This window comes from Rhizobium sp. YTUHZ045, assembly GCF_051124255.1.
In the GTDB taxonomy this organism is placed as follows: Bacteria; Pseudomonadota; Alphaproteobacteria; order Rhizobiales; family Rhizobiaceae; genus Rhizobium.
This window is the reverse complement of record NZ_CP101432.1, coordinates 3695001-3750784: the sequence shown is the minus strand read 5'-3', so window position 1 is coordinate 3750784 and position 55784 is coordinate 3695001. Positions and strand designations below refer to the sequence as shown.

At 61.4% G+C, this 55784-nt stretch carries 56 protein-coding genes, 1 tRNA gene and 1 pseudogene (2 of these 58 cut by a window edge); 29 read left to right on the top strand and 29 right to left on the bottom strand.

The window, feature by feature from the left end; translation table 11 throughout:
- Positions 1-70, bottom strand: partial view of a DUF2125 domain-containing protein gene (locus NMA58_RS18505; protein ID WP_434711547.1) — the 5' portion only. The gene continues 947 nt to the left of window position 1, outside the view; the window shows 70 of its 1017 coding nt (coding positions 1-70); its start codon is at positions 68-70; the stop codon falls past the left edge of the window.
- A 49-nt stretch (positions 71-119) separates the two neighbouring features.
- Here NMA58_RS18505 and NMA58_RS18500 point away from each other — a divergent pair, with 49 nt between their 5' ends.
- The gene (locus tag NMA58_RS18500) at positions 120-650 is read left to right on the top strand and encodes a gamma-glutamylcyclotransferase (protein WP_434711546.1); all 531 of its coding nucleotides are present in this window, start codon (positions 120-122) and stop codon (positions 648-650) included.
- Here the strand turns inward: NMA58_RS18500 and NMA58_RS18495 are convergent, their stop codons facing one another.
- From NMA58_RS18495 to ftsE, 4 genes are all read right to left on the bottom strand, one after another.
- The gene (locus NMA58_RS18495) at positions 651-1448 is read right to left on the bottom strand and encodes a lysophospholipid acyltransferase family protein (RefSeq protein WP_183705363.1); all 798 of its coding nucleotides are present in this window, start codon (positions 1446-1448) and stop codon (positions 651-653) included.
- 87 nt (positions 1449-1535) lie between these two features.
- A complete protein-coding gene (locus tag NMA58_RS18490; RefSeq protein ID WP_430960253.1) occupies positions 1536-2252 on the bottom strand; it encodes a YdcF family protein in 717 nt (238 codons plus the stop codon).
- Between the two features lie 67 nt (positions 2253-2319).
- Positions 2320-3339 carry a cell division protein FtsX gene (locus NMA58_RS18485; protein ID WP_434711545.1) on the bottom strand — a complete coding sequence of 340 codons (1020 nt, stop codon included), beginning with the start codon at positions 3337-3339 and terminating at the stop codon, positions 2320-2322.
- Positions 3332-3991, bottom strand: coding sequence for a cell division ATP-binding protein FtsE (ftsE, locus tag NMA58_RS18480; RefSeq protein ID WP_097601574.1), 660 nt, complete (start codon positions 3989-3991; stop codon positions 3332-3334). Before ftsE ends, NMA58_RS18485 begins: the two co-directional genes overlap by 8 nt.
- Before the next feature lie 206 nt (positions 3992-4197).
- On the opposite strand from ftsE, the gene NMA58_RS18475 reads away from it, so the two are divergent.
- The 3 genes from NMA58_RS18475 to NMA58_RS18465 all read left to right on the top strand — a co-directional run bounded on the left by NMA58_RS18475 (position 4198) and on the right by NMA58_RS18465 (position 6018).
- Entirely contained in the window at positions 4198-4851 is a 654-nt protein-coding gene (locus tag NMA58_RS18475) for a hypothetical protein (protein WP_434711544.1), read from the top strand.
- A gap of 128 nt (positions 4852-4979) precedes the next feature.
- Positions 4980-5522: a hypoxanthine phosphoribosyltransferase gene (hpt, locus tag NMA58_RS18470; protein ID WP_064805282.1), complete on the top strand. Its 543-nt coding sequence runs from the start codon at positions 4980-4982 to the stop codon at positions 5520-5522.
- 136 nt (positions 5523-5658) lie between these two features.
- Positions 5659-6018 carry a response regulator gene (locus NMA58_RS18465; RefSeq protein ID WP_434711543.1) on the top strand — a complete coding sequence of 120 codons (360 nt, stop codon included), beginning with the start codon at positions 5659-5661 and terminating at the stop codon, positions 6016-6018.
- Between the two features lie 33 nt (positions 6019-6051).
- Here NMA58_RS18465 and NMA58_RS18460 read toward each other — a convergent pair whose 3' ends face one another.
- The 4 genes from NMA58_RS18460 to argH form a co-directional block, all read right to left on the bottom strand.
- Entirely contained in the window at positions 6052-8721 is a 2670-nt protein-coding gene (locus tag NMA58_RS18460; protein WP_434711542.1) for a TIGR02302 family protein, read from the bottom strand.
- A gap of 268 nt (positions 8722-8989) precedes the next feature.
- A complete protein-coding gene (gene lysA / locus NMA58_RS18455) occupies positions 8990-10258 on the bottom strand; it encodes a diaminopimelate decarboxylase (RefSeq protein WP_097601576.1) in 1269 nt (422 codons plus the stop codon).
- 12 nt (positions 10259-10270) lie between these two features.
- A complete protein-coding gene (lptM, locus tag NMA58_RS18450) occupies positions 10271-10465 on the bottom strand; it encodes an LPS translocon maturation chaperone LptM (RefSeq protein WP_003582619.1) in 195 nt (64 codons plus the stop codon).
- A gap of 149 nt (positions 10466-10614) precedes the next feature.
- A complete protein-coding gene (gene argH, locus NMA58_RS18445) occupies positions 10615-12018 on the bottom strand; it encodes an argininosuccinate lyase (RefSeq protein WP_097601577.1) in 1404 nt (467 codons plus the stop codon).
- A 24-nt stretch (positions 12019-12042) separates the two neighbouring features.
- On the opposite strand from argH, the gene tlpA reads away from it, so the two are divergent.
- The gene (tlpA, locus tag NMA58_RS18440; RefSeq protein WP_434711541.1) at positions 12043-12705 is read left to right on the top strand and encodes a thiol:disulfide interchange protein TlpA; all 663 of its coding nucleotides are present in this window, start codon (positions 12043-12045) and stop codon (positions 12703-12705) included.
- A gap of 173 nt (positions 12706-12878) precedes the next feature.
- Here tlpA and NMA58_RS18435 read toward each other — a convergent pair whose 3' ends face one another.
- From NMA58_RS18435 to NMA58_RS18405, 7 genes are all read right to left on the bottom strand, one after another.
- Complete coding sequence (locus NMA58_RS18435) at positions 12879-13760, bottom strand: 3-hydroxybutyryl-CoA dehydrogenase (RefSeq protein WP_064805274.1); 882 nt, start codon at positions 13758-13760, stop codon at positions 12879-12881.
- Positions 13761-13908: 148 nt separating this feature from the next.
- The gene (locus NMA58_RS18430; RefSeq protein ID WP_434711540.1) at positions 13909-14838 is read right to left on the bottom strand and encodes an electron transfer flavoprotein subunit alpha/FixB family protein; all 930 of its coding nucleotides are present in this window, start codon (positions 14836-14838) and stop codon (positions 13909-13911) included.
- A 25-nt stretch (positions 14839-14863) separates the two neighbouring features.
- Positions 14864-15613, bottom strand: coding sequence for an electron transfer flavoprotein subunit beta/FixA family protein (locus tag NMA58_RS18425; RefSeq protein ID WP_434711539.1), 750 nt, complete (start codon positions 15611-15613; stop codon positions 14864-14866).
- A 184-nt stretch (positions 15614-15797) separates the two neighbouring features.
- Complete coding sequence (locus tag NMA58_RS18420; RefSeq protein WP_434711538.1) at positions 15798-16580, bottom strand: rhomboid family intramembrane serine protease; 783 nt, start codon at positions 16578-16580, stop codon at positions 15798-15800.
- Between the two features lie 32 nt (positions 16581-16612).
- Positions 16613-17191 carry a cob(I)yrinic acid a,c-diamide adenosyltransferase gene (locus tag NMA58_RS18415; RefSeq protein WP_097601620.1) on the bottom strand — a complete coding sequence of 193 codons (579 nt, stop codon included), beginning with the start codon at positions 17189-17191 and terminating at the stop codon, positions 16613-16615.
- A gap of 411 nt (positions 17192-17602) precedes the next feature.
- The gene (locus tag NMA58_RS18410) at positions 17603-17806 is read right to left on the bottom strand and encodes a twin transmembrane helix small protein (RefSeq protein ID WP_085779625.1); all 204 of its coding nucleotides are present in this window, start codon (positions 17804-17806) and stop codon (positions 17603-17605) included.
- A gap of 18 nt (positions 17807-17824) precedes the next feature.
- Entirely contained in the window at positions 17825-18658 is an 834-nt protein-coding gene (locus NMA58_RS18405; protein ID WP_434711537.1) for an SDR family oxidoreductase, read from the bottom strand.
- 76 nt (positions 18659-18734) lie between these two features.
- Between NMA58_RS18405 and NMA58_RS18400 the strand changes: the two genes are divergently transcribed.
- A complete protein-coding gene (locus tag NMA58_RS18400; RefSeq protein ID WP_085779623.1) occupies positions 18735-19658 on the top strand; it encodes a YihY/virulence factor BrkB family protein in 924 nt (307 codons plus the stop codon).
- Here NMA58_RS18400 and gluQRS read toward each other — a convergent pair.
- Positions 19623-20504 (bottom strand): tRNA glutamyl-Q(34) synthetase GluQRS, encoded by an 882-nt coding sequence (gluQRS, locus tag NMA58_RS18395; protein ID WP_434711536.1) that lies wholly within the window; start codon positions 20502-20504, stop codon positions 19623-19625. The genes NMA58_RS18400 and gluQRS overlap by 36 nt on opposite strands.
- Here gluQRS and NMA58_RS18390 point away from each other — a divergent pair.
- Positions 20503-21195, top strand: coding sequence for a DNA-3-methyladenine glycosylase family protein (locus NMA58_RS18390; RefSeq protein ID WP_434711535.1), 693 nt, complete (start codon positions 20503-20505; stop codon positions 21193-21195). The two genes, gluQRS and NMA58_RS18390, sit on opposite strands and share 2 nt — an antisense overlap.
- Before the next feature lie 111 nt (positions 21196-21306).
- Positions 21307-21864 (top strand): HNH endonuclease, encoded by a 558-nt coding sequence (locus tag NMA58_RS18385; RefSeq protein WP_085779620.1) that lies wholly within the window; start codon positions 21307-21309, stop codon positions 21862-21864.
- A gap of 10 nt (positions 21865-21874) precedes the next feature.
- Here the strand turns inward: NMA58_RS18385 and NMA58_RS18380 are convergent, their stop codons facing one another.
- Together NMA58_RS18380 and NMA58_RS18375 are read right to left on the bottom strand one after the other, a co-directional pair.
- Complete coding sequence (locus NMA58_RS18380) at positions 21875-22390, bottom strand: disulfide bond formation protein B (RefSeq protein WP_183705386.1); 516 nt, start codon at positions 22388-22390, stop codon at positions 21875-21877.
- A gap of 22 nt (positions 22391-22412) precedes the next feature.
- Positions 22413-23009: a YqaA family protein gene (locus tag NMA58_RS18375; protein WP_183705388.1), complete on the bottom strand. Its 597-nt coding sequence runs from the start codon at positions 23007-23009 to the stop codon at positions 22413-22415.
- Between the two features lie 200 nt (positions 23010-23209).
- Here NMA58_RS18375 and NMA58_RS18370 point away from each other — a divergent pair, with 200 nt between their 5' ends.
- On the top strand, positions 23210-23494 hold the full coding sequence (locus NMA58_RS18370; protein WP_434711534.1) for a hypothetical protein: 285 nt from the start codon (positions 23210-23212) through the stop codon (positions 23492-23494).
- 16 nt (positions 23495-23510) lie between these two features.
- Here the strand turns inward: NMA58_RS18370 and NMA58_RS18365 are convergent, their stop codons facing one another.
- Complete coding sequence (locus NMA58_RS18365) at positions 23511-25256, bottom strand: cation:proton antiporter domain-containing protein (RefSeq protein WP_434711533.1); 1746 nt, start codon at positions 25254-25256, stop codon at positions 23511-23513.
- Positions 25257-25468: 212 nt separating this feature from the next.
- Here NMA58_RS18365 and NMA58_RS18360 point away from each other — a divergent pair, with 212 nt between their 5' ends.
- Together NMA58_RS18360 and NMA58_RS18355 are read left to right on the top strand one after the other, a co-directional pair.
- Complete coding sequence (locus tag NMA58_RS18360; protein ID WP_434711532.1) at positions 25469-25753, top strand: hypothetical protein; 285 nt, start codon at positions 25469-25471, stop codon at positions 25751-25753.
- Positions 25754-25916: 163 nt separating this feature from the next.
- Positions 25917-26204: a hypothetical protein gene (locus NMA58_RS18355; protein WP_085779616.1), complete on the top strand. Its 288-nt coding sequence runs from the start codon at positions 25917-25919 to the stop codon at positions 26202-26204.
- A gap of 201 nt (positions 26205-26405) precedes the next feature.
- Here NMA58_RS18355 and NMA58_RS18350 read toward each other — a convergent pair.
- Together NMA58_RS18350 and NMA58_RS18345 are read right to left on the bottom strand one after the other, a co-directional pair.
- Positions 26406-26490 (bottom strand) — tRNA-Leu (locus NMA58_RS18350).
- A 124-nt stretch (positions 26491-26614) separates the two neighbouring features.
- A complete protein-coding gene (locus NMA58_RS18345; RefSeq protein WP_434711531.1) occupies positions 26615-27910 on the bottom strand; it encodes an MFS transporter in 1296 nt (431 codons plus the stop codon).
- Positions 27911-28038: 128 nt separating this feature from the next.
- Here NMA58_RS18345 and NMA58_RS18340 point away from each other — a divergent pair, with 128 nt between their 5' ends.
- Positions 28039-28617 carry a TetR/AcrR family transcriptional regulator gene (locus tag NMA58_RS18340; protein ID WP_434711530.1) on the top strand — a complete coding sequence of 193 codons (579 nt, stop codon included), beginning with the start codon at positions 28039-28041 and terminating at the stop codon, positions 28615-28617.
- Positions 28618-28682: 65 nt separating this feature from the next.
- Here NMA58_RS18340 and NMA58_RS18335 read toward each other — a convergent pair.
- A pseudogene (locus NMA58_RS18335) lies at positions 28683-29662 on the bottom strand (aldo/keto reductase).
- A gap of 193 nt (positions 29663-29855) precedes the next feature.
- Between NMA58_RS18335 and NMA58_RS18330 the strand changes: the two are divergent.
- On the top strand, positions 29856-31484 hold the full coding sequence (locus NMA58_RS18330) for an AMP-binding protein (RefSeq protein ID WP_434711529.1): 1629 nt from the start codon (positions 29856-29858) through the stop codon (positions 31482-31484).
- A gap of 16 nt (positions 31485-31500) precedes the next feature.
- On the opposite strand, the gene NMA58_RS18325 is transcribed toward NMA58_RS18330, so the two are convergent.
- The 3 genes from NMA58_RS18325 to secA form a co-directional block, all read right to left on the bottom strand.
- Positions 31501-32778, bottom strand: coding sequence for a GNAT family N-acetyltransferase (locus tag NMA58_RS18325; protein WP_430960174.1), 1278 nt, complete (start codon positions 32776-32778; stop codon positions 31501-31503).
- On the bottom strand, positions 32779-34194 hold the full coding sequence (locus NMA58_RS18320) for a lipopolysaccharide biosynthesis protein (protein ID WP_434711528.1): 1416 nt from the start codon (positions 34192-34194) through the stop codon (positions 32779-32781).
- A gap of 178 nt (positions 34195-34372) precedes the next feature.
- Entirely contained in the window at positions 34373-37087 is a 2715-nt protein-coding gene (secA, locus tag NMA58_RS18315) for a preprotein translocase subunit SecA (RefSeq protein WP_434711527.1), read from the bottom strand.
- Positions 37088-37333: 246 nt separating this feature from the next.
- On the opposite strand from secA, the gene NMA58_RS18310 reads away from it, so the two are divergent.
- From NMA58_RS18310 to NMA58_RS18285, 6 genes are all read left to right on the top strand, one after another.
- A complete protein-coding gene (locus NMA58_RS18310; RefSeq protein WP_085780207.1) occupies positions 37334-38215 on the top strand; it encodes a peptidylprolyl isomerase in 882 nt (293 codons plus the stop codon).
- A 114-nt stretch (positions 38216-38329) separates the two neighbouring features.
- Positions 38330-39571, top strand: coding sequence for a bifunctional glutamate N-acetyltransferase/amino-acid acetyltransferase ArgJ (gene argJ / locus NMA58_RS18305; protein ID WP_183705415.1), 1242 nt, complete (start codon positions 38330-38332; stop codon positions 39569-39571).
- A complete protein-coding gene (locus tag NMA58_RS18300) occupies positions 39552-40358 on the top strand; it encodes a GNAT family N-acetyltransferase (protein WP_434711526.1) in 807 nt (268 codons plus the stop codon). Before argJ ends, NMA58_RS18300 begins: the two co-directional genes overlap by 20 nt.
- Entirely contained in the window at positions 40355-40768 is a 414-nt protein-coding gene (gene mutT / locus NMA58_RS18295) for an 8-oxo-dGTP diphosphatase MutT (protein WP_085779608.1), read from the top strand. Before NMA58_RS18300 ends, mutT begins: the two co-directional genes overlap by 4 nt.
- A gap of 126 nt (positions 40769-40894) precedes the next feature.
- Positions 40895-41212 carry a hypothetical protein gene (locus tag NMA58_RS18290; RefSeq protein WP_064697586.1) on the top strand — a complete coding sequence of 106 codons (318 nt, stop codon included), beginning with the start codon at positions 40895-40897 and terminating at the stop codon, positions 41210-41212.
- Between the two features lie 82 nt (positions 41213-41294).
- The gene (locus NMA58_RS18285) at positions 41295-41462 is read left to right on the top strand and encodes a Flp family type IVb pilin (protein WP_085779607.1); all 168 of its coding nucleotides are present in this window, start codon (positions 41295-41297) and stop codon (positions 41460-41462) included.
- Positions 41463-41477: 15 nt separating this feature from the next.
- Here NMA58_RS18285 and NMA58_RS18280 read toward each other — a convergent pair whose 3' ends face one another.
- Entirely contained in the window at positions 41478-42362 is an 885-nt protein-coding gene (locus tag NMA58_RS18280) for a methyltransferase domain-containing protein (RefSeq protein WP_434711525.1), read from the bottom strand.
- 77 nt (positions 42363-42439) lie between these two features.
- Here NMA58_RS18280 and NMA58_RS18275 point away from each other — a divergent pair, with 77 nt between their 5' ends.
- Genes NMA58_RS18275 through NMA58_RS18260 form a run of 4 tightly spaced genes read left to right on the top strand, consistent with a single transcriptional unit; the run spans position 42440 to position 44799 of the window.
- Positions 42440-43216, top strand: a complete 777-nt coding sequence (locus NMA58_RS18275; protein WP_434711524.1) for a ComF family protein — start codon at positions 42440-42442, stop codon at positions 43214-43216.
- 32 nt (positions 43217-43248) lie between these two features.
- Complete coding sequence (gene grxC, locus NMA58_RS18270) at positions 43249-43506, top strand: glutaredoxin 3 (RefSeq protein ID WP_085779605.1); 258 nt, start codon at positions 43249-43251, stop codon at positions 43504-43506.
- Between the two features lie 10 nt (positions 43507-43516).
- Complete coding sequence (locus tag NMA58_RS18265; RefSeq protein WP_430960168.1) at positions 43517-44374, top strand: carbon-nitrogen hydrolase family protein; 858 nt, start codon at positions 43517-43519, stop codon at positions 44372-44374.
- Complete coding sequence (locus NMA58_RS18260; RefSeq protein WP_430960167.1) at positions 44371-44799, top strand: DUF1178 family protein; 429 nt, start codon at positions 44371-44373, stop codon at positions 44797-44799. The genes NMA58_RS18265 and NMA58_RS18260 overlap by 4 nt, the downstream gene beginning before the upstream one ends.
- Before the next feature lie 73 nt (positions 44800-44872).
- Here the strand turns inward: NMA58_RS18260 and ubiG are convergent, their stop codons facing one another.
- Positions 44873-45619: a bifunctional 2-polyprenyl-6-hydroxyphenol methylase/3-demethylubiquinol 3-O-methyltransferase UbiG gene (gene ubiG, locus NMA58_RS18255; RefSeq protein ID WP_430960166.1), complete on the bottom strand. Its 747-nt coding sequence runs from the start codon at positions 45617-45619 to the stop codon at positions 44873-44875.
- A 294-nt stretch (positions 45620-45913) separates the two neighbouring features.
- Between ubiG and NMA58_RS18250 the strand changes: the two genes are divergently transcribed.
- From NMA58_RS18250 to clpB, 6 genes are all read left to right on the top strand, one after another.
- Positions 45914-47188 (top strand): aspartate kinase, encoded by a 1275-nt coding sequence (locus NMA58_RS18250; RefSeq protein WP_434711523.1) that lies wholly within the window; start codon positions 45914-45916, stop codon positions 47186-47188.
- Positions 47189-47277: 89 nt separating this feature from the next.
- On the top strand, positions 47278-49545 hold the full coding sequence (ptsP, locus tag NMA58_RS18245) for a phosphoenolpyruvate--protein phosphotransferase (RefSeq protein WP_434711522.1): 2268 nt from the start codon (positions 47278-47280) through the stop codon (positions 49543-49545).
- 28 nt (positions 49546-49573) lie between these two features.
- Positions 49574-50653, top strand: a complete 1080-nt coding sequence (gene prfA, locus NMA58_RS18240; protein WP_097601642.1) for a peptide chain release factor 1 — start codon at positions 49574-49576, stop codon at positions 50651-50653.
- The gene (gene prmC / locus NMA58_RS18235; protein ID WP_434711521.1) at positions 50650-51510 is read left to right on the top strand and encodes a peptide chain release factor N(5)-glutamine methyltransferase; all 861 of its coding nucleotides are present in this window, start codon (positions 50650-50652) and stop codon (positions 51508-51510) included. Before prfA ends, prmC begins: the two co-directional genes overlap by 4 nt.
- A 343-nt stretch (positions 51511-51853) precedes the next feature.
- Positions 51854-52582: a DUF4167 domain-containing protein gene (locus NMA58_RS18230; protein ID WP_434711520.1), complete on the top strand. Its 729-nt coding sequence runs from the start codon at positions 51854-51856 to the stop codon at positions 52580-52582.
- A gap of 253 nt (positions 52583-52835) precedes the next feature.
- Positions 52836-55436: an ATP-dependent chaperone ClpB gene (clpB, locus tag NMA58_RS18225; protein WP_085779597.1), complete on the top strand. Its 2601-nt coding sequence runs from the start codon at positions 52836-52838 to the stop codon at positions 55434-55436.
- Between the two features lie 55 nt (positions 55437-55491).
- On the opposite strand, the gene NMA58_RS18220 is transcribed toward clpB, so the two are convergent.
- On the bottom strand, positions 55492-55784 hold the end of the coding sequence (locus NMA58_RS18220) for a M23 family metallopeptidase (protein ID WP_085779596.1). It continues 1648 nt past the right edge of the window; 293 of the gene's 1941 nt are visible here — the last part of the coding sequence; its start codon lies beyond the right edge, outside the window; it ends in the stop codon at positions 55492-55494.

Here is a 55784-nt window from a genome sequence, read left to right as displayed (position 1 = left end):
CTCCGCCCAGCAACAAGAATTTCTTGCTGTTGCCGGTTTGGCTGCTGCCGGATCGGCTTGACGCTGCCATGATGTTCTCCAATGGTGAATCGCAATGTGATTCCGGTCTGGCGTGCGATATGGACGAATTTTGGGTGTTTGGCTACGGCTCGCTGATGTGGAATCCGGGCTTCGAGTTCCTGGAGCGGGCAGAAGCTCTTGTGCATGGTTACCGGCGTTCGCTGTGCGTCCGATCCTTCGTCCATCGCGGCACGCCGGACAATCCCGGCCTGGTTCTCGGCCTCGACAGGGGTGGAGCATGCCGTGGCATGGCGTTTCGTGTTTCGCCGCACAAATGGGACGAGGTGATCGATTATCTCCGCGCCCGCGAACTCGTCACCAATGTCTATCTGGAGCGCCGGGTTCGGCTGCAGTTTGCCGGCGGTCGCCGAACGGAAGCGGTTACCTACATCGCTGATCGCGACCACGAGCAATATGCCGGTACGCTCGATGCGCTTGCGGCCGCGCGGGTGGTGAACGAGGCCAGGGGGCAGTCAGGCCCGAACGACGCCTACGTCTTCAACACGCTTGCGCACCTGAGACAGATGGGCATTCGCGACCCGTGGCTGGAGCAGGTCGGCAACGAGGTGGAGCGGCTGCGGGCCGGCTGATCAGGCCGTCGCCGCCCTCACTTTGCGCAGCTCGGTCAGCCGAGCGACCGCTGTCGGCGGCAACGGCAGATGCGGATTACGGTCGACGGTGTCGATGAGGAGCTCGTCGCTTGCCCGTTCCGTGACCTCGATCAGATGAGCGAAGAAAGCATCGGGATCCATTCCCGGCATGATCGGCGGCAGGATCCTGACCTTGAAATGACCGGGATAACGGCGGACGCTCCGCCGCGGCCAGAAGAGGCCTGGATGCATCGCAACCGGCACGACGGGAATGCCAAGATCGCGGTACATGCGGGCGATGCCGTATTTATAGACCGGCTCGGCACCCGGCGGGCGGCGGGTGCCCTCAGGATAGATGATCAGCTGGCGACCGGTCGAAAGCTCCTCCCTGGTGCGTTTCAGCACTTCCACCATCACCTTGCCGCGGGCGCCGCGGTCGACCGGGATCATGCGCTGCTTCTTCGCATACCAGCCAAAGAGCGGAATCCACATCAGCTCGCGCTTCAGGATGTAGACCGGATCCTTGAGATTAGGCAGCAGCGCATAGGTGTCCCAGAAGGACTGGTGCTTCGGCGCCAGGATAAAACTGCCCTCAGGTAGGTTCTCCAGCCCCTCGATCTCGAAGGTCGTGCCGACGATCATGCGCATCAGCCAGTGGTTGGAGCGCGCCCAATTCTTTGGGATCTCATAGGCGGTCAGCCGCGGCACCACGAAATAATAGGGCGAGAGCACGATCATCCGGACGATGAGATTGGCGTAGAAGATCGTGTTGAAGAGGACGGAACGCAGGGCGATCATGAAATTATCCCGAGGCATGCTCATGCGACCGGCCTACACGATATTGCCCGTGATAAAAAGCGTTTGATGCCGCCCCGATGCAAAAGCTCAGTCTGCGGCGGATACACTTGCCGAGCGCAGTCCGGTGTGACGGCCGAAGCCGGTGATATTGCGAGCGCCCGTTAACAGCACCTTTGCATATTCGGCGAGCATGACCCGCATCGCGTTCGGGTCGGTAAACCAGTTGCGGGTCTTCAAATCCGAATTGACCACCGGATAGGGGATAAACTCGATGTCCGGATCGACATAGGAGAGTTCTGCGAGGCTGCGCGGCATGTGATAATTGTTCGTGACAACGAGAACGCTTCTGTATCCCCTGGCGTGGATCCAATTGGAGGTTTCCTCGGCGTTGCCGATCGTGTCTATCGCATCGTGGCCGATATCGACGCAGCAGGAGAAAAGATCGGCCGAGCCTTGCGTCATCTTGCGAATCTGCGCCGGCGTCGTCGTCGGATGGACGCCCGAGATCAGCAGTCGTTTGCCCGCCCCCTTCTGCAGCAGTTCCACGGCCTGGTCGATACGCTGGTAGCCGCCTGTCAGCACGACGATCGCGTCTGCCTTGGGCTCGGCCGGAGGCTTGAGCGTTGTCACGGAATCGGCAAACCGCAGAAAGCCGCCGAACACCAGGGCGATTGCCAGAACGCAACCAAAGCCGCCCCAGCGCAGCAGGCGGCGGATCGGACCGCGCCGCGGCGGCAGGCCCGCCGGACGATCAAGCTCCGGGTCCTGCCGAATCGGATTGCGTGTCGTATCGCCCATGGTCATGAATCGTGATTATACGCTGATTGCGGCGCGGAACAGACGCTTTCACGATAAAACGGCATGGTCACGATCAACTTGCGATGCCGTCGGTGCGTGTCGGGTCCGAACGCAATGTATCGATTTCATAGATCGTCCGCATGACGGTCAGCCGCGCCGTGACGGTCGTCAAGAGTGCGATGACGATCATTGTCGCGAAGATGCCGGCATAACCGAGTACACCAACGGAAAAGGTGCCGAACAGCGCCGTTGCCTGATCCGTCTCCGGCGTCGCCAGCGTACGGCTTTGCCAGAAGCCGGCGCTAGCGAAGAAAAGAGCGGCAAGCGCGCTGCCGATCGCCGAACCCTTAAGGCTGATCTTCAGGAAATGCTTCTGAAATTCGGTGGCGACGAAGGAGCTTTCGGCGCCGACGAAATGCAGCACTTCGACGATGTGCCGGTTGCCCGACAGAGCACCGCGCGTGGCGAAGACGACGGTCAGCACCATTGCCGAGAAGACCAGAAGCAGGACGCCGGTGCCGATCAGCACCGTCGTGTGCGCCATGGAGACCAGCCGGTCGACCCAGGTGCGGTGATCGTCGAGGCTCGCCTGCGGAATGCTGTCCTTGAGGAGCCCTCGCATTGCATCGAAATCCGGCGGACTGTTTTCGTCGATGGTGATGACGACGAGACGGGGAACAGGCAGATCCTTGAGATCGAGGCCGGGGCCGAGCCAGGGTTCGAGCAGCCGGGCGGTGGCTGCCTCGTCGACGATCTGGCCGCTTTTGGTGCCGACGAATGTCAGCGCCAGGTCGCGTGCCTGCGTCAGCGCTTTTTCCATATCGAGATTGTCGTCCGGCTTGATCTGGATGGTTATCTCGCGGGAGATCTGGCTCTCCCAGCTTGCCGCCGTCGAACGCACCATGCTGACGCCGCCGAGCGTCAGGCAGGCAAGAAAGGCCATGATCGATATAACCACCATCAGGGCGTTGCCCTGGATATTGGAAGGCGGCAGGATCGGCGCAGTCGGCCGCACGCGCATTTCCGGCCGCTTCTGCTGGGCGGCAGGCTGGCCCGACGCCTTCTCTCGGTTCCTGGACGGGGGTTCAGTCATAGATATCGAGATGCCCCTCCGAGAGGATCATACGGCGGGCTTCTACCTGTTCCATCAGCGCCAGATCATGGGTGGCGATGACAACCGCCGTACCAAGCCGGTTGAGTTCGAGGAAAAGATTGAGCAGGCGCCTTGCCATCGGCGGGTCGACATTGCCCGTGGGCTCGTCGGCCAGCAGGACTTCCGGCCGGTCCATCAGCGCCCGTGCAATGGCGGCGCGCTGCTTTTCCCCACCGGAGAGGACCGGCGGCAGCACGTTGATGCGTTCGCCGAGCCCGACCCATTTCAAGAGTTCCAAAACGTCGGTTTTGTAGGAGCTTTCCTCCTTGCCGCGCACGCGTAAGGGCAAAGCGACATTCTCATAGGTCGTGAGATGGTCGAGCAGGCGAAAATCCTGGAAGACAATGCCGACGCGCCGGCGCAGCAGCGGCAGTTCGGGCCGGGGAATTTCGGAAATGTCGCGCCCGAACATGCGGATCAGACCACGCGTCGGCTGCAGCGACATGAAGAGCAGCCGCAGCAGCGAGGTCTTGCCGGCGCCGGATGGGCCCGTCAGGAACTGAAAGGATTTCTTCGGAATGTCGAAGGTCATGTCCCGGAGGATTTCCGGGCCCATGCCATAGCGCAAACCGACATTCTCGAAGTGGATCAACGGGCAGCTCAGTCTGTTCTTGGTTTCACCGCGTGACTTGTTAACCAACACCGTTAACAGCCGGTAAAGTTTGCCGAAAAGACGCCCGTTTAATGGCAATCTTTGCGAAGCATTAACCATTAAAATTTACGACTGAGGAGGATTCGTTTCAATGCCAAGATTTCTTGCGGCAGCGAAACCATGTGGACATCTGCGAGGCAGCCACCATGGAAGCATCCTCCTTCAGCCGCCGTACGCCGGGCCAGGCCTATGATTTCCTGCCGCCCGAACCCGCACGCCGCCAGTATCGTTCGACACGTCCTGCTGATGTCTCCGACGCCGAATTCGTGACGGTCGGCAAAACCCGGCCGAAGGACTTCAGCACCAAGATCCATAACGACAACGGCAGGCGCATGGCGGCAGCGCGCGTCGCACGGCCGCCGCTCCTGCCGGCGATGGCTGCTTCCGCTCTGCGAAGGGCGGAATCCTGGCTGCAGCGAGCGTCGCCGCGCAGCTTCGCGGTGCTGGTACTGGCGCTCGCCGTGCTCGTTTTCGGGCTCGCAGGCGGCTTTTCCGGCCTTTCCGCCGCGGGCGCCTCCTCCGGAGCGCCGCTGCATTTCACCCATGTCACCGTGACGCCGCGTGATGCGAACGGCATGCGTGTGCTCGTCGTCAACGGCATCATCGAAAACGAAAGCGGCACAACGCAGACGGTGCATCCGATCCGCGCCGATCTGGTGACCGACGAACGACTGACGGCAAGCGTCGTCATCGATCCGCCCGCCGACGTCATCTACGACGGCCAAAGCCGTGGCTTTTCAGCCCGCGTCCAGCACGCCGGCGGAAAATTGCCGGAGGTCCGGCTTTCTTTCCTGCCGTAGAAATAACGGGTTTCGTGATGGCTTTCCGCCCAGGACGCACCAATCCCGTTGATTTCATGAGCGGCGAGGCTGTTTCAGGCGCGCATATGTGCTAACGGCTTACCCTTCTTTTCATGGAGCAAGCCCTTATGCCTGTCGTGCGCGGAAAAAATATCGAGCCGCTCTTCACCGCCGAGCAGATCGCGGAGCGCAATCATGCGATGGCGCGGGAGATCGCCAACGGTCCGACCAAGGACCTGCTGGTCATTGCCGTGCTCAAGGGCTCCTTCATCTTCGCCGCCGACCTGATCCGCGCCCTGCACGACACCGGACTTGCCCCCGAGGTCGAGTTCATCACGCTGTCGAGTTACGGCACCGGCACCGTTTCGCAGGGCGTGCGCATCGTCAAGGATATCGACAGCGACGTACATGGCCGAGACGTCCTCCTGATTGACGATATTCTCGAGTCCGGCCGGACGCTGCTCTTTGCCAAGGAACTGCTCTTCGAACGTGGCGCGCGCAACGTGACGATCGCCGTGCTGCTCGACAAGCGGGTCAAGCGCAAGGAAAAGCTGGAGGCCGATTATGTCGGCTTCGAATGTCCCGATTACTTCGTCGTCGGCTACGGCATGGACGTTGCCTATGCGTTTCGCGAACTGCCTTTCGTGGGCGTAGTGACCGGCGACGCCTGAGGGAATGCAGGCGTCGCTTCATTGCCGCGTGAAGACGGGTTGTTAACCATCTCGCCTATCGCTTCGCCATCTTTACCGATCGAAAAGGAAAGTCTGGTGATTTCCGTCGCGGGGCTGAAGACGGAGCAATGCACATATGGCAAGAATTCTGATTACGGAAGACGAGGATTCCCTGCGGTCTTTCGTAGCCCGGGCCTTGCGGCTTGACGGTCACGAGACCGATGAAGCGGCTGACGGCGCCGAGGGGCTGGAGAAGCTGAAGGACGGGGTCTACGATCTGCTGCTGTCGGACATCCGCATGCCCGTGATGGACGGCATCGAACTCGCCCATCAGGCGAAGGACGCCTTCCCCGCTTTGAAGATCCTGCTGATGACCGGCTATGCCGAGCAGCGCGAGCGCGCCGACGATCTCGCAGAAAAAATCGTCGACGTCGTCGCAAAGCCATTTGCGCTTCCCGATATCCGCAAGGCTGTCGCCCGGGCACTTGTCGCTTAAGGCGCACGCCTATCTTTGACGGCGGTATAAGGCTTACTGAATGTCCAGAAGCCGTTCGAGATACCGCCGTTCCATTTCCTGTGGCGGATTGTTGCCGAGCTTCTCGCGGATCGCATCGAGAATTTCGCGTGCGCGCTGAACGTCGATTTCGTCAGGCACCTTCACGCCATCGTTATCGATATAGCCGTTGGTCATGCGCGGTCGCCCCAACGGATCCCGGCCGTTCTGATCGCCCTGGCCGACCTGGCCGTTCGGGCCTTGTCCCTGCTGGCCCCGCTGCGCCTGCATCATCTGGTTCATCATGTCGCGAGCGCCCTGGCGAAGGGCTTCCAGTGCACGGCCCTGGTTCTCGACGGCCGTGTCGCCGCGGCCCTGGCCGAGCTCGCGGCCGGCGCCGTCCATCTCGCGTTGGGCCTGGCCGAAGCCCGGGCCGGGCTTCATGCCCATTTCGCCGAGTTTCTTCTGCAATTCCCCGAGCTGCTTGCCGAGGGCATCCTGCTGGGCGCGCAACTGCTTCAGCGCTTCTCTGAGCTGCTCGGCGGTCATCTGGTCGGAAGGTTTCTGGCCCTGACCTTGCTGGCTCTGGTCTTGCTGCCCTTGCTGCTGGTCCTGCGGTTCGCCATTCTCTCCCGGCATCATATCGTCGAGCAGCGGATCGTTTTCGCCCATATCGGATTCGCCACGCTGCATACGGTCCTTGAGCTGCTGATCGAGGCGGAAGGTTTCTTCCATCAGCTTCTGCTGATCGCGCAGGATCTCGCCGAGCTTGTCGATCTGCTTGCGGGCTTCGCTGTTTTCCTGACCCTGCTGGCCCCGCTGCGGCCGGCCGGCCTGCAGGTTGTTCATCATGCGCTGCAATTCCGACAGCATCTGCTGTGCCGCGTCGCGATTGCCGGAGCGGGCGAGATTCTCGATCTGGTCCATCATCCGTTCCAGATCCTGCTGGCGCAGGATGTTCTGCGCGTTCTGGTTCGGCTGCATCGTCGGGGCATTCTGCATGCGTTCGGCAAGCTCCGTCAGATAGTCCTGCATCGCCTTGCGCAGCTCATCCATCAGCTTCTTGATCTCTTCGTCGGGCGCGTTGCGGTCCAATGCGTCTGCAAGCTTCTGCTGGGCTTCACGCAGCTTGCGCTCGGCAAGCGAAAGATCGCCGTCCTCCATGCCGAGCGCGATTTCCCAGAGATACTGGGCAGTATCCTTCAGCGCCTCCTCGCCTCTTGCCAGCTTCATGCGGGCCAAGGCCGATTCCAGCAGCAAGTAGTTGGTAAGCTTGGGGATGGTCTCCTCGGGACGGATGGTCAGCGCCTCGTTCAGCGCGATCGCCTGCGGCATCTTACGGGTATCGAGCGCGAAAACCTGCCGTTCCTCGGCGACAGCTGCGGCAAGCGGCTCGTTGAAGGGTCGCGACGGCAGCGTCATCTCGTAGGGCGGGCTGCGGCCGGTCTGCCCGGCGGCATCCTTGGCGACGAGGGTAATGCGCACCGGCTTGCCGGCAAGCGGATGTTCGGTCAGATTCCGGCTGGTCACGCCCTTGGCGTCGCGGGCGTTGCGACGGGGAATATCCAGCCGGTACTCCGGCAGCGGATATAGCGGCGTCGCCGTCGGATCATTTTCCAGAGGAACGATCTCCGCATGGGCCTCCTGGACGCCGTAATCGTCCTTGACGGTGAAGCCGATTTCCAGCGCGCCGTTGACGCTTGCCTTCGGCATGCCGTCAAAGGCGATTTCAGGCGCCTTGTCAGGCAGCACGTCGAAGCTCCAGCGGCGACCGTTGACCTCGAGCGCGCCGTTTTCCTCAAGCTTCATCACATGCGTCTGCGCGATGAGGGCATTATTGGCAGGCGCGCCGGCCGTCGGCTGCTCGCCGGCAGGCGCGCTTGCCTGCTGCGGCTTTGCGTCAGCCTGCACGGCGATATCCCGCGCCTCGCCGTTCGCCTTGCGGAACACGACCTTTTCGGCCGTCTTTCCGCCGCTGACGCGCACGGTGAGGCCGGAGAACTGCGGAACGCCGATCGGCGCCTGTTCGCTGCCGTCGGCGGTCAAGTAAACCGGCGCGCGACCGGTATAGGAGGGCGGCGTCACCCAGGCATCGATGCGCACCGCCGGATCGACCGCCACCTGTTCGGGCGCTGACTGCAATGCGTCACTGACCGAGCCACCGTTGAGGGACAGCGAATAGCCAAAAGCGGTGACAACAAGCAGAGCAGGGATGGCGCGCAGGGCGAAGCGGTCATGTGTGGCGATATCAGGCCGCGGCATGCCGGCATCGAGTGCTGCGATCTTTTCGGCCATGCGCACCTGGTGCTCACGCCAAAGTGCCCGCGAAAAGGGTGTGTCGTAGGCCGGCTCGTCTTCCTGGACGGCAACCGGCTGGTGCGGCAGGCCGTTGCGCTCTTCCAGCATGCGATCGGCTTCAGCGGTTTTCGGCCAGCGCAGATGGCGGAAGGGAACAAGCGAGACGAGGAACGCCGCGGCAAAGGCGATCAGCAACAGGATGCGCAGCCAGTCCGGCACGTTGCGGAAGATACCGAACCAGGAGGCCGAAAGATAAATGGCGACGATGGAGAGGACCGGCATCAGCAGCGGCAGCAGTTGCTCGAAGAAGAGCACGGTGCGCGCCAGCAGGCGTTTCGTCGTTACCAGCCGGGCAAGCGAGGGACGGAGCGCAAATGCACCCTTCCTCTGCCTTGAGGGGCTTGTCATCGGTCCGGTCTCCGCGATCTGGCGTTCTGGTACAGAGGGCGCTTCCGGCGATTGCGGGGCAATACGCTCATGAACGAAAGGATAACACTCTTTGTGGCGAAGGCGAGGGCGAACGGGCAGGAATACCGCCTTTTCACGTTTATTCGCCGAAAAGTGATGGTGCTGCTAAAGCGCGCCGCGATCTTTCAGATTCGCTTCTTGGGCTTTAGCTCTATGCTTTACGGATGTCGTTAACGCAAAATCGCTTCACACTTTCGAGCGACATGCTCTAGTCGAGCCAAGCCGGAACGGAATCGAGGCTGATCAGCTCGGCATAGGTCCTGCGCGGGCGGATCACATGAAAATCGCTGCCCCTGACCAGAACTTCGGGCACCAGCAGGCGGCTGTTATAGGTGCCGGCCTGCACCGCGCCATAGGCGCCGGCAGTGCTGACGGCCATCAGGTCGCCGGGCTTCGGCATCGCCATTTCGCGGTCGAGCGCCAGATAATCGCCGGTCTCGCAAACGGGGCCAACCACGTCGGCGCGGATGCGCGGCGCGTTTGCTGCCGATATCGTCACCGGACGGATCTCGTGATAGGCCTCATAGAGCGTCGGTCGAATGAGGTCGTTCATCGCACCGTCGACGATGACGAAAGTCTTTTCGCCGCCGTCCTTAACATAAAGAACTTCGGTCACGAGAATGCCGGCATTGCCGACGATCAGGCGACCGGGTTCGGTGACGATCTTGCAGTTCAGGCCGCGAAGCTGGTTCTTGACGATCGCCGCATAGGCATCGGGCAGCGGCGGCGGATTGTTGTCATCCTTATAGGGAACGCCAAGGCCACCGCCGATATCGACGTGATGGATGGAGTGGCCGTCGGCACGCAATGTCGCGACGAGATCGCGCAGCAGCTTGAAGGCGTCGTCGAAGGGCTGCAGCTCGGTGATCTGGCTGCCGATATGCATGTCGATGCCCGTGACTTCGATGCCGGGCAGCTTGGCGGCATGGGCATAGATGGCGCGGGCGCGATCCCAGGAGATGCCGAACTTGTTTTCCTTCTTGCCGGTCGAGATCTTCGCATGCGTCTTGGCATCGACATCCGGATTGATGCGGAAGGAGACCGGCGCCTTCTTGCCGGCGTTGACGGCGCGCTGGTTAAGAATCTCCAGCTCAGGCTCGGATTCGACATTGAAGCAGTAGATGCCAGCCTCAAGGGCGAAATCCATCTCCTGCGGCGTCTTGCCGACGCCCGAAAACATGATGCGGCTCGCCGGAATGCCGGCGGCAAGTGCACGGCGCAGTTCGCCTTCCGAAACGACGTCGATGCCGGCGCCGAGGCGTCCCAGGGTCTTCAGCACGGCTTGGTTCGAGTTCGCCTTCATCGCATAGCAGACCATGGAGTCGACATCGGCGAAGGCTTCCGAGAAGACGCGATAGTGGCGCTCCAGCGTTGCGGTTGAATAGACGTAGAACGGCGTGCCGACCGCCTTGGCGATCTCCGGAACGGGGACGTTCTCGGCGTAAAGGATGCCGTCGCGGTAATCGAAATGGTTCACGGGGTGCGCGCCTTAAAGGAGGGGGTCAAGGAGGAAGGGCTTGTCAACGGTGCCGGGCTGTTTCGTCGGCTTGGAAACGTCGCCTTCCTTCGTCGCCGCAGCACTCGGCGGATCGAGATCGCCCTTACGTCCGCATCCGGCAACGGCAAGGCCGATGACGGCGAGCACCGCCGTCAGGCGGATGAGGTGCGGCAAGCTCTTCTGCATGGATATCCTCTTGTGCGGCCTATGGCTGATATCGTTCATCGAACGACGGGATCTTCATAGCGAAGTTTCTCCGCCTTGTGCACCCTGATTGTTGGCCGGTTTTGAGCGCTGGCAGAAGGGCGAGGCGGCTTTCGGCCTGCCTTGTACCCTCAATTGCGAGCGCGCCAGAAGGCGATCTGCTTGCGGACTTCGGACGGGGCCGTGCCGCCGAAGCTCTTGCGGCTGGCGACCGAGGCTTCCACCGTCAACACGTCGTAGACCTTGTCGGTGATTGCAGAATGGATCGCCTGCAGGTCGGAGAGCGGCAGTTCGGCAAGATCGCAGCCCTTGCTTTCGGCGAGCGCCACGGCGCGGCCGGTGACGTGATGGGCATCACGGAAGGGCAGGCCCGCTTCGCGCACCAGCCAGTCGGCAAGATCGGTCGCCGTCGAAAAACCGGAGCCGGCCGCCGCCTTCATGCGCGCGGTATTGACGGTCATGTCGCGCACCATGCCGGTCATGGCGGCAATCGCCAGTTCCAGGCTCTCGGCGGCGTCGAACACCTGCTCCTTGTCTTCCTGCATATCCTTTGAATAAGCGAGCGGCAGTCCTTTCATGATCGTCAGCAGCGCGATCAGCGAGCCGTTGATGCGGCCGGTCTTGGCGCGCACCAGTTCGGCTGCGTCTGGATTCTTCTTCTGCGGCATGATCGAGGAGCCGGTCGAGAAGGCGTCGGACAGGCGCACGAAACCGAATTGCGGGGTCGACCAGATGACGATCTCTTCCGCGAGGCGCGACAGATGCATGCCCGTGATCGCGGCGATCGCCAGGAATTCGATGGCGAAGTCGCGGTCGGAGACCGTATCGATGGAATTGCGGGTCGGCTCGCGGAAACCCAATGCCTTGGCCGTCATATGGCGATCGATCGGATAGCCGGTGCCGGCAAGGGCGGCAGCGCCGATCGGGCTCTCGTCCAGATGCTCGATAGCATGGCGCACGCGCGAGCGGTCACGGCCGAACATTTCGACATAGGCCATGCAGTGATGGCCGAAGGTGACGGGCTGGGCGGTCTGCAGATGGGTGAAGCCCGGCATGACGCTTTCGGCATGTTCCTCGGCGCGGTCGAGGAAGGCGGCGATCAGGCCGGTCAACATCCGTTCGGTCTTCTCAAGCTCTTCCTTCACCCAGAGACGGAAGTCGAGCGCCACCTGATCGTTGCGCGAGCGGGCGGTGTGCAGCCGGCCGGCCGCCGGACCGATCAGCGTCGCCAGGCGTGCTTCGATATTCATATGGATGTCTTCGAGCTGGCGGGAGAATTCGAAATTGCCGCTTTCGATTTCTGACAGGATCGTGTTTAGCCCGTGAACGATCTTGTCCTTATCGTCTGACGAAATGATCCCCTGATGGGCGAGCATCGTCGCATGGGCGACGGAACCACGGATATCCTGCGCGAATAGCTTCTTGTCGAAACCGATCGAGGCATTTATCTCCTCCATGATCGCGTCCGGGCCGGAGGCGAAGCGCCCACCCCACATCTGGTTGGAGGATTTGGTGTCCGTGTTGTTCTCGGCCATAAGATGCCCGTCCTGGAGAATGAAATGACGACGAAAAAACCCTTCGGCCTGCCGTCCGGAAAACTGATCGCAATCGCCGCCGTCGCAGGTGTCGTTGCAGGTGCGGCAGCGGTATACGTGAAGGAGACGGGCATTGGCAATGGCATCGGCAGTAGCGCTTCGGCCGAATGCCCGCAGGCAAAGGAGAGCGCCGCCAAACTGGCGCCGCTGATGAAGGGGCAGGTCGCCGCCATGATTGCCGCCAACGAGCCGCGCAAACTGGCGACGGTTTCCTTCAACGGACCGGATGGTAAATCGCTGACGCTCGATCATTTCGCCGGCAAGACCGTGCTGCTCAATCTCTGGGCCACATGGTGCGTGCCCTGTCGCGAGGAGATGCCGGCGCTGAACGCGCTGGAAAAGGAAATGGGCAGCGACAAGTTCCAGGTCGTGGCCGTCAATATCGACACTGGCAATGATGAGAAGCCGAAGACTTTCCTCGCCGAGACCGGTGTCGATGCGCTGCAGCTTTACCGCGACAATACGATCGGCGTCTTCAACAGCCTGAAGAAGGAAGGTCTCGCTTTCGGCCTGCCGGTGACGCTGCTGCTCGACGACAAGGGCTGCCTGATTTCAGCCATGAACGGGCCTGCCGCTTGGGACAGCGAAGATGCAAAGGCGCTGATCAAGGGTGCGATCGGGTCGTGAGTGCGCTCAGGAGTCCCCATCTCCTCTTATGAGGAAGACGCCCGCGAGTCCGATAAGGACGCAGCATTGCAGCAGGAACATGGGTGTTTCGGTCGACATGGCATTCCTCCCGTTCCGGCAAGGAAAGCATTTAGCGGGCGTGCGGTCCACTCGCCCTTTCTGATGATCTCTGCTTATCGGGTCGGGACGGGCACTTCGCCACGATAATCGTAGAAGCCGCGGCCGGATTTGCGTCCGAGCCAGCCGGCTTCGACATATTTCACCAGCAGCGGGCAGGGGCGATACTTCGAGTCCGCCAGCCCGTCGTGCAGCACCTGCATGATCGAGAGGCACGTGTCGAGGCCGATGAAATCGGCAAGCTGCAGCGGCCCCATCGGATGGTTGGCGCCGAGCTTCATCGCCGTGTCGATGGCGTCGACGGTGCCGACACCTTCGTAAAGCGTATAGATCGCCTCGTTGATCATCGGCAACAGAATGCGGTTGACGATGAAGGCCGGGAAGTCCTCGGCGACGGTGACGGTCTTCTCCAGCGAGCCGACGAATTCCTTGGCGGCGGTGAAGGTCTTCTCGTCGGTCGCAATGCCGCGCACCAGCTCGACCAGCTTCATCACTGGCACCGGGTTCATGAAATGTATGCCCATGAAGCGCTCGGCGCGGTCGGTGGCAGCAGCAAGACGGGTGATGGAAAGCGAAGAGGTGTTGGTGGCCAGCAGCGCTTCCGGCTTCATCACCGGGCAGACCTGGCTATAAATCTTGCGCTTGACGCTTTCGTCCTCGGTGGCCGCCTCGATGACGAGATCGGACGGGGCGAGATCGTTGACATCGGCGGAGCCTGATATGCGCGACAGGGTCGCCTTGCGTTCCTCGTCGGTCATCTTGCCGTTCGTCACCAGGCGGGCGAGATTGCCGTTGATGGTGGCGAGGCCGGATTCGATGCGGTCCTGCGAGAGATCGTAGATGTGAACCCTGTAACCTGCGGCGGCCGAAACATGCGCGATGCCGCAGCCCATCTGGCCAGCACCGATAATACCAATATTCTTCAACACCGCATTCATCTCCAAACCCCCGCCGGCAGTCGCCCCCGCGTTGCCGTATTATATTAGCAATACTGCCGGACGAAAGATCGCCCGGCAGTAAGTAGTAGACCGATAAAAGACAATTTTCCAGTCATTCGCAAGTGCGAAAGAAAGGCATTTGCCTCGCTCAGAGCGCCTTTTGCAATTCCGGCAGGGCGTCAAAGAGATCGGCGACGAGGCCATAGTCGGCCACCTGGAAGATCGGCGCCTCCTCGTCCTTGTTGATGGCGACGATCACCTTCGAATCCTTCATGCCGGCCAGATGCTGGATGGCGCCGGAGATGCCGCAGGCGATATAGAGATCGGGCGCCACCACCTTACCGGTCTGGCCGACCTGCCAGTCGTTCGGGGCATAACCAGCATCGACGGCGGCACGGCTGGCGCCGACGGCAGCACCGAGCTTGTCGGCCACCGGCAGGATGACTTGCCTGAACTTCTCGGCCGAGCCGAGTGCGCGGCCGCCCGAGATGATGACCTTGGCCGAGGTCAGTTCCGGACGTTCCGACGCCGACAGTGCATCGGAGACGAAACGCGACAGCCCCGGATCGGAGACGGCCGGGATCGCCTCGACCGTTGCCGAACCGCCTTCAGCCGCAGAGGCGAAGGAAGCGGTGCGCACGGTGATCACCTTCTTGGCGTCGCTTGATTGCACCGTCTGGATGGCGTTGCCGGCATAGATCGGCCGCTTGAAGGTGTCGGCGGAGACGACTTCGATGATCTCCGAGACCTGGGCGACGTCGAGAAGGGCTGCCACCCGCGGCAGCACCGTCTTGCCGACCGAGGTGGCGGCCGAGACGATCGTGTCATAGGAGCCGGCGAGCGAAACGATCAGATCGGCCAGCGGTTCGGCGAGATTGTTGGCAAGCGCGTCGCTTTCGGCGAGCAGCACCTTGGAGACGCCGGAGAGTTTTGCCGCCTGATCGGCCGCAGCCCTGGCAGCCTTGCCGGCAACCAGCACATGCACGTCGGAGCCGATCTGGCTTGCCGCCGTCAGCGCCTTGGCGGTCTGGTCGGAAAGGTGATTGCCGTCATGGTCGGCCAGAAGAAGAATGGTCATGATAGTTGCTCCTGTTCCAGCCCGATTACAGCACGCCGGCTTCGTTCTTCAGCTTGTCGACGAGTTCGGCGACCGACTTGACCTTGACGCCGGCCTTGCGGCCGGACGGCTCCTCGGTCTTCAGCACCTTCAGCCGCGGCGTCGTGTCGACGCCGAAATCGGCAGGGCTCTTCTTGTCGAGCGGCTTCTTCTTCGCCTTCATGATGTTCGGCAGCGAGGCGTAACGCGGCTCGTTCAGTCTGAGGTCGGTGGTGATGACCGCCGGCAGCTTGATCTCGATCGTCTGCAGGCCGCCATCGACCTCGCGGGTGACCTGAGCCTTACCGTCACCGATCTCGATCTTCGAGGCGAAGGTCGCCTGGGCCGAGCCCAGCAATGCCGCCAGCATCTGGCCGGTCTGGTTCGAATCGTCGTCGATCGCCTGTTTGCCGACGATGATAAGGCTAGGCTGCTCGGCATCGGCGACCCCCTTAAGGATCTTGGCGACGGCGAGCGGCTCGACGGCATCATCGGTTTCGACGAGAACGGCGCGGTCGGCGCCCATGGCGAGCGCCGTGCGCAGCGTTTCCTCGGCCTTGGCCGGGCCGATCGACACCACCACCACTTCTTCCGCCTTGCCGGCTTCCTTCAATCTCAGCGCCTCTTCCACCGAGATCTCGTCGAACGGGTTCATCGACATCTTCACATTGGCAAGCTCGACACCCGTGCCATCCGGCTTCACCCGGATCTTCACGTTGTAGTCGACAACCCGCTTGACGGGCACGAGAATCTTCATGGGAGCCTTCCTTCAAGAGAAACTGGTTTCACGAGTTTTTAGGAAAATGCGCGCTCAGGCGCCGCTTCGATTGTCGAATGGCGACATGGATACGCGTTTTTCCTCCAAATACAACGCTTGCATGATGCCGGCAGGGATTCGCCTCGGCAATATATGAACGTTTACGTACACGTCAATATATCGGTCAACGTCGGTCTCGACCCCAGGGAAGACGCTGCTCGTTGCGGCTGCCCGTGCCGGCCGCAACGGCGCCGGCTTCATCCCTTACGGCGCGAGGCGTTACGATTTCACGGTCGAAGAGCGGCACGCCTGGACGGCGCAGGACGAGAATCAGCAGGGCACCGGCAAGGATGCCGCCGACATGGGCGCCCCAGGAAACATCGCCATCCGGCGCAATCGCCAGCATGAAGAATTGTTGTCCGATCCACAAAAGCAGCGGCACGAAGGCCGGCAGGGGCAAGGGCACACGCAGGAACACCAGCACCCAGACCCTGACGCGCGGATGCAGCATGACATAGGCGGCAATGACGCCGGAGATCGCCCCGGAAGCGCCGACCAGCGGCGCTTCCGATGTCGCCGTCAGCAGCCCGTGGCAAAGGGCGCCGGCAGCGGCGCAGAGGAGGTAGAAAAGCAGGAAACGCATATGCCCCATCGCGTCCTCGACATTGTCGCCGAAGACCCAGAGGAAGACCATGTTGGAGGCCAGATGCCAGAAGCCGGTATGGACGAAGGCATAGGTGAGATAGGTGAGCGGTTCCGGCACGATTTCCAATCCCTGTGCCAATTGGGCGTGCCCGAAGGCGATCGCCGGGATGAAGCCGAGGCCGACCGTCGTCGCCTGGGCTGCCAGTTCGCTCTCCAGGCTGGTGAAGAGCCAGACCGCGACATTCAGGATGATCAAAGCCAGGGTCACCCACTGAACCTTGATATGCTTCAGCGTATTGGCATCATGAAGTGGTATGAACATAAGGCCCCCCGGCGATCGTGATCGCGGCAAACCTATCTGTTTTTTCCCGGAACCCAAAGCACATCCGCACGACCGCGTTCATTCGCGTGACGGGCCGCCACGAAGAGGAAATCCGAGAGCCGATTGACGTATTTCCTTGCAGGCTCGCTGACGATTTCACCGTCGCTGCGGGCAAGCGCCACCATCAGACGTTCGGCGCGCCTCGCAATCGTGCGGGCAAGATGCAGATGTGCGGCAGCGGGACTGCCGCCCGGCAGGATGAAGGATTTCAGCGGCTCGAGACCGGAGTTCAACTGATCGATGTCGCGCTCGACGCGGTCGACTTGGGTCTCGACGATCCGCAGCGGTTCGTAGGCCGGCGTCTCTCCGGTATCGGGCGTAGCGAGATCGGCGCCGAGATCGAAGAGGTCGTTCTGGATCGACATCAGCATGGCGTCGAGCTCGGGCAAGCCTGATGTGTGCAGCCGCGCCAGGCCGATCGCCGAATTGGCTTCGTCGATCGTGCCATAGGCTTCGACGCGCAGATCGTCCTTAAGCCGGCGCGGGCCGGAAACCAGCCCGGTCGTGCCGTCATCGCCGGTTTTGGTGTAGATCCTGTTGAGTTTCACCATGTAGCACCGCCTGGCGGGAGGGCTTTTGCAAGGCCGGAGATCGGCGAGGCCGGCCCCTCATCCGGCTGCCGCCACCTTCTCCCCGTTTTCACGGGGAGAAGGGAACATGCTGCACCCTCTCCGCTCCTCACTGACGTCTCGCAGGGCACGTCCCCTCTCCCCGTCGGAACGGGGAGAGGGTTGGGGTGAGGGGCAGCCACTGGTACAAACCGAACCGCTGTGGGCTTGACCCGAGCATCTACACGGCGCCCACCAGCAGCCGCGGCTTGGATCCTCGGCTCAAGGCCGAGGATGACGAAGAATGGAGTTCGCCCTTTCGCCAAACCTGACGCTGCCTGGAGAGACACCTCATCCGGCATCACCTCGGCTCTGTCATTCCCATTCGTCATCAAAACCTCCACTATGGTTTCCTCACGTCGGCCGGCCGCCGCCGGTGATCCAGAGGGTGATCATGATCAGGATGACGGCGATGGCCTGCAGCAGCACACGAAGCTGCATCAGCTTGTTGGAACGGTTGGCATCGCCGCCCTTCATCATGTTGAAGAGGCCGCGGATCAGCACGAGGGCGACGAGGCCCATGACGATGATCGCAAGGATATAGGTGGCCGTGGACATGGTATTCAACTTTCTCGGTCAATCGGTCCAGCGCATCAGATTGTAGAAGAGGTCCGCCGGAAGCAGCCGCTTCAGGAGCATGCCCTGTTTAGCCGGAGTCGTTACAGGATAATGTGGCCTTGGTCTTTTCGAGTTCAATGCGTGTTTCAACACCGAATAGACCGCGTCCGGGCCAAGTTTGTGGCGGTTGACCGGCCCGGAGCCGTCAAGTCTCGCCAACTGTCTGGCATAATCGGCTGCGTGCGGCGAATTCTCGAGGTCGATGTTTTCTTTGAACTTTGCGAGCGCATTTGCGGTGAAACGCGTGGCGATCGGCCCGGGCTCGATCAGGCTCACATGGATGCCGCTGCCGGAGAGCTCCATGCGCAGGGTGATGCTGAGGCCCTCGAGCGCAAATTTCGAGGCGGTGTAGGCACCGCGATAGCGATAAGGAACCAGGCCGAGAATGGAGGAGCATTGCACGATCCGTCCGCGACCATGGTTGCGCATCGACGGAATGAGCTGCCGCGTCAATTCGTGCCAGCCGAAGAAGTTCGCTTCGAACTGCGCTCGCAGCGCCGCCGACGACAGATCCTCGACGGCACCAGGCTGGCCATAGGCACCATTGTTGAAGAGTGCGTCGATGCGGCCGCCGCTGCGATCGAGGACCGCGGCTGCCAGGTCGCAGATGGTGTCGGCCCTGGCATAGTCCATCACGAAGGCTTCGATGCCGTCGGCTTCCAGTGCCGGCAGATCATCCGCCTTGCGCACCGTCGCAAAGACACGCCAGCCATCGGCTTTCAGCGCCCGGGCGCAGTAAGCGCCGATGCCGGAGGAACAGCCGGTGACGACGATTGTGCGCTGTTCCGCCATGGAATGATTCCTGTACAAAATGGGACTCGTTTCCCATATTCGGCCAGAGGATACAATCTGGAAACCCGGAGACGGAATGCCGAAGGTGCTGCGCACGATCTACGACGTGGTCTATGACGCGATCTGTCACATGGTCGAGGATGACGGATTTGCGATGGCGAGCCACGTGGCTTTGTCGAGCCTGCTTGCGGTCTTCCCTTTCCTGATCTTCGGCACGGCGCTTGCAAGCTTCCTCGGCGCCGATCAGTTTTCCTCCACCGCCATCCATCTGATATTCGACACCTGGCCGGAAGCGATCGCCAAGCCGCTCGCCGACCAGGTGCTCCAGGTCCTTACCATTCAGCGCGGCGGGCTGTTGACGATCTCGGTGCTGGCGGCGGCCTATTTCGCCTCGAACGGGGTAGAAGCGCTTCGAATCTCGCTCAACCGTGCCTACCGGGTGCAGGAAACGCGGCCGTGGTATTTCACCCGCCTCGCCAGCCTCGGCTATGTGCTGATTGCCGTCATCATCTTCGCGGCGATCAGCATTCTGCTGGTGGCCGTGCCATTGGCTCTCGACTATGCCCGGAAGTGGCTTCCGCTGTTTGCCGATACGCTCGACGTCGTCTTCAGCTGGCGCATCTACGGCACACTTGTCGTGCTCACCGTCGGCCTGCTGGTCATGCATCTGTGGCTGCCGGCCGGCAAGCGGCGGGTGTTCGACGTCATTCCCGGCGTGCTGCTGACGCTGCTTCTGTGGCTCGCCGGCGCGTTGGTCTTTGCCTATTATCTCGCGACCTTCGCCAATTATACCGCGACCTATGCCGGTCTCGCCTCGGTGATGATCGTGCTGATCTTTCTCTACATGGTCGGCGTCATCTTCATCATCGGCGCAGAGATCAACGCGGCGCTGATCAAGTTCCGCGTCTTCCGGATGTTCTCCCACACACTTTCGATCGTCGGCAGAGAGCGTGTCGAGCGGCGGTCAGAGCCCGACAAGGCGGCGAATATCGGCCCCTGACATGCCCTGGGCACGCAATTCGGCAAGGCCGCTGTCACCTTCGCTTTTCGAAAGCTTGCGGCCATTGGCATCGAGAATGAGACGATGGTGGTGATAGAGGGGCTGCGGCAGGCCGAGCAGCACCTGCAGCAACCGGTGCACCGACGTGGCGTGAAAGAGGTCGAGCCCGCGTACGACATGGGTGACGCCCTGCAGCGCATCGTCGACGACCACCGAAAGATGATAACTCGAGGGTGCATCCGAGCGAGACAGGATGACGTCTCCCCAGACCTCGGGTTCGGCGGCGATCTCGCCCGTCCTGCCGTCGCCGGTTTCGGTCCAGAACAGCAGTTCGCCGATCAGGTCGAGCGCCTTGCGCATATCAAGCCGCCAGGCATGTTTTTTCCCCGAGGAAAGGATGTCCCGCCATTCGGCCTCAGGCCGCTCGCGATCAATCGGCGGGTAATGCGGCGTGCCATCGGGGTCGCGCGGCCAGGATTGGCCCGTTGCCTCGTAGGCGGAGACACGCGCCTTCACCTCGCCGCGCGTCAGGAAGGCCGGGTAGACCAGGCCGCGTTCGATCAATGCGTGGAGCGCCGCCTGATATTCCGGGAAATGTTCCGATTGGCGCCGCACCGGGCTTTCCCAGTCGATGGCAAGCCAGTCGAGGTCCCTCAGGATGCCGGCCTCGAATTCAGGCGTGCAGCGCATCTGGTCGATATCCTCGATGCGCAGCAGCAGCCGGCCGTTTTCGCTTTCGGCCATATCCCGGTTCAAAAAGGCCGACAGCGCATGGCCGAGATGCAGCGATCCGTTCGGACTCGGCGCAAAACGAAAGACAGGTTTTTGACGCTCGCTCGTGGTCATGCTTTCTTCTGCCACGAATTTGAATTTCGAACCACTGGGAGGACGCGTGGAGATCATCCGCAACGACGATGACGTCAAGCTGGGGCTCGAAGCATTGCTGCGTCTCGATCCGCGCCTTGTACCAATCGCGGCGGACGCAGGGCCTGTTCCACTGCGGTTGCGCGAACCCGGTTTTGCCGGCCTTGCCCATATCATCGTCTCGCAAATGGTCTCGCGTGCCAGCGCCGAGGCGATCTGGCGGCGCATGCTGCCGACGGACGGGCCGCTGACGGCCGAAGGTTACATGCTGCTAGGGCCCGAGACATGGCGGGAATTCGGCCTGTCGCGCGCCAAGGCCGACACGCTGTCGCGGGTTGCGGAAGCCGTTGTCTCCGGCCGCCTCGATCTTTCCAGACTCTGTCTGAAGCCACCGGACGAAGCGCTTGGCGAACTCACCGCCTTGAAGGGCGTCGGTTCATGGACGGCGCAGGTTTATCTGATGTTCTGCGGCGGCCACGCCGATGTCTTTCCGGCTGGCGATGTGGCGCTGCAGAATGCCGTCGGCGCTGCGCTTGGACTTGCGGCGCGGCCGCAAACAAAGGCGCTTGCCAAGCTTTCGGAGATCTGGTCGCCGTGGCGCTCCGTGGCGGCGCGGCTTTTCTGGGCCTATTACGCAACGAAAATGCGGCGCGACATGGTACCGACCGGCTGATCGGCAACACTCTTCAAATTGCCTTTATCCTCTGAATTTATTGGACTTCACAATCCTGTAACAACCGGCCTAATATACAGGAGCAGATGCCGAATCGATCAGGAGAGTCCCTTGACGATTGCAGTCTCCCCGCAGGCCCTGCCGGCGCTCGTCCTGAACGCTGACTACCGGCCGCTGAGTTATTATCCCTTGTCGCTTTGGTCCTGGCAGGACGCGATCAAGGCGGTCTTTCTCGACCGTGTGAATATCATCGCGGAATATGAACATTCGGTTTCCTCACCGAGCTTTTCGATGCGGCTTCCGAGTGTCGTATGCCTGAAGACTTACGTTCAGCCATCCCGCAATCCGGCTTTCACCCGGTTCAATGTCTTCCTGCGCGACCGGTTCGAGTGCCAGTATTGCGGCTCCCACGACGATCTGACTTTCGACCACGTCATCCCGCGCGCCCATGGCGGTGAGACGACCTGGGAGAATGTCGTGGCAGCCTGCTCGCCCTGCAATCTGCGCAAGGGCAGCAAGCTTCCGAAGCAGGCGGGCATGTTCCCGTCGCAGAAGCCCTATCAGCCGACGGTGCAGGATCTGCACAATAATGGCCGGCTGTTTCCGCCCAACTATCTGCATGAAAGCTGGCTCGACTATCTCTATTGGGATACCGAACTGCAGCCCTGATAGGCTCACCTCACGCAGATTTGCGGACGCCGACGAAGGCGAAAGCTGCGAGCAGAATGCCGGCGATCACGTTCCAGCCTGCGAAAGACAGGCCAAGCACCCTGAGCGCTGCATCGGTGCAGGATGGGCCTTTGATCGTATTGAGCTCGGTCAGCAGATCGCCGGCATTGCTCGTCATGCTGTTTGCGGTCGTCGAGCAGGTCGCCGGCCCCGGCCAGAAATGCCATTCCACGCCGGCGTGATAGACGCCCATGCCGGCGGTCACCAGCATCAGGATGCCGGCCGCAAGCAGCATTGCACGGGAAATCCAGTTCGGCAGACCGGCAAGCTCGCAGATGGCAGCGAGAATGGCGATCGGGATGGCATAATAATAGGGCTGGCGCTGCAGCAGGCAGAGTGCGCAGGGAATATAGCCGCCGATATATTGAAATCCAAGCGCGGCGCCAACCACAGCCGCCATGCCGATAGCAAGCAATATGGAATAGATAAAGCCGGGGCGGGCGAGCGGCGAGGAAGTGGCAGTCATGGCGGAACTCCGCAAAGTGGGCCTAGTGAGCAAGTAGTTTGTAGGCGATACCGAGCATAATCAGCACGGCAGCACCGACACCTACGATCTGGCCGAGACGCTTCTCGATGAAATCGCGGATCGGTTCGCCATAGCGACGCAGCAGCCAAGCCAAAAGTAGGAACCGGGCGCCGCGAGCGACAATGGCAGAAATGACAAAGAAGCTCAGATTTATACCGATGGCGCCCGCCATAATGGTTACGACCTTGATCGGCGGCAGATGGGCCAAGCCGGAGGTCACCAAAAACAGCAGCAAAATTTCCCATTCGCCATGGATCGAGTTTCGCAGCTGTTCGAAATCATCGAATTTGCCGTAGAATTCGAGAATCGGCCGCGCCACCGTCTCGTAGGCGTAATAGCCGAGCGCCCAGCCGGCAATGCCGCCGAGCACGGAGGCAACGGTAGCGATCAGTGCATAGCGATAGGAGCGTTCCGGCTTGGCAAGCGCCATTGGCAGGAAAAGCACGTCGGCGGGAACGAGAAAGACGGAGCTTTCGACGAAGGCGATGACGGCGAGCCAGACTTCGGCCGATTTGCGCGAGGCCAGAGACATGGTCCAGTCGTAAAGTCTGCGAAGCATTCCATTCCTTTCCTATTGCGGTGCAAAAAGCTTTAGGGGTCGTATGCGGCGCTGTAAATGCTCGCCCGTGTCCTTCGTGCCACCGCCGTCTAAAAATTTTGTGATGCGGAGGCGTCGCCGCCTCTCCCAGGATTTCATGGGATTGCGAATCGGCCATTCTAGGGCAAGGTTTACGTGGTCGACGTGCAGGGTGGCATGAAATGTTCAAAGTGATCGAAGGCGGCCTTGGGCGGGCCGCGCAGATGAATGGGCGGGCTGAAGCAGGTTCGGGACCGAGCCGGGAAGATGTGCGCCGGGAAGCGAACCGGCGGCTCAAGGAAAGTGGTTATCACCCTTCCCGCATCCGGGAATTTGCCACCGGTGTGCCGATGCTGGCCTCCCTGAAATACCTGTCGCTGCAGATCGATTTCGCAGCCGAGACCTTGTCGCGGCTCGACCCGATCCCAGACGATTTCCGCTCTGACGCCTATTGGCCGGCGGGTTGAGACGAGCGCCGCGCCCTCAGGACAGATCCATCGACTTTTCCCATTGCTGACGCAGGACGTTCATTTCCGTGCGTTTTTGCGCCATTTCGCTGACGATGGCGCGCAAGTTGGGGTGATGCGACATGAACATATTGAAATCGCGCCTCTCGAGCACTTCGAACTGACAAAAGTCGACGGCGATGACGTCGGCCGTACGCCTTCCGCCGCTCAGCAATGCCATCTCCCCGAAGAAGGCGCCCGGCTCCAGGCGGATCGCGCCGCTGGCTAGGCGCACTTCGACCGCGCCTGAGGAGATGAAGTACATGCTGTCGCCGCGATCGCCGCGACGGATGACACGTTCGCCTGGTGGAGCCGACTTCGCCTTGAAGAGCAGCAGCAGCTCTTCCTGCGCATCCTCCCCGACCTGAGAGAACAGCGGAAAGGTTTCGATCAGCTGCTGCATCTTCAGCTGATGCTGGCGTTCGCGTTCCTCGCCGAGCGCCCTGATCTTTTCCAGTTCCTTGCCGAGCGTTATCTGCCTCTTTCTACCGAAGCTTTCGAAGACGGAGGGCCATTGCGCATGGATATAGTTCTTCAAGCCCTCGGTTGCGATGATCACGATCGGGTTGAGCGTGATCGACAGGATCGCTGCAGCCAGGATGAGATCCTGGCCTTCATGCGGCAGTAGCCCGAGCGAGACGCCGAGGCCGGCGAGGATGAAGGAAAATTCGCCGATCTGGGCAAGGCCGCCGGCCAAGGTCAGCCCCATGCCGATCGGATATCGCAGCAGCATGACGATGGCGAAGGTGATGACGGCCTTGCCGAGAATGACGAGCGCCAGGGCGCCAATCACCGCCAGCGGCTGGCGCACCAGGATCGAGGGGTCGAAGAGCATGCCGACCGAGACGAAGAACAGCACGGAGAAGGCGTTCTGCAACGGTAGCGAATCGGCCGCCGCTCTGTGGCTGAGCTGGGATTCGCTCATGACGACGCCGGCGAAAAACGCGCCTAGCGCGAAGGAGACGCCGAAAATCGCCGCCGAGCCGAAGGCGATTCCGAGCGCGATCGCCAGCACCGTCAGTGTGAAGAGTTCGCGCGAGCCGGTGCGGGCGATCATCGTCAGCAGCCAGGGCACGATACGGGGGCCGAGGAAGACCGCCATGGCGGCGAAGGCCAGCACCTTGAACAAGGTCAGTCCGATCGTCAGTGCCAGCGGCAGATCACCGAAGCCGTGATTGGTGTCGACGGCGTGGCCGCCGAGAAGCTCTGCCAGCGCCGGCAGCAGCACCAGCGCCAGCACCATCACCAGATCCTCGACGATTAGCCAGCCGACGGCGACGCGCCCGCTTGGCGCATTGACGAGATTACGTTCCTCTAGCGCCTTCAGGAGCACGACCGTACTCGCCACCGAGAGGCTGAGCCCGAAGACGACGCCGGCGCCGAGGCTCCAGCCCCAGAGCATGCAGAGGCCGATGCCCAGCAGGGTGGCGAGGATAATTCGGCCGATCGCGCCCGGCACGGCGATCCCGCGTACAGCGAGCAGGTCGGAGGCGGAAAAATGCAGGCCGACGCCAAACATCAGCAGGATGACGCCCATTTCGGCGAGCTGGCCGGCAAGAGCGGTATCGGCGACAAAGCCCGGTGTGAACGGGCCCATCAGGATGCCGGCCATCAGATAGCCGACGAGCGGCGGCAGCCGCAGCCGGTCGGCGCCATAACCGAGGACGGCCGCGAAAACAAAACTGACGGCGACCGTCGCAATGAGTCCTACTTCCTGATGCACGTCTGCCCTCGCCTGATGGTAACGGCCGCCACCTTGGACGAAGCGCAAGCAAAATTAAATAGTTGATTTGCGTTTTGCGGCCGCCGACGGGGGCTTTATTCAGTCGGAAATAATGGGCCTGCGACTGCTCGCGGCATGAACGAGCTGTTGCTGATGCTGGAACCACTTGCGTCTTGGGTCGTTGCCTTTTCATCAAGAGAAGGAGAAAGGATATGCGGAAGATCATCCTGAACTGTGCTGTGGCGGCCCTTGCCGCCTGTTCGTTTGCGGCGCCGGTGCTTGCCGATAGCGTCTATGTCAGGGAGCGTTCCTATGACGACGATTATCGCCAGGAGCGGGTACGGCCCGGCATCACCATCAGTGAGCGCGGCGTCACTTTCGGTGCTGTGCGTGAACGTGAGCACCGCCGCTATCGGCATGATGGCTGCGAAACCAGGAGTGTCACGCGCCAGACCGATGAAGGCGAGGTGACCAGGACGGTCAGGCGCTGCTATTGACGAAAATCCGCGGCAAAGACGAAGCCCGGCTTCGACAAGCCGGGTTTTCGCCTTTCGCGGCACGGACAGCTCAATGCGGTGGCGGACGTGATCAGTCGATGTTATGAGCCCCTTCGCTCGGAGCGCATTCCAAGCGCAAAGAACCCGGCAAAGGATTTTCGATATGATTGAGCTTACCCCATCCCAGATCACCGCACTCAAACTCGCCAGGGATGGCGATCTCTATCCTCAGCCGGCGAATAAATGGACCCATCAGAACGCGACGGTGACCTACGCAAAGACCGACCGCTGGAAAGAGCGGCCGCAGAAGGTGAAATCGGTCACGGCAAAGACGCTCAGCGAGTTGAAAGAGCCGGGCTTCCTCGAGCGGCGGCACCTGGATGATGATGCATCAAAGGATGTCTACGGCATTACCATGGCCGGCAAGATGTGGCTGCTGAAGAACAAGTAGGCTTCACTCGGAGGCGAAACTTGCTCCGTAGTCCCGCTTAGGTCTTTAGAGGTAGGGGCTACACAAAGTCATTTGAGATGATGGTGCAGCTAACCGGAGATTGTCGAACAGTCCGCCTTCGTTCCTGACGGAACTACGGCGCGACAGCCTCCGCTTGGCTGCTCTTCGGCTCGCCGAGCCGAAGCTCCGCAGCGCGAAGGCTGGTGCCCCATGCCGGGGTCGAACCAGCACTTCTTTCGAAACTCGATTTTGAGTCGAGCGCGTCTACCAATTCCGCCAATGGGGCAACGGATCCAGACGAGGCGGGTGTCTAACATGCGAGCGGGCGAGGGCGCAAGACGGGCGAGTGAAGTTATCGCGGCGATGCCGCGGGAAATCCGGCCTCGTTACGAGGCCGGATCCCGTCGATCTCAATGAGCGGCGGCGGGTGCCGCACTGGGCAGCCCGGACTTCTTCAGCGTAATCGCCAGGATCGAAGCCAGCAGGCAGAAGGCACCGGCGACGAAAAAGGCGGGCAGGTAGCTCGATAATTCCGTGCGAGACAGGCCGGCGCCATAGGCTGCCGTGGCAGCGCCCAGCTGGTGGCCGGCAAAGACCCAGCCGAAGACGAGACCGGCCTTTTCGCGGCCGAAGCGATCGGCGGCGATCTTGACGGTGGGCGGCACGGTGGCGATCCAGTCGAGGCCGTAGAAGATGGCAAAGATGGAGAGACCGTAGAAGCTGAAATCGCTGAACGGCAGATAGAGCAGCGAGAGACCGCGCAGGCCGTAATACCAGAAGAGCAGCCAACGATTGTCGAAGCGGTCAGAGAGCCAGCCGGAGCCGATGGTGCCGAAGAAATCGAAGATGCCCATGACGGCAAGGACACTGGCGGCGGCAACCGGCACGATGCCGAAATCGCCGCAGAGGGTGACGAAATGGGTCTGGATCAGGCCGTTGGTGCTGAGGCCGCAGATGAAGAAGGTGGCAAACAGGATCCAGAAAGTCGAGGTCGTCGAGATTTCGCGGAGCGAGGTGATCGGCGTCATCAGGGCCGTGCCGAGCGTCGTGCGGGCGGGAGCGGGCGTGACATGGGATTCTCCCAGAGAGGGCAGATTCACGTCCGAGGGGCGGTCACGCATGAAGAGAAGGACGAGAAGGGCGGCCGCCATGATCATGGCGCAGACGAAGAACACGGTGGCACGCCAGCCGTAACGTTCGGTCAGTTCCGCCATCAGCGGCAGGAAGACGAGCTGCCCGGTCGCCGAGCTTGCCGAGAGCATGCCGACGACAAGGCCGCGATGCTTGACAAACCAGCGCGTCGAAACCGTCGCCGCCAGCACCATCGCCGTCAGGCCGGTGCCGAAGCCGACGACGACACCCCACAGCGCCAGCAGATGCCAAAGCTTTGTCATGAACAGCGAGCCGACAAAGCCCGCGCCGATCAGCGCCAGCGCAAAGACGATAACCTTACGGACGCCGAAATAATTCATGAAGGCAGCGGCGAACGGACCCATGAAGCCGAAAAGGATCAAGCGAATCGCCAGCGCTGAGGAGATCTGCGACGTTTCCCAGCCGAACTCGTCCTGTAGCGGCTTGATGAGGACGCCGGGCGCGCCCATGGCGCCTGCTGTCACCAGCATGGTCAGAAAGGTCGCGGCAACGACGACCCAACCGTAATGAATGTTGCGCCGCGCAAGGGAGGAGGCAAGAACTGTTGAAACCATGAGGGGATTCCATTCGAATTCAGGTTGGGGAAGATACAGAACCAATTTACATGATGGTCATCATATTTCTTGCTTATTGATGATGGACATCATATATTTTGTCAAGCGACGATTTCTGGAGAATGAAGATGCGGGTCAGCCGCGAAAAATTTGCCGAGAACCGCGAGAGGATCCTCACTGTTGCCGGCGTGCTCTTTCGCGAGAACGGTTTCGACGGCGTCGGCGTCGCCGACATCATGAAGGCGGCGGGGCTGACGCATGGTGGCTTCTACGGCCACTTCAGTTCCAAGGACGAGTTGGCGCTTGAGGTCAGCCGCAAGCTGATCGACAAGGTCGAGAGGCGCTGGAAGGAACATATTGCCGAGTCTCCGGACAGGCCGCTGCAAGCGCTTCTCGACCATTATATCCACTGGCGCACTGTTGACGATCCAGGCGGCAGCTGCGTCTTCGCGACATTGATCCAGGAGGTGAGCCGCAGCCGCGGCGCGATGCGGGCGGTCTTCAGCGACGGGCTGTCCGTATTGGTCGACACGCTTGCCGATATCGTTCACGGCGAGACCGAAGATGAGCGCCGCGCCAATGCCGCGACGACGCTCTCATCGATGATGGGTGCAGTGATTCTTGCGCGCGCCGTCGAGGACAGGGGACTTGCCGAGCAGTTCCTGGTGACGATGCGTCGGCAGCTCGACCCCGCCAGCCGGGCATAATCCCGAGCGCCGATGCCGATATCCCGACCCTCTCCACGCCAGTCTGCCGATCGAGATGCCGGCGGCTATTTGAAGCCGGCGATGGCGTGCGGGATGTAGGGCGCTTCGAGTGCCGCGATTTCCTCGGTGGTGAGTTTGACCGACAGCGAGGCAACGGCGTCCGTCAGGTGGTTCGGTTTGGATGCGCCGATGATCGGCGCAGTGACCACGTTCTTCTGCAGGATCCAGGCGGTGGCGACCTGGGCGCGGGAAATGCCCCGGGCTCCGGCGATTTCGGCGACGGCATTGACGATCTTGCGGTCGGCATCGACGGACTGCGTGTAAAGCGTCTTGCCGAATTCGTCGGTTTCGCTACGCGCCGTCGTCTCGTCCCAGTCGCGGGTCAGGCGGCCACGGGCCAGCGGGCTCCAGGGGATGACGGCGATCTTCTGGTCTTCGCAGAAGGGCAGCATTTCCCGCTCTTCTTCCCGGTAAAGCAAGTTCAGGTGGTTCTGCATGCTGACGAACTCGGTCCAGCCGTTCAGCCGAGAGATGTAGAGTGCCTTGGCGAATTGCCAAGCATACATCGACGAGGCGCCGATATAACGCGCCTTGCCCGATTTGACGATGTCATGCAGTGCTTCCAGCGTTTCCTCGATCGGCGTCGTATAGTCGAAACGATGGATCTGTAGAGGTCGACATAGTCGGTGCCGAGACGGCGCAAGCTATTGTCGATCTCGTCGAAGATCGCTTTGCGTGACAGACCGGCGCCGTTCGGGCCCGGCCGCATGCGGTTGAACACCTTGGTCGCCAGCACGATGTCCTCGCGCTTGGCGAAGTCTTTGATTGCGCGGCCGACGATCTCCTCCGAGGAACCGTTGGAATAGGTATTGGCGGTGTCGAGGAAATTGATGCCGAGGTCGATCGCCTGTTTGATGATCGTCCGGCTTTCCTCTTCCCGCAAGCTCCAGGCATGATTGCCGCGGCCGGGATCACCGAAGGTCATACAGCCCAGGCAGATTTTCGAGACTTCGAGCCCGGTCTTTCCGAATTTGACGTATTCCATGAAAAACTCCAAGACTTGAGATAACCCCGCGCGGCGTTTCATGATCTAGTGCGCAACCGCGAAAGTCGCAGGGGCTGAATAAACAATCTCCGGACAATGCCCCCACTGGTGCGTGATCTGCCGTTTTTCCCTGCAGCTTGCGTATCCGCGCCGCAAGGTGTTAGCTGGTGCAGCATTTCACCGGAATCCGACTATGCGACTGCCGTCCTTCGATCGTTATGGCGATCTCTACCGTGATTTTTCCTGGCGGATTCCGGAGGATTTCAATATCGGCCGCGCCGTCAGCGACGAATGGGCGGTGCGACATCCGGAGCGCGTCTGTCTGGAGCATTTCAGTCCGGACGGCAATCATCGTTCGCTGACCTATGGCGAGCTTTCCGGTACTTCCTCCATGTTCGCCAATGCGCTGGCGTCGCTCGGCATCAAGCGCGGCGATCGTGTCGCTCTGCTGATGCCCCAGTCCTTCGAGACCGTGATTGCGCACGTCGCGATCTATAAAATGGGTGCAATCGCCCTGCCACTGGCACTGCTGTTCGGCGTCGAGGCGCTCGAATATCGGCTCAGAATCTCAGGCGCGGCGGCAATCATCACCAATGATTTCGGCCTTGATCGGGTCCGGCAAATCCGCGATCGCCTGCCGGAGCTGCGACAAATGATCAGCGTCAGCGACGCTGCCGACGCCCTCTCCTTTGCCGATTTGACCGCCTCGCATGCGCCGGTCTTCGAGGGAGAGAAGACAACGCCCGACGATCCGGCGCTGATGATCTTCACCTCGGGCACGACGGGGTCGCCCAAGGGCGCATTGCATGGCCACCGTGTTCTGCCCGGGCATATCCCTGGCATGCAGTTCGCCCATGAAGGGTTTCCCAAGGCGGGCGACAAGGTCTGGACCCCGTCCGACTGGGCTTGGGCCGGCGGGCTGCTCAACGTGTTGCTGCCGAGCCTTCTGCTCGGCGTCCCCGTCGTCTCGTCGCCGGCGCAGAAATTCGATGCCGAGATGGCCTATCGGATCATGGCAGAGATGAAGGTGCGCAATGCCTTCATTCCACCGACGGCGCTTCGGCTGATGCGGTCGGTTTCCGACCCCAGGTCGAAATATGATCTGGTGCTGCGCACCATCGGCTCGGCGGGAGAAGCACTCGGCCGCGAGACCTATGATTGGGCGCAGCGCACGCTCGGCATCACCGTCAACGAATTCTACGGCCAGACGGAATGCAATTTCGTGCTGTCGTCGAGTGCCGCCTTTGGCGTCACCAAGGCCGGCGCTATCGGACGCGCGGTGCCCGGCCATCGTGTCGCGATCGTCAGCGAGGCCGGTGACGAACTGCCGGCGGGCGAATCCGGTCAGATCGCTATCGCCAGTCCCGATCCCGTCATGTTCCTCGGCTATTGGAACGACGCGGCGGCGACCGAACGAAAATTTCTCCACGGCTGGCTGCTTACCGGCGACATCGGCCGGCAGGACGAAGACGGCTACGTCACCTTCGAAGGCCGCGACGACGACGTGATCACATCGTCCGGATATCGCATCGGCCCGGCCGAGATCGAGGATTGCCTGATCGGCCATCCCGCCGTGCAGCTTGCCGCGGCCGTCGGCAAACCCGATGCGGTGCGCACCGAGATCGTCAAGGCCTATATCGTGCTGTCACCCGGTCATTCGCCGAGCGAGGCGCTGGCCGCCGAAATCAGGGAATGGGTGAAGATGCGGCTTTCGATGCACGAATATCCGCGCGAGGTGGAATTCGTCGAGTCATTGCCGTTGACGACAACCGGCAAGGTCATCCGCCGGCTGCTGCGGGAGAAGGCTGCGGCTGAGGGCTAAGCATCCCGGAGATGCTTTAGCCTCGGCCGGCGAGCGACATGATCTTCTCGCGCAGCATTTTCGCCATGTTGCGGGTGCTGCGATACATGTGCAGCTGGGCGGCGGCCTGGCGCATGTCGCGGTCGCCATTCTGCGTCAGACCGATGACCAAAGTTCCCATCTCCTCGCGCTCCTGCCAGAAGCGGCTCATGATCGGGTGGTCGGAGACGGCGCAGGAATCCGAGCGCACGATATTGGCGTCATCGAGGTGCCATTCCGTGAGCTCGCTCATCAGGAGCTTGCCCGGCGAATAGCGGGCATAGTTCTCGTCATAGGCCGTCTTCCAGGTATAGGCCTCGCCGCCCATCATCAGAACGACGATGGCGGCGATCGCCTTGCCGTTGAGATCGATCGTATGGATGCGCACGGCGTCGACGGCGGCAAGGTTCGAGACGGCTTCGCGCGCGAAGGCGGTATGGTAGCGATCGGTGACGAGAGCACTTCGGCGTTTGCCCTTCCAGCCGCCGGCCTCCATCGCCAGGAATTCCTCGAAGCGGACGTGGACGTCGCGCGGCTGGCGGGCGACGGCATAGACCGCCGTTCCCTGTTCCTCAAGCAGGCGCCACTGTCGGCGCATCTCGCGCATATGCGACGAGGATATTGTTTTGCCGAGATAGGCGGGCGCCTCTTCCTCACTCTGCAGCATGGGGCGCAGATAGGGATTGGCCACGGTGAGCGGAAGGTTGCGGCCGAGCGCCACGGCCTTGAGCATACGCACGAAAATGCCGTTCAATCTCAGATCGGGCAAGACCAGTGTGTTCGGCAGATTGAGATCGGGAGCAGTCAGCCCCTCGAAGAGATTGTCGAGGGTTTCGGCCGCGTCTTCGCTGTCGACGAGCGGTGTGCCGAGCGGGCCGAAGCTGTTCGACCAGCCGCGGATAATCGAGGGGCCGACGGCAAAGCCCGGTCTGTCGACCGAAAACGGCAGGAGGAAACGCATGCGGCTACGGCCGGCGCCGTGATCGCGGATCAGGGCGAAATTGACCTGCCGGTCTTCGATCCGCGGCATGGCGGGCGCAAGGAAGCGGCCGGAGAAAAAGACGTTCGGTTCCATCGCCCGGTTGGACAGGAAGTCGAGCTCATCCTGAAGTTCGTAGCCGAGCTTGCCAGGATAGAGGCAGAGCTCGCGCCCCGGCCGGCCGATCTCGGCACGGGCCTCGGCCTGCGGCGCTTCGAAATGCAGCGCCGCGAGCTCATGGATCATGCGGTTGCTGATGCTGTCGGTGCTTTCGGTGACGGGGGGCAGGCGCACCATCTATCGAACTCTCATTTCTGGCGTTGCGGCGGAGGGGCTGGCGAAGGCGAAGAGGGCGATGCCGAGCGTGCGGCGCACGGCGACATGCAGGAGGATAGCCTCGACTGCCATGGCCGAGGCCGTGGCGATGGCGGTGCCTTCGATGCCGTAGTGCGGGCTCAAAGCGAGGTTGAGGCCGACATTGGCAGCCAATGCGCCGGCATAGAGCGCCACACAGAGGTTCTGCTTGCCCGCCATCATCAGCAGCGTTTCAGCCGGGCCGACCAGTGACTTGGCAAGGATGCCGGCGAGCAGGATCGCCATGACAAGATAACCTGACGTGAAGGCGCCGCCGAACAGCGACAGCAGCAGATGGCCGGTCGCGAGCACCGCAAGGCCGACCACCAGCGCCGGCCAGAAGGTCCAGCGGGCGGCGTCGGCAGCGGCGTTGGCGAGCTGGGATTGATCGCCTTCGGCAATGATCGAGGAAAAGCGCGGGCCGGAAGCGGCCTTGACCGAGAAATTGATGAAATGCACCAGCGCCATGGTCTTGGCGGCGGCGAAATAGACGGCGACGTCGTGCGGTTCAAGGAAAATGCCGACAACGATGACATCGGAATTGGTGAGCAGGAAACTCACGCCCTCAATGAGGAAGATCGGGAAGGCGACGCTCAGCCAGGCGAGGAAGTTGACCTTGCGCGGACCTTCGTCATAATGCCGGCGGAGGCGCAAGAGTGTCGCGCCATACTGGCCAAGAGCGGTGACGAAGGTCGCGACAAGCGCTGCCTGCATGGCAGTGACAGCCGTATGCTCTGCGCCCTTCGCAATCGCAATCAGCATGAAGACGATGATGAGAATCGGCCGGATGATATAGACCGGGCTCAGCGCCATCACCGGCCAATGGTTCGCCCGCGACGTGCCCTCCAGAATATCGCCGAGCGCGATCATCGGCATGGCAAGCAGGCCGATGAAGATCGGGACGAGATAATAGCTCTCGATCATATCGCCGAAGAAATGAAGCCCGATCATGCCGGCGGCGAGCATCACCGTGCCGGAAAGCAGCGCGAAGGTACGCGCCGTGCCGGTCAGGCCGCGGATCTCATCGAAAGCGCCCGCCGCCTTGTACTGCGGCAGGAAGCGGACGATGGCGGTGTGGAAGCCGAGACAGGAGAGATCGCCAACGACGACGATCAGCACCCAGACGAAAACGAAGATGCCATATTCATGTTCGCCCATCAGCCGTGCGAGCACGATCTGCGAGATAAAGGCGAGCGCGGCGCTGAGGATACGGATCGAAAAGGCCGTCAGCGCCATGCGACGGGCCGCGGCCTTTTCTCCGCGTTCAGTGAGCATGGCGGCAAACATGCGCAGCATACGGCCGCCGATCGGGCGCAGGCCCCCGGGCAGCAGTTTCTCCGCTGTTTCTATGACCGCCATGATGAACACGCAACACTCTAAAGGTCAGGCAAATCGTCCCTGAAGTCTTGACAGGACAGGGTTAAGAAACGGTTCCGGATCGGCCGCCATTCGGCCGTGAGGCCCGAGTTTTCGGGGCTGCCGCAGGAAAGAAAATGCCGCCTTGAAGGCGGCATTTCCAGCTTTCTCGTGATTTGCCTCAGACCTGCTCGAAAGCGCCGTGGCAATGCTTGTATTTCTTGCCGGAGCCGCAAGGGCAGGCCTCATTGCGCCCGACCTTGCCCCAGGTGGCAGGGTCCTCCGGATTGCGGTTTTCAGGCGAGACGAAGACTTCGGAGGCCTGGTAGATCGGGGCGAAATCGTCCTCCCCGGTCGTCGGATCGAGATGATGGGCCTGCATCAGCGGCGGTTCCGGCTCAGCCGGCGCCTGCTGCACCAGCTCGACGCGCATCAGCTGGGCCGTGACGGCCTCGCGCAGATTGTTGAGGAGGCCGGTGAAAAGTTCGAAAGCTTCGGACTTGTATTCCTGCAGCGGATCGCGCTGGGCATAGCCGCGGAAACCGATGACGGAGCGCAGGTGGTCGAGGTTGACGATATGCTCGCGCCAGAGATGATCGAGCGTCTGCATGACGATCGAGCGTTCGACATAATGCATGATGTCGTCGCCGAAGCGCTCGGCCTTTTCGGTAAAGGCGGCGTTGGCGGCTTGCGTCAGGCGCTCGCGAATGTCGTCTTCGCCGATGCCTTCTTCCTTGAACCACTCCTCGATCGGCAGATCGAGGTTCAGGATATTGGCAACACCGGTCTTCAGGCCGACGGCATCCCACTGTTCGGCATAGGCGCGCTCGGGGATGTGCTTTTCGACCAGATCCTCGATCACTTCGCGGCGCATGTCGGAGACGGTCTCGGAAATATTGGTCGATTCCATCAGCTCGAGACGCTGCTCAAAAATCACCTTGCGCTGATCGTTGAGGACGTCGTCATACTTCAGCAGATTCTTGCGGATATCGAAGTTGCGGGCTTCGACCTTCTTCTGCGCGCGCTCGAGAGCCTTGTTGATCCACGGATGGACGATCGCCTCGCCCTCCTTGAGGCCGAGCTTGGTCAGCATGCTGTCCATGCGGTCGGAGCCGAAGATGCGCATCAGGTCGTCCTGAAGCGAAAGGTAGAATTTCGAGCGGCCGGGGTCGCCCTGACGGCCGGAGCGGCCGCGCAGCTGGTTGTCGATACGGCGGCTTTCGTGGCGTTCGGTGGCGATGACGTAGAGACCGCCGGCAGCAAGCGCCTTTTCCTTGAGAGTTTTGATTTCCTCGACGATCGCCTGGACCTTTGCGTCGCGCTCCGGACCGGCTTCGACATCGCCGAGCTCGCGTTCGATACGCATTTCCAGGTTGCCGCCGAGCTGAATGTCGGTGCCGCGGCCGGCCATATTGGTGGCGATCGTGACGGCGCCCGGTACACCGGCCTGGGCGACGATATAGGCTTCCTGCTCGTGGTAGCGGGCGTTCAGCACCTGGAAGTCGTTGAAACCCTGCTTGCGCAGGCGCTCGGCAAGCAGCTCCGACTTCTCGATCGAGGTCGTACCGACGAGCACCGGCTGACCGCGCTTATGGGCATCGAGGATCTCGTCGATGATCGCCTTGAACTTCTCGTCGAAGGTCCGATAGACCTCATCGTCCTCGTCGATACGCTTGATCGGCAGGTTGGTCGGGACTTCGACCACGTCGAGATTATAGATGTTGGCGAATTCTTCCGCTTCCGTCTGCGCAGTGCCGGTCATGCCGGCGAGCTTATCGTACATGCGGAAGTAGTTCTGGAAAGTGATCGAAGCCAGCGTCTGGTTTTCCGGCTGGATCTGCACCTTTTCCTTGGCTTCGAGCGCCTGGTGCTGGCCTTCCGAATAACGCCGCCCCGGCATCATGCGGCCGGTGAATTCATCGATGATGACGACTTCGTCGTTGCGGACGATATAGTCCTTGTCGCGCTGAAAGAGCTTGTGGGCCTTGAGCGCATTGTTGATGTGGTGGACGATTGCGACGTTCTCGATGTCGTAGAGCGCGTTACCCTTCAAAAGGCCAGCCTGGCGGAGCAGGTTTTCCAACTTCTCGGTGCCCTCTTCGGAGAAGTTGGCGGAACGCTGCTTCTCGTCGATCTCGTAATCGCTGGGCGCGAGCAGCGGAATGAAGGCGTCGATCGTATTGTAGAGCTCGGAACGGTCGTCGAGCGGACCGGAAATGATCAGCGGCGTGCGCGCTTCGTCGACGAGAATCGAGTCGACTTCGTCGACGATCGCGAAATTGTGGCCGCGCTGGACCATCTGATTCTTCTCGTACTTCATGTTATCGCGCAGATAATCGAAGCCGAGCTCGTTGTTGGTGGCATAGGTGATGTCGCAGGCATAGGCCGCGCGGCGCTCCTCGTCGGAGAGGCCATGGACGATGACGCCTGTGGTCATGCCGAGGAAGCTGTAGACGCGGCCCATGGTCGCGGCATCGCGCTGGGCCAGATAGTCGTTGACGGTGACGACGTGCACGCCCTTGCCGGAAAGCGCGTTCAGATAGACCGGCAGGGTGGCGACGAGGGTCTTGCCTTCGCCGGTCTTCATCTCGGCGATCGCATTCGAATGCAGGATCATGCCGCCGATCAGCTGTACGTCAAAAGGTCGCAGGCCGAGAACGCGGCGCGACGCCTCGCGCACGACGGCGAAGGCGGGAATCAGAATGTCGTCGAGCGTCTTGCCTTCGGCGAGAAGGGCGCGGAATTCGACGGTCTTTGCCGCGAGCTGCTCGTCCGTCAGCGCCTTCGTCTTCTCTTCGATGGAGTTGATCGCGGCGACGTTCGGCTGGTAGGACCGCACGCGGCGATCATTGGACGACCCAAATAACTTGCGGGCTATACCGCCAAAGCTGACCATGTGACTGGTCCTTTCTCAATATTCATCCGCGACGTTTCTTGTCCGTGGCCCAGCCGAAAATCAGGCGCACGCCTTGAAACGCCCGGAAACTGTTCTGGACGCGAGGTTGCGTGACAGATAAGAGGGGGGTCGAATGATGTCAACGGATTTGGCGGATACAGAAAGGCCACAATCCGGTGTTGATGGCTATTTTGAGCTGGAACAGGCGATGCTGAAGCCGGCGATGTAACTGTGAAGGGTTATTTGATGTTGAGCACCAATAAATTCGCCGTGCTGGCGTTTGCAACTTTTGTTGCGTTCCAGGCTCCGGCCCATGCAGAGGACGCCGTCGTCGCCATGGTCGGCAATCTGGAGATCCACCAGTCTGAACTCGATCTCGCCGTTGCCAACCTCGATCCGCAGCTGGCGCAGCTTCCCGACGACCAGAAGAAGGTCGCGGCGCTCTCCGCAGCCATCGATGTGAAACTGCTTGCGACCGGCGCCACGACTGAGAAGCTCGACCAGACCGACGAATTCAAGAAGCGCATGCAGTATCTCACCGATCGTGAGCTTCACAACGCCTATTTCAAGAAGCACGTCGTCGACACAGTGACGCCTGACGAAATCAAGGCTCGTTACGACAAGGAAGTCGCAGCCCTGCCGAAGCAGGAAGAAGTCCACGCCCGCCACATCCTGGTCAAGACTGAGGACGAAGCCAAGGACATCATCAAGCAGCTTGACGCCGGCAAGGATTTCGCCGAACTCGCCAAGGAAAAATCCACCGACCCCAACAAGTCGGAAGGTGGCGATCTCGGCTATTTCTCGCGCGGCCGTATGGTGAAGGAATTCGAGGACGCGGCCTTCGCGCTCGAGAAGGGTGCCTATTCGAAAACGCCGGTCAAGACTGATTTCGGCTATCATGTCATCAAGGTCGAGGACAAGCGCGACGCTCCGCCGCCGCCTTTCGATCAGGTGCAGGACCAGGTTCGTCAGCTCGTCATGCGCGACAAGTATCTTGCCCTGCTCAATCAGGCGAAGTCTTCTGCCAAGATCGAGATCTCGGACGAGACTTTGCGCAAGGGTTACGACGAGGCCAACAAGCAGCCGGAGCCGGGCAGCGAGCCCGCCCAGCCGGCGCCGAAGCAGTAAATATTCGCATCAGGGCCCGGTTCTTCCGGGCCCTTCCTTATCGTTGTTGTCGCATTTCCGGACGGCGAGCCGGTTCTTTCAGTCGCCGGGAAATGCTCATTGGCAGGTTTCATCATGTCCGGTTCCGTTTCGCCGCTCGCCCCGAAATCCTTCGTTCCGATGCCTTCGCTGCGCGGCGTGCGCATGGCGACGGCTTCGGCCGGCATCAAGTACAAGAACCGCACCGACGTGCTGATGATGGTCTTCGATAAGCCGGCATCGGTCGCGGGCGTCTTCACCCGTTCCAAATGCCCCTCCGCGCCAGTCGATTTCTGCCGTGCGAACCTGCCCCACGGCACTGCGCGCGCCGTCGTCGTCAATTCCGGCAATGCCAATGCCTTTACCGGCATGAAGGGCCGCCAGGCGACCGCGCTGACCGCGAAGTCGGCTGCTGCGGCCGTCGGCTGCGGCGAAAACGAGATCTATCTGGCATCGACCGGCGTCATCGGTGAGCCGCTCGATGCCACCAAATTCGCTGGCGTTCTTGACAGGATGCAGGCCGAGGCGACCGGCGATTTCTGGTTCGAAGCCGCCAAGGCGATCATGACGACCGATACCTATCCGAAAGTTTCGACCCGCAGCGCCGAGATCGGCGGCGTGGCCGTGACGATCAACGGCATTGCCAAAGGCGCCGGCATGATTGCGCCCGACATGGCGACTATGCTCTCCTTCGTCGTCACCGATGCCGATATCGCCTCCGAAGCGCTACAGGCGCTTCTGTCGGACGGCGTCGGGCCGACCTTCAATTCCATGACCGTCGACAGCGACACGTCCACCTCCGATACGCTGATGCTGTTTGCGACGGGGGCTGCGGCCGAGGACGGCCAGGCCCACATCGAACGCGCCGACGATCCGCGCCTTGCAGCTTTCCGCGCCGCCCTGAACGAAGTGCTGAAGGACCTTTCGCTGCAGGTTGTGCGCGACGGCGAAGGCGCCACCAAGATGCTCGAAATCACTGTAACGGGCGCCGAGAGCGATGCCGCCGCCAAGCGCATTGCGCTGTCGATCGCCAATTCGCCGCTGGTCAAGACGGCGGCCGCCGGCGAAGACGCCAATTGGGGCCGTATTGTCATGGCCGTCGGCAAAGCCGGGGAGATGGCGGATCGTGACCGGCTCGCCATCTGGTTCGGCGATATCAGGGTCGCCGTCAACGGCGAGCGTGACCCGGATTATTCCGAGGCCGCCGCCTCGAATGTGATGAAAGCGCAGGACATCCCCGTTAAAGTCGATATCGGCCTCGGTACGGGGTCGGCAACCGTCTGGACCTGCGACCTCACCAAGGAATATGTTGCAATCAATGGCGACTATCGGAGCTGATCGTCCATTGGGCCAAGCATCCATATCTTCAAAGAATTTGCCGTTGGTTCGCAGGCTGGAGGCCGTCGGCTTTCGCGCCTGGCCGGCGGCGTCCGTGCAATATGACGGCAGCTGGCAGGTGCGGCTGACGGCGGGCCACCCGTCCAACCGGCTGAATTCCATTGTGCCGCTCGACCCCTCGGACCATCGCGATGTCGAGATCCGTCTGGAAAAGGCGAGCCGGAAGTTCGAGGCCTATGGCCGCGCCGCCGTGGTCCGTCAGACACCGCTCGCCTCGCCGGTGCTGATCGAGCTTCTCAGCGCCCGGAACTGGACACGGTTCGACGAGACCGTGGTGATGACCTGCGATCTCACTGAAGCCGAGCTGCCGGACACTCTCGATCATCTGCCGACCCACGATGTCGGTCGTTTCGTCGATGCCAACCTGGCGGTCGACGGGGCGCCAGTGAGCCTGAAACCGGCGCTTGCCGAAATCATTTCGGCGATCAAGCCGCCGTCGGGGCTTTTCCTCATCGAGAATGCCGTGGAGGGACCGCTTGCGACCGTGCTCTGCGTCCAGGATAACGATCTTGCCGGCATCATGTCGCTTTCGGTCTGCGAAACGCGACGGCGCGAAGGGCTCGGCACCGAAATCTTGACTTCAGCGCTACGCTGGGCGCGCATGCGTAGCGCCCGTTCGGCCTGGCTGCAGGTCAAGCTTTCCAATCGCCCGGCCATCGCGCTTTACGAGCGCCTCGGGTTTCGCGACGCCTATCATTACTGCTATTGGCAGCGACGGTCGCGATGAGCGAGGCAGGCCGGAAGATATTGCTGGTCGCCGCCTGTGCGCTGATCGATGCCGACGGGCGTATCCTATTGGCACAGCGTCCTGAGGGAAAGTCGCTGGCGGGGCTCTGGGAGTTTCCCGGAGGGAAAGTCGAGCCCGGCGAGACTCCGGAGGAGACGCTGGTGCGCGAGCTCGAGGAGGAGCTTGGTGTCAAGACCAAGATCGCCTGCCTGGCGCCGCTCACCTTTGCCAGCCATTCCTACGAGACGTTCCACCTGCTGATGCCGCTTTATATCTGCCGGCGCTATGAGGGGATTGCCCAGGGCCGCGAGGGGCAGGCTCTGAAATGGGTGCGTGCGCAGGCGCTACGGGATTACCCGATGCCGCCGGCCGACGAGCCGCTGATCCCGATGTTGCAGGATTTACTTTAGCATTAGCTGATTATTGTCTCGCCGCGGCGTTTTCGGCTGTGGATATTAATGGATCGTTTAACACCTTCTGCCAAAGATCGGCCTCAATCAAGCATCTGGCGTGCGTGTATTAAAAGGCTTGACGTCATGGACGATGATTTCTGGAAAGCTGTCCGGGAAAAGGAACGGGCTTCGTCTGCCTCGCGCAGGACCGGTGCGCTCAATATCGCCCTTCTGTTCGGCACGGCGGTGGTCGCGTTGACATTGATTCTGACGCCCATGCTTGCGGACTCCTCGAAGAAAAGCGTCTTTGCGAGCGCACCGGTCGATTTCGATACGATCACGACCGGATCGATTCCGAAGAACGAAAGCGGCAAGCACTATACCATTCGTCGTAGCGTCCTTCAGGACACGCCCGGCTCAGTCTGCGTCGTCCAAGGCTACGGCGTCGGCGCCGGTTGCTGAAGCCGGACGTTTGGAATGACGGCCATCGCTCGGTGGCTGTGGAATTGATCGTTGCAGGCGGCTCACGCAGAAGGTTGGGGTAATGCGTCTTTGGAAAGCATTTCTTGCAGATGACATCGGCGCAACGGCGGTCGAATACGGCCTGATCGCCGCCATCATTTGCACGGCACTTGTCTCCGGTCTCGGCATCTTCACCGGCAGCCTGCAGAACGTCTTCAACGTGGTCAGCAACAATATCACCGTCAATTGAAGAAGCTGCGGACGATCACTGCTTGAGCCTGTGTTCGTCCACTTTCAGCGCGTCGGCAAGGCGTGCTTTGGCCGAGCCCGGCTGGAGCGGCTTCTGTTGGCTCTCGTGCGGAGCCCATCCGGAGACATAGATGATCGAGAATGTCGCGCGAATGCGTCCGTCGGGATCGGAATATCGTTCGGCGTAGATCTCTGCGGCGCGCAGGAAGAAGGCGCGCGTCAGCGGTATGCGGCTGCGGGCTGCAAGCGGATTGCTCATGCCCATCGCCCTGAGATCGCGCATCAGCGGAAAGAGCGAGTCATATCGGACCGTATAGTTCTCAGCGTCGATCACCGGAAGGGTGAAGCCGGCGCGCTGCATCAGACTGCCGATATCGCGCACATCGGCGAAAGGAATGACGCGCGGGCTTGCGCCGCCCGTCATCTCGACCTCGGCTGCCAAAAGCACTTCACGCAGTTCCTGCAGCGTGCCGGCGCCGGGAATGGCCGCCAGGAACAGGCCGTCCGGCTTCAGGGCACGACGAATCTGGATGAAAACGCCAGGCGTATCGTTGGTCAGATGCAGGTTGAGCGGCGCGAGGATGAGATTGACCGATTGCGGCGCAAGCGGCACCTCCTCGAGCGGCGCCTCGATCAAGGTTTCGACAGGGACCGCATAGGCCCTTTCGCTCTCGACACGGATCATCGCGCCGATCTTGCCCGTCGCCAGCGCCGCGCGGGCGGCTGCACCGGTCGTGCCATGCAATTCAACGGCGGTGTCGAAGCGCCGCTCGACGACATCAAGCCTCTCGGCCATTTCCTGGGCCGCGATGTCGAGCAGGAAAGCGGCTTTCAGGTCGTTGTTGACAAGCGCGCGATGGCGATGTGCGGCGATCAGGGCTCTGTCGAAGATCGTTTCCATGGGAATGTCCATAGTCCCGGCTCGCTGAAGCGGCAAGGCGATTTTCCTTTCGAAGAGAACAGGCTAGTCTCGACCTTATGAAACGGATCCAATCCGAATGGCCGACAGATTTGCTCCGGGCGCATCTCCTGCGACCGTTTTCGGCGCTCGCCGATTTTCTCTATCCGCCCGCCTGTTCCGTCTGCGGCATTTCGACCGGCGACCATCGCGGACTGTGTGCGAAATGCTGGTCCGGCATCCGATTCATCGAGCGGCCCTATTGCGAAGTGCTCGGCATTCCCTTCTCGCATGATCTCGGCGTCGGCATCCTCAGCGCCGATGCGATCGCCAATCCGCCGCCTTTCGACCGGTTGCGGTCAGCGGCGACGCACGACCATGCGGTCCGAGATCTCGTTCACGGGTTGAAATATCGCGATCGCACCGACCTGGCACCGATGATGGCCGGCTGGATGCTGCGTGCCTCCGACGGCGCGGTGGAAAGCTGCGATGCGCTGATCCCTGTGCCGTTGCACCGCACCCGCATGCTGGCCCGGAAGTACAACCAGGCTGCCGAACTTGCTCGCCATATGGCGAGCCTATCGGGCAAGCCGCTGCTCGCCGCAACGCTCATCCGCGTCAAGCGCACCAGTCAGCAGGTCGGCCTCGGCGCCAAGGCGCGCGAGGACAATGTCAGGGGTGCTTTCGCGATTGCCAAAGACTGCGAGAACGACGTGTTCGGCAAGCGTATTGTGCTTGTCGACGACGTCTATACGACCGGGGCGACGGTCGCCGCCGCCAGCCGGACGCTGCGCAAGGCGGGTGCGGCCGAGATAACGGTTTTGACCTTTGCAAGGGCTCTCTCCGAGCCTATATGACAGAAAATACCCGGCATTCGTCTGGAGATATCATGGTACCCGTCACGATCTATACACGGCAGTTCTGCGGCTATTGCAGCCGCGCCAAGTCCCTTCTCGAACAGAAGGGTGTCGACTATGTCGAGCATGACGCGACATATTCGCCGGATCTCCGCCAGGAGATGATCGGCAAGGCGAACGGGCGCACGACATTTCCGCAGATCTTCATCGGCACCAAACATGTCGGCGGCTGCGACGACCTCTTCGCGCTCGACCGGGCCGGCAAGCTCGATCCGATGCTGGCGGCCTGAGGACGAACCGATGAGCTTCAAGGCCGCCGCTGTCCAGATGTGCTCCGGGGTCGATCCGGAAAAGAACGCCGCAGCGATGGCGCGGCTGGTGCGCGAGGCTGCCGCTCAAGGCGCGACCTATGTGCAGACGCCCGAAATGACCGGAATGTTGCAGCGTGATCGGGCGGCGGCACGCGCCGTGCTTGCCGACGAGACGCGCGATATCATCGTCAAGACCGGTTCGGCGCTTGCAGCGGAACTTGGCATCTACATGCATGTCGGATCGACGCCGATCGCGCTTGCCGACGGCAAGATTGCAAACCGCGGGTTCTTGTTCGGTCCCGATGGGCGGATTCTCAATCGTTATGACAAGATCCACATGTTCGACGTCGATCTCGACAATGGCGAAAGCTGGCGCGAAAGTGCGGCCTATACGGCCGGCTCGGAAGCGCGCGTCCTGTCGCTGCCCTTCGCAGAAATGGGCTTCGCCATTTGCTATGACGTTCGATTTCCGGCGCTCTTCCGTGCGCAGGCGATCGCCGGTGCCGAGGTTATGACGGTTCCCGCAGCGTTCACCAGGCAGACCGGTGAGGCGCATTGGGAAATCCTGCTGAGGGCACGCGCGATCGAGAACGGCGTCTTTGTCATCGCTGCTGCGCAAGCCGGCCGCCACGAGGACGGACGCGAGACTTTTGGCAATTCGATGATTATCGATCCTTGGGGAACGGTATTGGTGTCCGCCGGCGCGACCGGCGAGGCGATCATCCTCGCCGAGATCGATCCCGGCGCGGTCAAGGCCGCCCGTGACAAGATCCCGAACCTGAGGAATGGCCGGGAATTCTCGGTCGAGAAGATCGCGGGGGCAGTCGCAGGAGGCGTCGCCGCTTGATCCGCTATTCCCTTACCTGTGACAATGCCCATGAGTTCGAAGGCTGGTTTTCGGAAAGCGCCGATTTCGACCGCCAGGTCGCCAGCGGCTTTCTGACCTGCCCGGTCTGCCATTCCGCCGCCGTCTCCAAGCTCCTGATGGCGCCTTCGGTGTCGACCGCGCGCAAGAAGGACGAGCGGCAGACGCTGGCGATGGACGCCATGCGCCGCGAGGCCCTGGAAAAGCTGAAAGAGGCGGTCGCGGCCGTCAAGGCCAATTCCGAGGATGTCGGTGCGAAGTTCCCTGAGGAAGCCCGCAAGATCCACTATGGCGAGACGGATGCCCGCGGCATCATCGGCCAGGCGACAGTCGACGAGGCCCAGGCGCTCGTCGAAGAGGGCATTGAGATCGCCGCCATTCCAGTGCTGCCGGAGGACGTAAACTAAGATGCAGTCAGTGCACCCGGCCTTCTTGGCGGGAGCATCCGCTAAAGTGTAGCCGGCTTATTACCTCCGGGAATTATGCCGGACGCTTCGCCAGCAACATATAGTTCACATCCATATCTCGGGACAGATTCCACTGGTTCGACAGCGGGTTGAAGAAGACGCCGGTGCGGTCGGTGATCTCGAGACCGCTTGCCGCGAGCGGCTTTTCCAATTCTTCGGGGCGCACCAGCTTTTCATATTGATGCGTCCCGCGCGGCAGCCAGCGCAAGATGTTCTCGGCGGCGAAGATGGCAAGGGCCGCCGCCTTCATTGTGCGGTTGATGGTGGCGACGAAGATCAGGCCGCCGGGGCGGACCATTTTCGCGCAGGTCGTCATGAAGAGTTCGACGTCGGCGACGTGTTCGACCACTTCCATGTTCAAGACGATATCGAAGGTCTCGCCGGCATCTGCAAGCTCCTCGGCAGTGACGGCGCGATAGTCCACCGGGACGCCGGACGCCTTGGCGTGGGTCGAAGCAATGCCGATGTTCTTCTCGGAAGGATCGGCGCCGACGACGGAGGCGCCCATGCGCGCGACGGGCTCAGACAGGAGGCCGCCGCCGCAGCCGATATCGAGCACGCGCAGACCTTCGAGCGGCCGGGCGCTTTTCGGATCACGTCCGAAATTCTCGCAGGCCTTGTCTCTTATATAGGCGAGGCGAACGGGATTGAACTTGTGCAGTGGCTTGAACTTGCCGGTCGGGCTCCACCATTCCGCCGCCATCGCCGAGAAGCGGTCCACTTCGCCCTGGTCGATCGTGCTTCTGGCGGTTTCCGTCATGGTGTTCTCCATCGTTCATGTCATGTGAAGTCGGACGATCGGGGGCATAAGTCAAGGGGCGGCGCATAAGGGAGGGGCGAGCGTGCAAATGGCCGGCAATTGCTTTTATCGTGTACGCTTGCCTCCCCCCGCCAAACTCGCTAAGAGACGCCGCAACTTGGGGCCTTCAGGGGCCTGGGCTTTAGAGCGGTTCCAGAAATGGAAGCCCGGCTCTTTCGCCAAGCGGTTCGCCCCAGAGCTTTCGTGATGCCGGGTCGGGTTTCCGCTGTCCGGCGCCAGTCGTGGTAGAGGCATATGGCACGCATCGTAATGAAATTCGGCGGCACGTCCGTCGCTGACCTGGACCGCATCAAGAACGTTGCCCGCCACGTGAAACGCGAAGTCGATGCCGGCCACGAGATCGCGGTGGTGGTCTCGGCCATGTCCGGCAAGACCAACGAGTTGGTCGGCTGGGTGCAAGGCATGCCGAAGGTGATCGGCGCCAATTCTCCCTTTTATGATGCGCGCGAATATGACGCGGTGGTCGCTTCCGGCGAGCAGGTGACGTCTGGGCTGCTTGCGATCGCATTGCAGGCGATGGATATCAATGCCCGCTCCTGGCAGGGTTGGCAGATCCCGATCCGCACCGATAATGCGCATGGCGCGGCCCGGATTCTGGAAATCGATGGCTCCGACATCATCAAGCGGATGGGCGAGGGACAGGTCGCCGTTATCGCCGGTTTCCAGGGATTGGGGCCTGACAACCGCCTCGCCACTCTGGGACGCGGCGGATCGGACACGTCGGCCGTCGCCATTGCGGCGGCTGTCAAAGCGGATCGCTGCGATATCTATACCGATGTGGACGGGGTCTATACGACCGATCCGCGCATCGTGCCGCAGGCGCGCAGGCTGAAGAAGATCGCCTTCGAGGAAATGCTTGAGATGGCCTCGCTCGGCGCCAAGGTGCTGCAGGTGCGTTCGGTCGAGCTTGCCATGGTGCACAAGGTGCGTACCTTCGTGCGCTCGTCTTTCGAAGATCCCGATGCTCCGGGCATGGGCGATCTGTTGAACCCGCCCGGAACGCTGATTTGTGACGAGGATGAAATCGTGGAACAGGAAGTAGTCACCGGCATCGCCTATGCCAAGGATGAGGCTCAGATCTCGCTTCGCCGTCTTGCCGACCGGCCGGGCGTCTCCGCCGCGATCTTCGGGCCGCTTGCAGAATCCCATATCAATGTCGACATGATCGTCCAGAATATCTCCGAGGACGGATCGAAGACCGACATGACCTTCACCGTGCCGTCGGGCGACGTCGAGAAGGCGATCAAGGTGCTCGGCGACCATAAGGAGAAGATCGGTTACGATGTCGTGCAGAACGAATCGGGGCTGGTGAAGGTGTCCGTCATCGGCATCGGCATGCGCAGCCATGCGGGTGTTGCTGCCACCGCGTTTCGTGCACTTGCCGAAAAAGGCATCAACATCAAGGCGATCACCACCTCCGAGATCAAGATTTCCATCCTGATCGACGGTCCCTATGCAGAACTCGCTGTCAGGACTTTGCATTCCTGCTACGGTCTGGATAAGAATTGATTCCCAGTGGGCGGCCTGCCCCTTCAGGTTGAGTAGACGAGGGCCGGCCTGCCGGGACTGAGTGCGTTGTTTCGGGAGCTTGAGACGCCATGAGAGACCTTTCCGGCGGTCCGCGCGTGCTGCTCAGGCGGCTGCGCGAGTTGATGGCAGAGCCGTTGGAGCCGCAGGATCGTCTTGACCGGATCGTCCGCCAGATTGCCAGCAACATGGTGGCGGAAGTCTGCTCCGTCTACGTGCTGCGCGCCGACGGTGTGCTCGAACTCTATGCGACCGAAGGCCTGAACCGAGAGGCGGTGCACCTGGCGCAGCTGAAGATGGGGCAGGGCCTGGTCGGCACGATTGCGGCCTCGGCGCAGCCGCTGAACCTTTCCGACGCGCAGTCGCATCCGGCCTTCCGTTACCTGCCGGAGACGGGCGAAGAAATCTACCATTCCTTCCTCGGTGTGCCGATCCTCAGGACCGGACGCTCGCTTGGCGTTCTCGTCGTGCAGAACAAGGCGAGCCGCAACTATCGCGACGAGGAAGTGGAAGCGCTCGAAACGACGGCGATGGTGCTTGCCGAGATGATCGCCACCGGCGAGCTCAAGAAGATCACCAAGCCCGGCCTCGAACTCGATCTGACACGCTCGGTGACGATCGACGGCGACACCTATAATGACGGCATCGGCCTCGGCTATGTCGTCCTGCACGAGCCGCGCATTGTCGTCACCAACCTGCTGAACGAGGATACGGAGAAGGAGATCCGGCGGCTGGCGGAGGCCATGGGGTCGCTGAGGATCTCGATCGACGACATGCTGTCGCGCCGTGACGTGTCGATGGAGGGCGAGCATCGCGAGGTGCTCGAAACCTATCGCATGTTCGCGCATGACCAGGGCTGGGTGCGCAAGCTCGAGGAGGCGATCCGCAACGGCCTGACGGCCGAAGCGGCGGTCGAAAAGGTGCAGAGCGACACCAAGGCGCGGATGATGCGGTTGACCGACCCTTATCTGCGCGAACGCATGCATGATTTCGAGGATCTGGCGAACCGATTGCTCAGGCAGTTGACGGGTTATACCGGGCGCACGACCGCCGAAGGTTTTCCCAATGACGCGATTATCCTGGCGCGGGCCATGGGGGCGGCCGAGCTGCTCGATTATCCCCGCGCCAATGTGCGCGGACTGGTGCTGGAAGAAGGGGCGGTGACAAGCCATGTGGTGATCGTCGCCCGCGCCATGGGCATTCCCGTCATCGGCCAGGCGGCGGGCGTTGTGGCGCTCGCCGAGAATGGCGATGCCGTGATCATCGACGCCGACGAAGGGCATGTGCATCTTCGCCCGATGGCCGATCACCGGCGCTCCTACGAAGAAAAGGTGCGCTTCCGCGCGAGGCGGCAGGAGCAGTTCCGGGCGCTGCGTGCCCTCGAGCCGGTCACCAAGGACGGCCAGCGGATTTCGCTGATGATGAATGCCGGCCTGCTGGTCGACCTGCCGCAGCTCTCGGAATCGGGTGCGGAGGGTATCGGTCTCTTCCGCACCGAGCTGCAGTTCATGATCGCTTCGACCATGCCGAAGGCGGAAGAGCAGGAGCAGTTCTACCGTAATGTGATCAAACAGGCGGCAGGCCGCGTGGTCACCTTCCGCACGCTCGATATCGGCGGCGACAAGGTGGTGCCTTATTTCCGAGGCCATGAGGAAGAAAATCCCGCGCTCGGCTGGCGCGCGATCCGGCTGTCGCTCGACCGGCCGGGATTGTTGCGCACCCAGCTGCGCGCCCTGCTGAAGGCATCGGCCGGCACCGAGCTGAAGCTGATGGTGCCGATGGTGACCGAGGTTTCCGAGTTGAAGATGGTGCGCGAGCTCCTGCAGAAGGAAGTGCAGCATCTATCGCGCTTCGGGCATGGGCTGCCGCGCAAGCTGCAATTCGGAGCGATGCTGGAGGTACCCGCGCTGCTCTGGCAGCTTGACGAACTGATGGAGGCGGTCGATTTCGTCTCGGTCGGTTCCAACGACCTCTTCCAGTTTTCTATGGCGGTCGATCGTGGCAATGCGCGGGTGTCGGATCGCTTCGACCCTCTTGGCAAGCCTTTCCTGCGGATCCTCCGCGATATCGTGCGTGGGGCGGATCGGAACAAGACGCCCGTGACGCTTTGCGGGGAGCTTGCCGGCAAGCCACTTTCGGCAATGGCGCTGCTTGGCGTCGGCTTTCGCTCGATCTCGATGTCGCCGGCCTCGATTGGTCCGGTAAAGGCAATGCTGCTCGGGCTTGATGTCGGGGCATTGGCGAAGGTGATGGACGAAGTGCTGGACGATCATCGCAGCACGGTGCCGATGCGCGAGGTGCTTGCCCGCTTCGCCGAGAGCCACAATATTCCCCTTTAGAGAAATATAAGAAGAATCGGAGTGCAGGGTGGCGAAGCTTCCCGTTGAAAAGATGCGCGAGCTGGAACGCCGTTTCGGCGAGATCGAAGCGCGCATGTCGGCCGGTCCAGCCGCCGATGTTTATGTGAAGCTTGCATCCGAATATTCCGAGTTGCAGCCTGTCGTGACGAAGATCCGCGCCTATGAAAAGGCTGTCGCCGAGCTTGCCGATCTCGAAACGCTGCTCGAGGACAAATCGGTCGATCGTGAGATGCGAGACCTCGCCGAACTCGAACTGCCCGAGGTGAAGGAGCGGATCGAGGCGCTGGAGCAGGAGATGCAAATTCTGCTTCTGCCGAAAGATGCGGCCGACGAGAAAAGCGCAATCCTCGAAATCCGCGCCGGCACCGGCGGCTCGGAAGCAGCACTTTTCGCCGGTGATCTCTTTCGCATGTACGAGCGTTTCGCCTCCGAGAAGGGCTGGAAAGTCGAAGTGCTCTCGGCAAGCGAGGGCGAAGCCGGCGGCTATAAGGAAATCATTGCGACGATCACCGGAAGGGGCGTCTTCGCCAAGCTGAAATTCGAATCTGGCGTGCACCGCGTGCAGCGCGTGCCGGAGACCGAGGCGGGCGGGCGCATTCACACGTCGGCCGCAACGGTGGCGGTGCTGCCGGAGGCCGAGGAGATCGACATCGAGATTCGGCCGGAGGACATCCGCATCGACACCATGCGCTCTTCGGGAGCCGGCGGCCAGCACGTCAATACCACGGACTCGGCAGTGCGCATCACCCACCTGCCGACCGGCATCGTCGTCACCAGCTCGGAAAAATCGCAGCATCAGAACCGCGCCAAGGCGATGCAGGTGCTGCGCTCCAGGCTTTACGACGCGGAGCGGCAGCGCGCCGACAGCGAGCGCTCGGCCGATCGCAAGAGCCAGGTCGGTTCCGGTGATCGTTCCGAACGCATCCGTACCTACAATTTCCCTCAGGGGCGCGTCACGGACCATCGCATCAATCTGACGCTTTACAAGCTCGACCGGATGATGGAAGGCGAGATCGAGGAGGTCGTCGACGCGCTGATGGCCGACTACCAGGCAAGCCAGCTGGCGCAGCTCGGCGAACAGCAGTGAGCGCTACGGTCGCCGATACGCTTGCCGAAGCGCGCCGTCGTTTCACCGAGGCGGGCATTGTCGATCCGGCGACCGATGCGCGGCTGCTTGTCGCAGGTCTTTTGAAGCTGTCGTCGACGGAGCTGTTGACGCGGTCGGCTGAGAGGCTTTCACCTGAGCAGATTGATGTGATTTTCAAGGCGGTGGAACGCCGGCTCGGCCATGAGCCGGTGCATCGTATTCTGGGCGAGCGTGAATTTTACGGCCTGCCGCTTGGCTTGTCGGCGGAAACTCTGGAGCCGCGTCCGGATACGGAAATCCTGGTCGATACGGTGCTTCCTTATCTGAAGGACCTTGCAATGGCGCAACGCCATCTCCATATTCTTGATATCGGAACCGGGACTGGGGCGATATGCCTTGCGCTTTTGAGCGAATGTCCCGAGGCGTCAGGTATCGGCAGCGACATATCGTCGGATGCACTTCGGACGGCAAAGTCAAACGCAGAAAGAAACGGGTTGCAGGATCGCTTTCAGGCCGTGCAGTCGAGATGGTTCGAGAACATCCGAGGCTCGTTTCACGCGATTGTCTCAAATCCGCCCTATATTGCCTCCAATGTCATTCACGATCTCGCTCCTGAAGTGACGAAATTTGATCCGGTTGCAGCGCTGGATGGCGGCCCGGATGGGCTTGACGCTTACAAAGCCATAGCCAAGGATGCGGCAAGGTTCATGAGGCCCGAAGGGGTCGTGGGACTGGAAATCGGCTACGATCAGCGAAACGATGTGACGGCGATCTTCGAAGCGGAAGGCTTCAGGTGCCTCAAATCCGTGAAAGATTATGGTCAGAACGATAGGGCGCTCGTTTTCGCGCTCGCGTAAAAGGCGATAATTGCGGCATTGGGCGGGACATTATTGCTATTGCGAAGAAAAGGCTTGGATTTCCCAGGGAAGCAATATAGGTTGCGGACACGTGTTGGGCAGATAGGAATGAACGAGATTCGTTCGGTACTTGGTTTGCCTCGGGGGTCCGCTCTTTTAAACGAGAGTTTCAACGGTTGAACACGACCCAACGCGTGAATCAGTCAAACTGACTTGAGAACCAAGCGGCAGGTCGGCGCAAAGGCGCAGTATGCTCGCGGCACAAAGGTCCTGACCCGGTTTTCCGGTCATGGCGGTTGGTGCCATGTATCCATCACAAACAGAGAATTCAGGTGAACGATCTATGAGGCCAGGACAGCAAAACAAGCGCGGTCGAGGGCGTGGTAACAACAATAACAATGGCGGCGGCGGAAATAACAATAACAACAATTTCAACCGCAAGGGCGGCAACCCGCTGACCCGGACCTATGACAGCTCCGGCCCGGATGTGAAGATTCGCGGTACTGCACAGCATATCGCCGAGAAATATGCGCAGCTTGCCCGTGATGCCCAGAGCTCTGGCGACCGTGTGATAGCCGAGAATTATCTTCAGCACGCCGAACATTACAATCGGATCATCGCCAGCGCTCAGGCGCAGATGCAGGAGCGATTCCAGCGCGACGATCGCAGTGACTACAATGACCGCGACGCGGCCGATCGCGACAGCGACGACATCGATACCAGCGACAATGACGGCGACGATGTCGTGGTCGTCCAGCCGCCGCAGAGCAGGCAGCACCAGCCGCAGGCGCAGACAAAGCCCGCGCCGGCACCAGTTGCGGCGCCTGCCCCGGCACCCCAGCCCGAAATAATCGACGGAACCGGCCCACAGCCGGAGATCGAAGGCATTCCCGCCGAGGTCGCCATGGATGAGGAAGGCTCTGCCGGCCAGTCACGCGAACGCCAGCCCCGTCGTCGTAGCCCCGGCAATCGTCCCCGTCGCCCGCGTCGCGGCGCAGACGGCGATGCAGCCCCCGAAGGCGAGGGTGCTTCCGCCGAGGCACCGGTTCTGGCGGATGCCGCATCGGAATAAGGGATCTGGCCGTTCCTTTCGGGGAGAGCCGGGTACTTATGCCATCTGTTCGAATTTCCTTGAAAATCCCCGGCCTTCGTGCCGGGGATTTTCGTCTTATGGGCTCTTTAAACTCCCGGAACAGCGTACCATATTCTCTTCGACTGCTTCGCCCAAATCCCAGACGGGCCAAGCGCGACCTGCCTTTTCAGGGGGTCGATCTCAATCATCGGTCTGCGCCTCGTAAGGGCAGGGCGATCAATGGAGGTAGAATATGAATATCGAGAAATATTCCGAGCGGGTGCGCGGTTTCATCCAGTCGGCCCAGACCTATGCGCTGGCGCAGGGGCATCAGCAATTTTCACCCGAACACGTGCTCAAAGTTCTGCTCGACGACGATCAGGGCATGGCGGCGTCGCTGATCGAGCGTGCTGGCGGCGATGTCAAGGCTGCTCGCCTCGCCAATGACGCGGCTCTTGCCAAGTTGCCGAAGATATCAGGCGGCAACGGCAACATCTACTTAGCGCAGCCGCTCGCCAAGGTGCTTTCGACCGCGGAAGAGGCGGCCAAGAAAGCCGGCGACAGTTTCGTCACGGTCGAACGTCTGCTGCAGGCGCTGGCGATCGAATCCTCGGCTTCGACCTATTCGACGCTGAAGAATGCGGGGGTGACGGCCCAAGGCCTTAACCAGGTCATCAACGATATCCGCAAGGGCCGGACGGCGGATTCCGCCAGTGCCGAGCAGGGCTTCGATTCACTCAAGAAGTTCGCCCGCGACCTCACTGGCGAGGCCCGCGAGGGCAAGCTCGATCCGGTGATCGGCCGTGACGATGAGATCCGCCGCACCATCCAGGTCCTGTCGCGCCGCACCAAGAACAATCCGGTGCTGATCGGCGAGCCGGGCGTCGGAAAGACCGCGATCGTCGAAGGTCTGGCTCTGCGCATCGTCAACGGTGACGTGCCGGAATCGCTCAAGGACAAGAAGCTGATGGCGCTCGACATGGGCGCGCTGATTGCCGGCGCGAAATATCGCGGCGAATTCGAAGAGCGGCTGAAGGCCGTGCTCAATGAAGTCCAGGCGGAAAACGGCGAGATCATCCTGTTCATCGACGAAATGCACACGCTGGTCGGTGCCGGCAAAGCGGACGGGGCGATGGATGCCTCGAACCTTCTGAAGCCCGCCCTTGCGCGCGGCGAGCTGCATTGCGTCGGCGCGACAACGCTCGACGAGTATCGCAAACATGTCGAGAAGGATCCGGCGCTTGCGCGCCGCTTCCAGCCCGTCGTCGTCGACGAACCGACGGTCGAAGACACGATCTCGATTCTGCGCGGACTCAAGGAGAAATACGAGCAACATCACAAGGTGCGCATCGCCGATGCGGCGCTGGTCGCCGCCGCGACGCTGTCCCACCGCTATATCACAGATCGCTTTTTGCCTGACAAGGCGATCGATCTGATGGATGAGGCAGCGGCGCGACTGCGCATGCAGGTGGATTCCAAGCCGGAAGAACTCGATGAACTCGACCGCCGGATCATTCAGATGAAGATCGAGCGCGAGGCGCTGAAGAAGGAAACCGACGTTGCTTCCGCCGACCGGCTGAAGCGGCTTGAGACCGAACTCACCGCGCTTGAAGAGGAGGCCGATGCGCTTACGGCCCGCTGGCAGGCGGAAAAGCAGAAGCTCGGCCTTGCCGCCGATCTCAAGAAGCAGCTCGACGATGCCCGCAACGAACTGGCGATCGCCCAGCGCAAGGGCGAGTTCCAGCGCGCCGGCGAACTGACCTACGGCGTCATTCCGGATCTCGAAAAGCAACTGGTCGAAGCTGAGAAGCAGGACGGCGAGCGCGGCGCGATGGTGCAGGAGGTCGTCAGCCCCGACAATATCGCCCATGTCGTTTCCCGCTGGACCGGCATCCCGGTCGACAAGATGCTGGAAGGCGAACGTGACAAGCTGCTTCGGATGGAAGACGAGCTGGCAAAATCGGTGATCGGCCAGGGCGATGCGGTTCAGGCCGTGTCGCGCGCCGTCCGCCGCGCCCGCGCCGGCCTGCAAGATCCGAACCGGCCTATCGGCTCGTTCATCTTCCTCGGCCCGACCGGCGTCGGCAAGACGGAGCTCACCAAGGCGCTCGCCCGCTTCCTCTTCGATGACGAAACGGCGATGGTGCGCATGGACATGTCGGAATACATGGAGAAACACTCCGTCGCCCGACTGATCGGTGCACCTCCCGGCTACGTCGGCTATGACGAAGGCGGAGCGCTGACGGAAGCCGTACGCCGACGGCCGTATCAGGTCGTGCTGTTCGACGAGATCGAGAAGGCACATCCCGACGTCTTCAACATCCTGCTGCAGGTGCTTGACGACGGACGGCTGACAGACGGCCAGGGCCGGACAGTCGATTTCCGCAATACGATGATCATCATGACCTCGAACCTCGGAGCCGAATATCTGACGCAGCTCCGGGACGGCGACGATAGCGATACGGTTCGCGAGCAGGTGATGGATGTCGTGCGTGGGCATTTCCGGCCGGAATTCCTGAACCGCATCGATGAGATCATTCTCTTCCACCGCCTGAAACGCGAGGAGATGGGTGCGATCGTCGACATTCAGCTGAAGCGGCTGGTGGCATTGCTGTCCGAACGCAAGATCGTCATCGACCTTGACGAGGACGCTCGTCACTGGCTGGCGAACAAGGGTTACGATCCGATTTACGGCGCAAGGCCGCTGAAGCGGGTTATCCAGAAGTTCGTGCAGGACCCGTTGGCCGAGCAGATCCTGTCGGGCCAGGTGCCGGACGGATCGACTGTCAAGGTGACGAACGGCTCGGACCGGCTGCAGTTCAGCACGCGGCAGACGGTCAGCGCTGCGGCTTAATTTAGTTTGCTTCGGAATGAGAAATGGCGGCTTCGGCCGCCATTTCGTTTAGAGATTACTTGCTCGCCACCTGCTCCGGCGTCGGGTTGTTCAGCAGCGTATCGATACGCTTTCGCTCGTCTTCGAATTTCGCCAGCGCCTCGCCCTGCAGCGATTTCCCGCCCGGAAGGCGGATGCGCAACGGATCGACCTTGGTGCCGTTGACGATCAGCTCGTAATGAAGGTGCGGGCCGGTTGATTCTCCCGTGGTGCCGACCCAGCCGATCACCTGGCCCTGACGTATTTTCGCGCCGGGAACGACGCCTTTGGCGATGGCGCTCTGGTGATTGTAGGAGGATTCGTAGCCAT

Excerpts from the sequence above, each read along its gene's own strand:
- NMA58_RS18410 (WP_085779625.1), bottom strand. The coding sequence starts at position 17,806 with ATGTCCACGGCCACCTATATCCTTGCGATCATCGTCATGGGCCTCGTC.
- NMA58_RS18420 (WP_434711538.1), bottom strand. The coding sequence starts at position 16,580 with ATGTTCATACCACTTCATGATGCCAATACGCTGAAGCATATCAAGGTT.
- NMA58_RS18360 (WP_434711532.1), top strand. The coding sequence starts at position 25,469 with ATGCGGAAGATCATCCTGAACTGTGCTGTGGCGGCCCTTGCCGCCTGT.
- ptsP (WP_434711522.1), top strand. The coding sequence starts at position 47,278 with ATGAGAGACCTTTCCGGCGGTCCGCGCGTGCTGCTCAGGCGGCTGCGC.
- tlpA (WP_434711541.1), top strand. The coding sequence starts at position 12,043 with ATGACGACGAAAAAACCCTTCGGCCTGCCGTCCGGAAAACTGATCGCA.
- hpt (WP_064805282.1), top strand. The coding sequence starts at position 4,980 with ATGCCTGTCGTGCGCGGAAAAAATATCGAGCCGCTCTTCACCGCCGAG.
- NMA58_RS18330 (WP_434711529.1), top strand. The coding sequence starts at position 29,856 with ATGCGACTGCCGTCCTTCGATCGTTATGGCGATCTCTACCGTGATTTT.
- NMA58_RS18290 (WP_064697586.1), top strand. The coding sequence starts at position 40,895 with ATGGACGATGATTTCTGGAAAGCTGTCCGGGAAAAGGAACGGGCTTCG.
- NMA58_RS18355 (WP_085779616.1), top strand. The coding sequence starts at position 25,917 with ATGATTGAGCTTACCCCATCCCAGATCACCGCACTCAAACTCGCCAGG.
- NMA58_RS18380 (WP_183705386.1), bottom strand. The coding sequence starts at position 22,390 with ATGACTGCCACTTCCTCGCCGCTCGCCCGCCCCGGCTTTATCTATTCC.
- NMA58_RS18435 (WP_064805274.1), bottom strand. The coding sequence starts at position 13,760 with ATGAATGCGGTGTTGAAGAATATTGGTATTATCGGTGCTGGCCAGATG.
- NMA58_RS18415 (WP_097601620.1), bottom strand. The coding sequence starts at position 17,191 with ATGGTGAAACTCAACAGGATCTACACCAAAACCGGCGATGACGGCACG.
- NMA58_RS18495 (WP_183705363.1), bottom strand. The coding sequence starts at position 1,448 with ATGATCGCCCTGCGTTCCGTCCTCTTCAACACGATCTTCTACGCCAAT.
- NMA58_RS18400 (WP_085779623.1), top strand. The coding sequence starts at position 18,735 with ATGCCGAAGGTGCTGCGCACGATCTACGACGTGGTCTATGACGCGATC.
- NMA58_RS18430 (WP_434711540.1), bottom strand. The coding sequence starts at position 14,838 with ATGACCATTCTTCTTCTGGCCGACCATGACGGCAATCACCTTTCCGAC.
- NMA58_RS18405 (WP_434711537.1), bottom strand. The coding sequence starts at position 18,658 with ATGGCGGAACAGCGCACAATCGTCGTCACCGGCTGTTCCTCCGGCATC.
- NMA58_RS18485 (WP_434711545.1), bottom strand. The coding sequence starts at position 3,339 with ATGACTGAACCCCCGTCCAGGAACCGAGAGAAGGCGTCGGGCCAGCCT.
- NMA58_RS18375 (WP_183705388.1), bottom strand. The coding sequence starts at position 23,009 with ATGCTTCGCAGACTTTACGACTGGACCATGTCTCTGGCCTCGCGCAAA.
- NMA58_RS18460 (WP_434711542.1), bottom strand. The coding sequence starts at position 8,721 with ATGACAAGCCCCTCAAGGCAGAGGAAGGGTGCATTTGCGCTCCGTCCC.
- NMA58_RS18390 (WP_434711535.1), top strand. The coding sequence starts at position 20,503 with ATGCTTTCTTCTGCCACGAATTTGAATTTCGAACCACTGGGAGGACGC.
- NMA58_RS18275 (WP_434711524.1), top strand. The coding sequence starts at position 42,440 with ATGAAACGGATCCAATCCGAATGGCCGACAGATTTGCTCCGGGCGCAT.
- NMA58_RS18340 (WP_434711530.1), top strand. The coding sequence starts at position 28,039 with ATGCGGGTCAGCCGCGAAAAATTTGCCGAGAACCGCGAGAGGATCCTC.
- argJ (WP_183705415.1), top strand. The coding sequence starts at position 38,330 with ATGTCCGGTTCCGTTTCGCCGCTCGCCCCGAAATCCTTCGTTCCGATG.
- grxC (WP_085779605.1), top strand. The coding sequence starts at position 43,249 with ATGGTACCCGTCACGATCTATACACGGCAGTTCTGCGGCTATTGCAGC.
- NMA58_RS18345 (WP_434711531.1), bottom strand. The coding sequence starts at position 27,910 with ATGGTTTCAACAGTTCTTGCCTCCTCCCTTGCGCGGCGCAACATTCAT.
- clpB (WP_085779597.1), top strand. The coding sequence starts at position 52,836 with ATGAATATCGAGAAATATTCCGAGCGGGTGCGCGGTTTCATCCAGTCG.
- lptM (WP_003582619.1), bottom strand. The coding sequence starts at position 10,465 with ATGCAGAAGAGCTTGCCGCACCTCATCCGCCTGACGGCGGTGCTCGCC.
- NMA58_RS18370 (WP_434711534.1), top strand. The coding sequence starts at position 23,210 with ATGTTCAAAGTGATCGAAGGCGGCCTTGGGCGGGCCGCGCAGATGAAT.
- NMA58_RS18325 (WP_430960174.1), bottom strand. The coding sequence starts at position 32,778 with ATGGTGCGCCTGCCCCCCGTCACCGAAAGCACCGACAGCATCAGCAAC.
- NMA58_RS18285 (WP_085779607.1), top strand. The coding sequence starts at position 41,295 with ATGCGTCTTTGGAAAGCATTTCTTGCAGATGACATCGGCGCAACGGCG.
- NMA58_RS18230 (WP_434711520.1), top strand. The coding sequence starts at position 51,854 with ATGAGGCCAGGACAGCAAAACAAGCGCGGTCGAGGGCGTGGTAACAAC.
- NMA58_RS18320 (WP_434711528.1), bottom strand. The coding sequence starts at position 34,194 with ATGGCGGTCATAGAAACAGCGGAGAAACTGCTGCCCGGGGGCCTGCGC.
- NMA58_RS18300 (WP_434711526.1), top strand. The coding sequence starts at position 39,552 with ATGGCGACTATCGGAGCTGATCGTCCATTGGGCCAAGCATCCATATCT.
- NMA58_RS18475 (WP_434711544.1), top strand. The coding sequence starts at position 4,198 with ATGGAAGCATCCTCCTTCAGCCGCCGTACGCCGGGCCAGGCCTATGAT.
- NMA58_RS18310 (WP_085780207.1), top strand. The coding sequence starts at position 37,334 with ATGTTGAGCACCAATAAATTCGCCGTGCTGGCGTTTGCAACTTTTGTT.
- mutT (WP_085779608.1), top strand. The coding sequence starts at position 40,355 with ATGAGCGAGGCAGGCCGGAAGATATTGCTGGTCGCCGCCTGTGCGCTG.
- NMA58_RS18265 (WP_430960168.1), top strand. The coding sequence starts at position 43,517 with ATGAGCTTCAAGGCCGCCGCTGTCCAGATGTGCTCCGGGGTCGATCCG.
- NMA58_RS18425 (WP_434711539.1), bottom strand. The coding sequence starts at position 15,613 with ATGAAGATTCTCGTGCCCGTCAAGCGGGTTGTCGACTACAACGTGAAG.
- ubiG (WP_430960166.1), bottom strand. The coding sequence starts at position 45,619 with ATGACGGAAACCGCCAGAAGCACGATCGACCAGGGCGAAGTGGACCGC.
- NMA58_RS18490 (WP_430960253.1), bottom strand. The coding sequence starts at position 2,252 with ATGACCATGGGCGATACGACACGCAATCCGATTCGGCAGGACCCGGAG.
- gluQRS (WP_434711536.1), bottom strand. The coding sequence starts at position 20,504 with ATGACCACGAGCGAGCGTCAAAAACCTGTCTTTCGTTTTGCGCCGAGT.
- NMA58_RS18280 (WP_434711525.1), bottom strand. The coding sequence starts at position 42,362 with ATGGAAACGATCTTCGACAGAGCCCTGATCGCCGCACATCGCCATCGC.
- argH (WP_097601577.1), bottom strand. The coding sequence starts at position 12,018 with ATGGCCGAGAACAACACGGACACCAAATCCTCCAACCAGATGTGGGGT.
- secA (WP_434711527.1), bottom strand. The coding sequence starts at position 37,087 with ATGGTCAGCTTTGGCGGTATAGCCCGCAAGTTATTTGGGTCGTCCAAT.
- NMA58_RS18250 (WP_434711523.1), top strand. The coding sequence starts at position 45,914 with ATGGCACGCATCGTAATGAAATTCGGCGGCACGTCCGTCGCTGACCTG.
- NMA58_RS18465 (WP_434711543.1), top strand. The coding sequence starts at position 5,659 with ATGGCAAGAATTCTGATTACGGAAGACGAGGATTCCCTGCGGTCTTTC.
- NMA58_RS18500 (WP_434711546.1), top strand. The coding sequence starts at position 120 with ATGGACGAATTTTGGGTGTTTGGCTACGGCTCGCTGATGTGGAATCCG.